The organism is Synechococcus sp. BO 8801, assembly GCF_002252675.1.
Classification (GTDB): domain Bacteria; phylum Cyanobacteriota; class Cyanobacteriia; order PCC-6307; family Cyanobiaceae; genus Cyanobium.
Genome location: NZ_NQKY01000021.1, coordinates 1 through 50,878 on the forward strand (window position 1 = coordinate 1; position 50,878 = coordinate 50,878).

Consider the following 50,878-nt stretch of genomic DNA (forward strand, 5'->3'; position numbering starts at 1 on the left):
CGACGTAGAGACGGTTGTTGGTGGAGGTGACCCACTCACAGAACTGGTTCCACACCGAAGCGCCGGAGCGCTGCTGGAGAGTGGCGGTCATGAGTGCATGAAAGAGTGCCTTCGGGCGGAAGCGCAGGCGCGCCGGCCGTGGGCGTAAGGAAGGGCGACGGATCGCCTCAAGCCAATGTAACAGACCATTGCGGCGTGTGAGGCGGCGTTCATGAAGAAAGGATGAGCTTCCCGCCTGGCCTGGCCCCCCTGCCGCTGCTAGGAGGTGAGGTGCTCCGGTCATCTCGCCCTGCCGCCGATGGTCTCGCGTTCGTCGCTTCCTCCTCAGACACTGCGCCGGCGCCTGCGCGGGCCGTTGCCCGCCCTGCTGCTGCTCCCCCTGCTGGCGGCCGGTTGCCAGGGCCTGCCCAATCCCGAGAGCCGCCGCATCGACCAGCTCGAACTCAAGATCCAGCAGCTCGAGCAGCGGCTCAACAAGGCCGACCTGCGTCCCGACACCGCCGATCCGGCCGGTAAGCCCCCGGCCGGCGTGGTCAAGTCGCTGACCCTGCGCACCGACACCGAGGACGACCGGCTGCGCATCTACTGGGCCGACGGCAGCAAGACCGACCTCCCCTGCACCAAGGAACAGACCACCCTCGTCTGCGGATGACCATGACTTCCCCTTCCCTGCGGCCCCTGCTGGGCTGCCTGGCCCTGCTGCTGGCCGTCCCCCTGGTGTGGGCCTCCCCGGCACGGGCCCAGATGACCCAGGAGCAGGCCTTCCAGCGGGGCCGCGCCGCGAACCTGGCCCGGATGCGGGCCGAGGTGATCAACGGCGGCCTCGGGGTCTACCGGCCCGCGCTCTGCATGTACGAGCGCAGCGGCGGCAACTGCCTGGTGCGCGCCGATGCGGAGGGTTTCCTGTTCCGCTTCTACGGCGGGGTACCCGGCTGGGTCCAGCTCGGCCTGCCGCCGACCGTGGAGAGCGAGATCCTGATCTCCCCGGATGGCCGCAGCGTCCTGAACGTCCTCTACAACGGCGTGCCCCGCTCCCAGCCCGCCGCCGCCGGCCAGAGCCAGGCTCAGCCCGGGCTCTGAAGCTCCCGGGCCAGGTCCTGGAGCGCCTGGCCCCAGCCCGGCTCCACCGGCCAGGACTCCCGCCGGGTGAGGCTGAGGGCGATGCCCTTCTCGCCGTAGGCCGCCTCGTTGATGAACACGGCCCAGACGGGGCCGATCTCCTGGTCTTCCCGCGGGTGGAAGGGGATCGTGGCGCCCTCGGCCGTCAGGAACAGGGGATCGCCGGCGGCGATCGGCTGCCAGTCGCGGTTCTGGCGCTGGGGATGCACCACCGCCGCCGGGGAGCCGTCGCCATGGCGGGGCAGATCGAGGCTGCCCAGGTGCCGGTGTACCACCAGCCGGTCGGGCTGGCGCAGGGTTCCGCCGCGGGCCTCCGCCAGCACCTCCAGGGCCGCCTCCAGGGCCAGCTGGCTCTGCCGGCAGATCGGTTCCTGGATCACGCCCTGGGGCACCGGGCCCACCTCCACCACCAGCCCGCAGGGCCAGCGCTCCACCAGGTAGCCGGTCTGGGCCCGGTCCTGTTCATGCAGGTAGATCGGCAGGCCCAGGCGTCGCTGCAGGCCCGCCGCCAGGGCCAGATCGGCAGGCCGCCGGCCGTAGACCACCAGGCTGCTGCCCATGGCGGCGGTGGTGCTGTGCAGGTCAAGGGCCACCAGGCAGGGGGCGCTGCCGCCGGGCCCGTGGCGGGCCAGCAGCTCCCGGGCCCGCTCCAGTTCCCGGTCCCCCGGCCCGGGGGCATCCAGGCGGTCCGGCACGAAGCTGCGGTTGAGGTCCTGGTCGAGGTAACGCACCCCGGCGGCGTGGGCGGCGGGGTTGCCCAGCACCAGCTCCAGGGCGAGGCCACGGCTCTGCAGCAGGGCCGGGTGCCGTCGCCAGGCCTCCAGCAGCCAGGGCGCGTTGCGCTCGTTGCCGTGGGTGCCCCCCACCACCATCACCCGGCCCGCCACCATCGCCTGCTCGCTCACTGGCCCCAGCCTGGCGCAGAGTCAGGGCAGCGAACCGTGATGTCCATGGCCCCGCCCGCTCCGCTGGTGCGCTCCGCCCGGCAGCTCTGGCAGTGCCAGTGGCGCCTGCTGATGGGGGGGCTCGGCCCCGCCGACGGCCAGGGCCGCTACCGGCGGCCGGCCGGGGCCTTCACCGCCCTGCCGCCGGTGCCGGAGGACGCCGCCGAAGCCGGCAGCCACGTGCTGATCGTGGGGCGAAGCTGCCCCTGGGCCCATCGGGCCTGGATCACCTGGAGCCTGCGGGGCCTGGCCCCGATGATCGACACGGTGGTGGTGGTTCCCGATCCGGACGCCGGTCGCTGGCGGTTCAGCGAGCCCTTCGAGGGCAGCGCGACCCTGCTCGAGCTCTACCGCCGCTGCGGCGCCGATCCCCGCGCCCGGGCCACCGTGCCGGCCCTCTATTCCCGGCGAACGGGGACGATCCTGGTGAACGAGAGCGCCCGCCTGATCGAGCTGCTCAACGCCTGGCCCGCTGCGCCCGGGGCTCCGGACCTGGCCCCGCCGGCGGACCTCCCGGCCATCACCGCCTGGCGGGAGCGCCTGCAGGGGGAGGTCAACGACGGGGTGTACCGCTGTGGCTTCGCCCGCAACCAGGCGGCCTACGACGAGGCCGAGGCGGCCCTGTTCGACACGCTGGAGGCGGTCGAGGCGGCCCTCGCCTCCCAGGGGGATAGCGGCGGTTGGCTCTGCGGCGGTGCCCACCCCAGCCTGGCGGACGTGGTGCTGTTTCCCACCCTGATCCGCATGGAACTGGTCTATGCGCCCCTGTTCGGCTGCAGCCGCAAGCCCCTCTGGCAGCTGCCCCGGCTGTGGGACTGGCGGCGCCGCTTCCACGCCCTCGAGGGGGTGGCCGCCACCTGCTTCCCGACGGCCTGGCGGACCGACTACTTCGGGGCCCTGTTCCCCCTCCACCCCTCCGGCATCGTCCCGGCGGGACCGGACCTGGCCACACTGGTAGGCAGCCCGCCCCCGGCCGCCCCCGGCGCCCCCCTCCGATGAGCAGCACCCTGGCCACCCCGGACGGCGTCGACCCCGTCTTCGAGGGGGTGTATGGCACCTTCTCGATCACCGCCACCGACCGCCGCGAGGTGCTCGGCTACCGGCTGGCCCTCACGGCCGTGGCCCTCGGCCAGCTGGCCCTGCTGGCCCAGTGGCGCCAGCTGGGCCCCGACCTGCTCTGGCCCTGGTTGCTGGTGATGGCGGCCGGGCTGGGCCTGGCCCTGCGCTGGATCCACATCTACCTGCGCCCCCTGCACCGGGCCCTGCAGCTGTTCTGGCTGGCGGGCTGCCTGGGCGGGGTGCTGCTGGCCCTGCGGGCCGGACCGGGCCAGATGCTCCCCGCCCTGGCCCAGCAACCCCTGTGGATCCTGGCGGTGGGGCCCTACTTCGCCGCCCTGGCCGGCATCGGCTTCAAGGAGTTCTTCTGCTTCCAGCGCCCCGAGGCGATCGGGGTCACCCTGCTGCTGCCCCTGGCCCTGCTCGGCCGCCTGGCCGGGGTGCTGAGCCCGGCCACCACCGCCAGCCTTCTGGCCGCCGAGGCCCTGCTGCTGCTGGTGCTCTGCCTGCGCAAGTTCCCCATGCCGGCGGCGGCGGATGTGGGCGACAAGAGCGTCTTCGCCCACCTGGAGCAGCAGCGCCTGGGCCTGGTCGAGAGCGGCGACACCCCATGAGCCTGATCAGCCTGGTGGGGGCCACTAAGGACTTCGGCCTGCGCACCCTGTTCGCCGACCTCGACCTGCACGTGGGTGAGCGGGACCGGCTGGGGCTGATCGGCCCCAACGGCGCCGGCAAGAGCACCCTGCTGCGGGTGCTGGCGGGCCTCGAACCGCTGGATCGCGGCGAGCGTCGCTGCCATGCCCGCACCCGGGTGGTGCTGCTCGACCAGGAGCCCCGGCTGGATCCGGCCCTGACCGTGCTGGAGCAGGTGTTCGCCGGTGACGGGGAAGCCATGGCCCTGCTGCGGGAGTACGCCGGGGTGAGCCACCAGCTGGCCCTCCATCCAGAGGACGACCAGCTCCTGGCCCGCCTCAGCGCCCTGCAGCACCGCATGGACAGCTGCCAGGCCTGGGATCTGGAGCGCCGCTGCCGCGAGGTGCTGGAACGCCTGGGCATCGACGCGGCCCACCAGGAGCGGACGATCGGCGAACTCTCCGGCGGCAACCGGCGCCGCGTCGCCCTGGCGGCCGCCCTGGTGGCCGAACCGGAGGTGCTGCTGCTGGACGAACCCACCAACCACCTCGATGCCGAGGGGGTCGAGTGGCTGCAGAGCTACCTGGATCGCTTCGCCGGCGCCCTGGTGCTCGTCACCCACGACCGCTACCTGCTCGATCGGGTCACCCGGCGGATCGTGGCGGTGGATCGGGGCGAGGCCCGCCCCTATGAGGGCAACTACGGCACCTACCTGGCCCTGAAGGCGGCCGAGGAGGAGGCGGAAGCCTCCACCGCCGCCAAGCTCAAGGGAACCCTGCGGCGGGAGCTGGCCTGGATGCGCCAGGGCCCCAAGGCCCGCAGCACCAAGCAGAAGGCCCGGCTGCAGCGCATCGATGCCCTGCTGGAGGCCCCCGCCCGCCAGGGGCGCACCAGCCTGGCGATGGCCGCCACCGCCCGGCGCATCGGCAAGCGGGCGATCACCGCCGAGGGCCTGGCGGTGGCCGTGGGGGAGCGCACCCTGCTGCGGGACTTCAGCTACGACTTCAGCCCCGAGGACCGGGTGGGGATCATCGGGCCCAACGGGGCCGGCAAATCCAGCCTGCTGGAGGTGATCGCCGGCCGCCGCCCCCCCAGCGAGGGCCTGCTGGAGCTGGGGGCCACGGTGAAGCTGGCCTACTTCGACCAGCACAGCGACGTGCTGCTGGCCAAGGACGGCAAGCGCAAGGTGATCGAGGTGGTGCAGGAGGCCGCCAGCCGGGTGCAGGTGGACGGGGTGGAGCTGACGGCCTCCCAGCTGCTGGAGCGGTTCCTGTTTCCCCCCGCCCAGCAGCACCAGCCGGTGGCCAAGCTCTCCGGGGGCGAGCGCCGGCGGCTGCACCTCTGCCGGCTGCTGATCGAGGCCCCCAACGTGCTGCTCCTGGACGAGCCCACCAACGACCTCGACGTGCACACCCTGAGCGTGCTGGAGGACTTCCTCGAGGATTTCCGCGGCTGTGTGGTGGTGGTCTCCCACGACCGCTGGTTCCTGGACCGCACCGTCGACCGCCTGTTCCACTTCGAGGCGGGCCGGCTGGAGCGCTTCGAGGGCAACTACACCAGCTGGCTGGAGCGGCGGGCCCAGGCCCCAGCCGCCGCCCCCGGTCCTGCCGCCGCCCTTGAGGCCACCCCGCAGGACACCAGGCGCGCAACGCCAGCGACCCAGGCGGCGGCCGGGCCCCGGCGACGCAGCTTCAAGGAGGCCCGGGAGCTGGAGCGCCTGGAGAGCGAACTGCCGGAGCTCGAGCAGCGCCGCCGGGAACTGGAGCAGCACCTGGCGGCCCCCAGCGGGCCGGACTACGCCCGGCTGGAGTCCCTGACCCACGAGCTGGCGGCCCTGGTGGAGCGGATCGCCGCCGCCGAGGAGCGCTGGCTAACGCTCAGCGAGCTGGCAGCCTGAGCGCCGGCGCCGGTGCGGGTGGGGCACCTCCAGGAGCCCCGCCCCATCCGCCATCCGGGGGGGAAGACCGCAGACCGGCCCGGCGGGCTCCGGCAGCAGCCAGGGCTGGCGCTGCACCCGGGCGCCCCGGGCTTCGTCCTGCTGCATCGCCGTCGGCTTGTAATCGTCCACGCTGCGGTGGGCCGCCATCTGGTCCCCCATGCGGCGCAGGTAGAGATCCTGGTACCACTGCACCGCGTCGGCCTGGAAGGCCTCCAGGGCCGCCTGGACGCTGGCGAAGCGCTGGCTGACGAGTCCGCTGGGAGCGCACTGTTTCCAGACCAGCACCTCCTCGAAGCCGAGGCCCCGGCGCCACTGGCGCTGCTCCGAGAGGTAGCAGTGGGTTTCGGGGCCGTTGATCCAGAAGAGCCGGCCGTGCTCGTCGATGAAATGCCGTTCCCGCCGCTTGCTGATGCGTGTCATGGGCCAACCGGGGCACTGTCCATTCCGCTGCTAGCCACGGAGGACCCTCCACCGCAGCCGCCGGCACCGGGTTTGCAACGCTCAGGCCCCGGCCGGGGGGTGTGAGGAGACCCACAGGAGACGGCGATCCCCCGGCCCCGACCGTATGGTGTCTGCGGTGAGTTCCGACCCGTGACGGCCGGTTTTTGCATGAAGACGATCGACGATCACATCGAGAAGGACAAAGTCGAGATCGAATCGGCCAAGGCCGACGGCAATCTCGGCAAGGTGCGCCACCTCGAAGAGGAGCTCAAGGCCCTCAACGAGTACAAGGAGCACCACCCCGAAGACAGCCACGACCCCAGCCCCCTGGAGGTCTACTGCGACCTCAACCCCGAAGCGCCCGAGTGTCGCGTCTACGACGACTGATCACGCGACGCTCCCAGATCACTCCACGCTGACCGGGGGTTTCCCCCGCGGGGGCCTGATCAGGTCTCAGGCGATGCCCAGCTGCGCCCACACCGCGGCCAGCAGGGCATCGAGTCCCTGGGATGCCGCCGCCGAGATCACCAGGGGCGGTTCGCCGGTGTGGGCCGCGATGGCCGCCACCAGCTCCTCGAGTTCGGTGGCATCACGGAGCTCCATCTTGTTGAGCACCACCAGGCGCGGGCGATCGCTGAGGCCGTGGCCGTAGGCGGCCAGCTCCTCCTCCACCACCTGCAGATCCGCCAACACATCCTCCGCACCCGCATCGACCAGATGCAGCAGCAGCCGGGTGCGCTCGATGTGGCGCAGGAACTCATGGCCCAGGCCGGCGCCGCGCGCCGCCCCCGCGATCAGGCCGGGGATGTCGGCGAACACGGTGCCGTCACCGCTCGGCCGCCGCACCACCCCCAGATTGGGCACCAGGGTGGTGAAGGGGTAGTCGGCGATCTTGGGCCGGGCCGCCGAGAGCACGGCGATCAGGGTGCTCTTGCCGGCATTGGGCAGGCCGATGATCCCCACCTCGGCCAGCAGCTTGAGTTCCAGCTGCAGCAGCCATTCCTCCCCCTCCTTGCCCTCGGTGAACTTCTCCGGCGCCCGGTTGCGGTTGCTGAGGTAGTGGGCGTTGCCCAGGCCCCCCCGGCCCCCGGCCGCCACCAGCAGCTCCTCGCCGGCGTTGGTGAGATCCCCCAGCAGGATGCCGGTGCGGCAGTCGCGCACCTCCGTGCCGCAGGGCACCCGGATCGTCAGGGTGGAGGCACTGGCCCCGCTGGAGCGATTCGGTCCGCCGCGGCGGCCATCGTCGGCGGCGAACAGGCGCCGGTACTTGAAATCCAGCAGGGTCTGGAGGTTGGCATCGGCGACGAGGAGCACGTCACCGCCGCGGCCACCGTCGCCACCGGAGGGCCCGCCGGCGGGGACGTACTTCTCACGACGGAAGGCCACGATGCCGTCGCCGCCGCGGCCGGCGCGCACGGCGATGCGGGCCTGATCGATGAACTGCAAGGAAGGGGTTCGGCCGGGGCTCGGATGAGGAACAACCCTAGGATCCCCCGGTTGCACCCCTGGTTTGGCCGAGGTCCGCTTCGAGAAGGTCGGCAAGACCTACCCGCCCCGTCGCGGCGGCAGCCCGGTGGAGGTGCTGCGCCAACTCGACCTGCACATCCAGGACGGTGAATTCCTCGTGCTGGTGGGCCCCTCGGGCTGCGGCAAGAGCACCCTGCTGCGGCTGCTGGCCGGGCTGGAGGCCACCACCGCGGGCGAGATCTACGTCGGGGAACGCCCCGTGAGCCGGCTGCGGCCGGCCCAGCGCGACGTGGCGATGGTGTTCCAGAGCTACGCGCTCTATCCCCACCTGAGCGTGGCCGACAACATCGGCTTCGGCCTGCGGCGCAGCCGCCACCGAAGCCTGCCCCAGCAGCTGCAGGACAGCCTGCACCGGGCCACCCGCGGATTACCGGCCCCCCTGCGGATCGACTCCGAGCGGGAGCGCCGCATCGCGGCGCGCATCGACGAGGTGGCCGCCACCCTGGAGCTGGAGCCGCTGCTGGAGCGCCGGCCCAAGGAGCTCTCCGGCGGCCAGAAGCAGCGGGTGGCGCTGGGCCGGGCCATCGCCCGCCAGCCGGCGGTGTTCCTGATGGATGAACCCCTCAGCAACCTGGACGCCAAGCTGCGCACCGGCACCCGCACCCAGATCGTCGAGCTGCAGCGGCGCCTGGGCACCACCACCCTCTACGTCACCCACGACCAGGTGGAGGCGATGACCATGGGTCACCGCATCGCCGTGCTCAACGAGGGCCGGCTGCAGCAGCTGGGCACCCCGATGCAGCTGTACCAGTGGCCCTCCAACCTGTTCGTGGCCCAGTTCATCGGCAGCCCGGCGATGAACCTGCTGCCGGTGGAGGTGGCCGGCTCCGCCCAGCTGCTGCTGGGGGGGCGGCGCTTCCCGGTGGAGGGTCCGATGGCCGACCTGCTGGGCGACTGGATCGGCCACCGGATCACCGGCGGCCTGCGGCCGGAGCACCTGCGGCTGGCCCCAGCCACCAACCGCAACCTGGCGGCGGAGGTGAGCCACTGCGAAGCCCTGGGCAACGAGCTGCTGGTCACCTGCCGGCTGCTGGAGGGCAGCCACCTGGTGCTGGTGCGGGCCACCCCGGACCAGAGCGTGACCGTGGGCCAGACCGTGCATCTCGATGTCGAGCCCACGGGCTGGCGCCTGTTCGACGGGCTCGGGTCGGCCCTGCTGCCGCCCGAAGCCACCACGCCGCCGCCGCGGCAGGAACCCCAGCTGCCCGCCATCAACCACTGAGCCATCAGCCAGCGAGGCGCTGGCAGGGCCTCACTTCACCCAGATGACGCTGCAGCCGGGGCCCCCATCCCCCTGCTCGGCATCGCTGACCCGCTCCACCCAGGCCAGGCCGGACAGCCAGTCCCGCAGGCCCCGCTTCAGCTTGCCGGTGCCGATGCCGTGGATCACCCACACCGGCCCGTTGGCGCCCCGCAGGCGCTCCTCCACCGCCGCCTCGGCCTCGTGCACCCGCAGACCGCGCACGTCCACCGTGTTGCCCTCGGTGCGCACCTCGGGCCCGCGGCTGCCCGGGGAACGGCGGCTGCGGATCCGCACCTGGGGCGGCGGCTCGGGGGGCGCCGGCTTCTCGCCGTGCAGCCCCTCGATGCCGGCCAGTTCCACCGTCAGCCGCAGCACGCCGCAGCGGACGGTGAGCTCGCTGCCGTCGTCGGAGATCGCCAGCACCTCGGCCGCCTTGCCCAGGGCCAGCAGCCGGATGCGGTCGCCGGCCTTGGGCCGCCAGCCGCCGTGGTCGCGCCGCTCCGGCAGGGGCCGGTGCTGCTGCTCGAGGTGCCGCAGCCGCTGGCCGGCCTGGCGGGCCGTCTCCCCGGCCACACGACCACCGACGCGCACCTCCTGGCCCACCGAGCGCAGCCGCCGGATCAGTCGCCGCACCTCCCCCTGCCCCTCCCGGATCGACAGCTCCAGCCGCTGGCGGCGCTGCTCCTGCAGTTCCGCCGACTGCTCCTTCTGCTGCGACCAGCGCTGCAGCAGTTCCTCGTGCAGCAGCTCGGTGCGGGCCAGCAGCGCCGCCGCCGCCTCGGCCGCCTCCTGCTGGCGCTGGCGCTCCTGTTCCAGCCCCTCGATCACCCGATTCACATCACCCTCGCCGCCCGGCTCCAGCTGGGCAGCGGCCGCCGCCAGCACGGCTGGGTCGAGCCCCAGGCGGGAGGCGATCGCCAGGGCGTTGCTGCGGCCGGGGATGCCCCACTGCAGCCGGTAGGTGGGCGAGAGGGTCTCCACGTCGAAGGCCACCGAGGCATTCTCGAAGCGGGGATCGGCGTACTTGAGCGCCTTGAGTTCGCCGAAGTGGGTGGTGGCGACGGTGAGGCGGGCCCGGTCGGCGAGGTGGCGCAGCAGGGCGGCGGCCAGGGCACTGCCCTCGGTGGGATCGGTGCCGGCCCCCACCTCGTCCAGCAGCACCAGGGACGCCGGCCCCTGGGGCAGGGCCCCCAGGATGCGGGCGATGCGGCGGATGTGGCCGCTGAAGGTGGAGAGGTTCTGCTGCAGCGACTGCTCGTCGCCGATGTCGGCCAGCACCTGGCCGCACCAGGGCAGCCGGGGGGTGCCGGCGCAGGGCAGGAACAGGCCGGCGCGGGCCATCAGGGCCGCCAGCCCGAGGCTCTTGAGGGTCACCGTCTTGCCGCCGGTGTTGGGGCCGGTGATCGCCACCACCCGCAGCTCCGGGCCGACCCGGATGGTCACGGGCACCACCGGCCGGCCGCCCTCGCGCCGTTCCTGCCAGAGCAGCAGGGGGTGGCGCAGGTCGATGAGCTCGAAGGGGGCGTCGGCCGAATCGGCCAGCTCGGGCCGCACCGCCCCCAGCCACTGGCCGTAGCGGGCCCGGGCCAGGCCCGCATCGATCCGCACCAGCACCTGCTGGAGGTGGCCGAGCGGTTCGGCCTGCTCGCCCACCATGGCGCTGAGTTCGCTGCGCACCTGCCGCTCCAGCTCCCGCTCCTGGCCCTCGGCATCGCGGATGCGGTTGCCCAGGGGAATCACTGCCTGGGGCTCCACGAACACCGTGCTGCCGGAGGCGGAGCTGTCGTGCACCAGGCCGCCCACCTGGGCGGCGGCCCCGGCCTTCACCGCCAGCACCGGCCGGCCGCCCCGCTCGCTCACCACCGTGTCCTGGAGCAGGGAGCCGTAGCGGCGCACCAGTTCCTGCAGCCGGTCGCGCCGCTCGCCGCGCAGGGCCAGCAGCTGGCGCCGCACCGCCTCCAGGGGGCCACTGGCCCGGTCCGCCACCCGGCCGCCCTCCTCCAGGCAGAAATGCAGCCGCTGCTCCAGCTCCGGCAGGGTGCGCAGTTCGGCCACCAGGGCCGTGGTGACGGGACGCAGCTCCGGGTCCTCGATCTGGCGCCGCAGCCGCCGCGCCGTCGCCAGGGTGGCGGCCAGCGCCAGCAGCTCCTCACCGCCGGCGCAGCCGCCCTTGGCGCAGAGGGCCACCGTGGCGGCGATGTCCCCGGCCCCCTGCAGGCTCAGGCCCCCCTCGCAGAGGCCGTCGAGGGCCAGCAGCTCGGTGGTCTCCAGCAGCAGGCGGCGGCTTTCGGCCGGATGGTCGGGCAGGCCGAGGCCGGCGCAGTGGCGGCGGCCGGCGGCGGTGGCGGCGAAACCGGCCAGGTGCTCGGCCAGCCGGGGCCACTCCAGCAGCTCCAGGGTGTCCTGGTGGATCTCGCTCACAGGGGCTGCGCTCACCCCGCCGGTGCCAGGGAGGTGGAGGTGGAGATGGGGGCGGGGGCAGGGGCGGGGATGGCGGCGGCGCCCACGTTGGAGGGGATTCCGGCGGCGGGCTCGTAGAGCATCTCCAGCCAGTTGCCCTCCGGATCCTGCAGGTAGAAGGAGGCGGTGCCGTCGCGGTGGTCGTGCACCGGCCCCACCCGGTGGCCCTCCGCCTCCAGCCGGTCATGCACGGTCTGCACCTCGGCGCGGTCGCTGAAGTGGAAGGCGAAGTGGGGCCCGGCGGCGGTGTAGCTGGGGCTGAGCAGGGCGATGCCGTCGCCGTTGGCGGGCGACTGCATGTAGGCCCAGTCCTGGGCATCCCAGGTGAGGCGCAGCCCGAGCTGTTCGTAGAAGCGCTTGGCACGCTCCATGTCCTGGACCCGCACCGCCACGTGGCCAAGACGCGTCATGGGAGGGGGCAGCGACGGTTCATCGCACCATTCAAGCGGTGCGGCTCAGCCGTCGCGCAGCCACTGGGCGGCGTCGCAGGCGTGGTAGGTGAGGATCAGGTCGGCGCCGGCCCGCTTGAAGCAGAGCAGGGTTTCCAGCACCACCGCCCGCTCGTCGATCCAGCCCCGCTCGGCGGCGGCCTTGACCATGGCGTACTCGCCGCTGACGTTGTAGGCGGCGATGGGCAGCTCGCTTTCGCCCCGCAGGCGATGGATGACGTCGAGGTAGGCCAGGCCCGGCTTGACCATCAGGATGTCGGCCCCCTCCTGCTCATCGAGCAGGGCTTCGGTGAGGGCTTCGCGGCCGTTGGCCGGATCCATCTGGTAGGTGCTCTTGTCCTTGGGGATGGGCTTGCTGCTCACCGCCCGGGGGGCCGAATCCAGCGCCTCGCGGAAGGGGCCGTAGTAGGCGGAGGCGTACTTGGCGGTGTAGCTGATGATCCCGACGTGCTCGAAACCCTCCTCGTCGAGGGCCTCGCGGATCGCCCCCACCCGGCCGTCCATCATGTCGCTGGGGCCGATCAGATCCGCTCCCGCCCGGGCCTGGGCCACCGCCTGGCGGCAGAGCAGGCTGATGGTCTCGTCGTTGAGCACCACTCCCTCGGCACTGACGATGCCGTCATGGCCGTCGCAGGAATAGGGATCGAGGGCCACATCGGTCATGATCGCCATGGCCGGATGCTCCTGCTTGAGCCGCCGGATCGCCCGGGGAATCAGGCCGCCCTCGTTGAAGCACTCGCTGCCGTCCTCGGTCTTGAGGCCGTCGGCCACCTTGGGGAACAGCACCACGCAGCGGATGCCCAGGTCCCAGGCCCGGCCCACCTCCGCCACCAGCCCCTCCAGGCTCCAGCGCTGGGCGCCGGGCATGGCACCGATGGGCTCGTTGGACGCGCCCTCGTGGACGAACAGCGGATAGATGAAATCGGCGGCACTGAGCTGGAATTCCCGCACCATGGCCCTCAGGGCCGGCGTGCGACGCAGCCGGCGGGGCCGATAGGTGAGCTCCATGGGGCAGATCTGACTGGCCGGATCCTACGGAAAGCCCTTCCGGCACTTGGACCGCGAAGGGGCGCGGCCCTCAGAGCAGGGCGGCGCTGATCCAGTCCTGGCGGGGGTCGACGCTGCGGGCCTGGCGCAGCTGCTCGAGCAGGCCCCGCTCCCGGGGGCTGAGGCTATCGGGCAGCTTCAGGGTCGGGGTGAACAGCAGGTCGCCCCGGCCGTCCTTCACCGGCCAGCCCTTGCCCTTGAGCCGCAGGCTGCGGCCGAGGGTCATGCCGGGGGGCACCTGGATAGTGGCTTCGCCATCGGGGGTGGCCACGCGCACCTCGCCCCCCAGGGCCAGTTCGTCGAGGCTGAGGGGAAGCTCGGCCCGCAGCTGGTCGCCATCGAGGCGCCAGACGGGATGGGGCTGGAGCTTGAGGGTGAGGTAGAGATCGCCGCGGCGGCCGGTGCCGGGCTGCAGGTTGCCCTTGCCCTTCAGCCGCAGGCGGCTGCCGTCCTTGACGCCGGCGGGGATGCGCACCTGCACCCGCTCCTCGTTGACGGCCAGGGTGCGCTCACAGCCGCGGAAGGCATCGGCCACCGGCAGGCTGATGGTGGCCTCGGCATCGAGCTGCACCTGGGTGGAGCGCTCGGCGCCGGCACCACCGAAACCGGAGCCGAAGCCACCGGGGAAACCGCTGCCGAAGCCGAAACCGCCGGGGGCGCCGGCCGCGGCGCCGCCACCGAAGCGTCCCAGCAGATCGTTGATGAAGTCGTCGAAATTGCCGTAACGGCCGAAGTCGACATCGACCCCGGGGGCGCCACCGCCGCCGCCCATCTGGTTCCAGTACTGGCCGAACTGCTCGTAGCGGCGGCGCTTCTCGGGATCGGAGAGCACTTCATAGGCCTCGCTGATCTCCTTGAAACGGGCCTCGGCGGACGCATCACCGGGATTCACATCCGGGTGGTACTGGCGGGCGAGCTTGCGGAAGGCCCGCTTGATGCCATCGGCATCGGTGCCCCTCTCGAGACCCAGAACCTTGAAATAGTCGCGGTAACCATTCACGCTCATCTCGTCACGCTCATGTCGCCAGGGCGCCCGTCACCGTCGAACCTGGAAATTGTCCCAGTCCCGCCGCTGAATTCACAGGCCCGGGCAGGGCGGAAGCCCGTACGGCAGAGGGGTACGGCCGCTGGGCACGACTCTGGGGGCGGCCTAGATTTCCGGCCTCGCCGCCCCGCCGATGCCCCCCCTTTCCCGACCCCGCCCCCCCCGGCGGCCTACGGCCCCGGCGCTGCTGCTGCTGGGCGGGCTGTCCGCCCTGGCGGGGGGCCTGCTGAGCTTCAGCCCCCCGGCCCACGGCGGCCAGGCCGGCGGCTCCACCACCCCCACCCTCGGTGAGGCCCTGGCCCCCTCCGGCGGCGAGCAGCTGGCGCTGACGGAGCATCTGCGGCGGATCGGGGCCGTGTTCTACGGCGCGTGGTGGTGCCCGGCCTGCTTCCGCCAGAAGAGCCTCTTCGGCCAGCAGGCGGGGGACCGGCTGCCCTACGTGGAGTGCGACAAGACCAGCGAGGGCCGGGAACGCTGCCAGGCGGCGGGCATCAAGGCCTACCCCACCTGGGTCCTGGGCACCAGCCGGGTGGAGGGTGTGCAGACCCTGCAGGAGCTGAAGCGCTGGAGCGGCTTCACCCAGACGCCGGGAACGGTTACCCCCTGAGGGCGGGAACGGAGCAGCGAATCACCCGGAAAACCACGTGTCCACTGACACACAGATGTCGAGGCACGAGGTAGACGGCATGGATGAATTTGGTAGAGTCCCTAAACCAGTTCCGCAGAACACTGAAACCCGTTCGAAGCCAATCTCCTCTCCCCAGGGACATGAAGGAGTCAAGACTTCCCGCTCGAGAACCCAAGTTTTCAGCGCCCTTTTTTCAGATTCTCATTAAAGTCGAGGTCTATTTTCAGGATCATTGCTATTCCGGCCATCTCTGGGATGTGAGCCGTTCCGGCGCCTGCATCCGCAGCTTTCAGCAGGTCCCCATGGGAACCCCCGCCCAGATTCGCTTCCACGATCCCAGCGACGAGGAGATCATTGAAGCCAGGGGCGAGCTGATCTGGATGAATCAGCTCAGGGGTGCCCACTACTCGGGGCTCAGGTTTGAAGAGGGTTTCGACATTTCCAAGACTTTTCTCAGACTGCTGATCAAGGCGGAGGAGCTCTGACGCCGCGAGTCTGAACTTCCGTGGGCGGAGGGATGTCCAGTCATGACTGGCGCCGGGGTGAGTCACATCCAGTCATCGAAGCCCGCAGCAACCACAGCGGTGAAATCCATACGATCCGGTGGTCCCCGTCGCTTGACGACAAGCAGCCATGAACCTGCTCCATCACACCCTCGCCGCCAGCCTCCTCCTCGGCACGGTCGCCACGCCGGTGCTGGCCGATTCCTCCGATTCCCTCAAAGGCAAGATCCAGTCCGTCGATGCCGGCCGACGCTCCTTTGTCGTCGGGGGTCAGACGCTGCTCACCAATGCGTCCACGGACTACGACGATGGCCTGAAGGCCTTCGCCGATCTGAAACCGGGGATGGAGGTGAAAGTGGAGCACTCCCAGCGTGGGGGCACCCGTTTCGCGAAGGAGATCGAGCTGGACGACTGAGGCCTCCCGGCCTGAGCCGCCCGCCTCGTCAGCGCCGGACCATCCCGGCGCCGGGCGCCCCGTAGCCGAGCCCGGGGCGTACACCGGCCCCGGAGGCTGGCCCGCCGAGGCCACCGGGATTACCCTCCGGCCCCCGCTCCAGGCCCGCTCCGGCCTCGCCGAATCCGGCCCCCGGCAACACCCCGGCGCCGGAGGCCGGCCCACCCGCACCCCCGGCACCCGCACCCCCGGCACCGGCGCCGGGGGCCACCCCCACGCCGGAGGCCGGCCCGCCGAGCCCGCCCGGGTTGGGCCGGGCCTGGCTGGCGCCGGGGAGGGCCAGGGCGATGGCCACCACCGCGACGGCCGGAACGATGAGGAGCTGGCAGCGTTTCATCGCCGGTCATGCGCAGGAGTCCTCGTCCTAGCAAGGTCGGGACGCCTTGCCGCCGAAGGCACGGGTGGGGCCAACGGGGGCTCCTAGAGTCCTCCTTTGGGCCCTGCAGGCCATGAACGGCGCCCTGCGGGTCCTGCTGCTGACGCTGCCGCTCAGCCTTCTCTCGGGCTGCGGCCTCGCTACGGAGGAGCTGAGGGGAACGGCCTATCTGGCCATCAGCGTCGAAGGTGACCAGCCGCTGACCAAGGCGATCCTGCAGGAAGAGGTCCTGCAGGCGCAGGCGATCGTGGCGGCCTTTCGCCAGCTGCACCCCCACGTGGCGATCGAAACCAACCTCCTGCGGGAGAGTGCCTTCATCGGGGAGGTGCGTCGCCGGCAGGCCGCCGGCTTCGGCCCCGATCTGATGCTGGTGGCGGGCTCCACCGCCCACGCCCTGGTGGAGGCCGATCTGGCCCGTGGCCTCCAGCTGCCCCAGGCCACACGCCGCCAGGTGGACGCCGATTCCCTGCAGCGGCTGGAGATTCCGCCGCGGGGTCTGGCGGGCCTGCCGATTCTGAGGCGACCGCAGCTCGCCTGCTACAACCGCACCCGGCTGGCCGCCAGCCCGACCAGCACCGACGACCTGCTCAGAGCGGCCCGCGGGGGACTGCGGGTGGGGCTGGCGGTGGAATCGCGCAGCCTCTTCTGGAGCACGGGCCCCCTGGGGGCGGATCGGGCGATCCTCGCCGCCGCCGCCGGGCGACCCCTGGCGGCCGGCGAACGGGAGGGGCTGCAGCGGTGGCTGGCCTGGCTCTCGGCCGCCAACTTCAACCAGCAGGTCTTCATCGAGCCCGACCAGGAAGCCCTGGTGCAGGGTCTGCTGGAGCGGCGCCTGGACTGGATCCCCTGCAACAGCGGCAGCCTCAGCCGGCTGCGCCGCAGCCTGGGGACCGCCCTCGGGGTGAGCGACCTGCCCGCCGGACCCTACGGGCCGCCGACACCGATCACGCGGCTGCGGGTGCTGGCCTTCGGCACGGACTCCACCGCCCGGCAGCGGCGCGTGGCGGAGGCCCTGGCCGTGTTTGCGCTGAACCCCTGGATCCAGAGCACCCTGACCACCGACAACCAGGACATGCTGCCCACCAATCGCTTCGTCCCGCCCTCGGCGCTGCACACCCCCGTGCTCAAGGCGATGCAGCGCTCCGTGCGGCAGGCCGACGCCAGCGACGCCATCGCCCGGCTGCTGCCCGCCGGCGATCCCCGCGACCGCGAGCTCACGCGCCTGGTGACGGCGGTGGCCTTCGGCGAGATCACGGCGGCGGAGGCCACCGGGGATGTGCTCAGGGCCCTGGCTCCCAGGCCATGAACGACCTGCTCGGCCAGATGGTCGGCTGGCTGCCGATGCTGGGCCGGCCCCAGGTCCTGCTCCAGCTCGCCCTGGTGGCCCTGGCCGTGGCGGTCAGCCGCCTGGCGGGCCACCGCTGCGGGCCGCCCGGCCGCTCAAGGTGGCTGGCACTTGCCGCCACGGGGGTGGTGGGTGGCCTGGGCTGGGGCCTGCTGACCATCGCCCGTCAGCCGACGGCCCTGGCCGTCCTGCTGATCACCCTCGTGGCCAGTCTGCAGGTGTCGGAGCTGGTGCTGCATCGGGCCGAGCGCTGGCTTCCCGAGGATCAGATTCAGCCGCTGCGCCATCTGCTGATCCGGCCGTTCCTGCTCGCCGGACTGCTGTGGACGCTGATCGAGCAGCTGGACACCCGCGCCGAACTGGCCCTGATCCCCCTGGGCCGCTGGATGGGCGCCAATGTGAATGTGGGCGACATGACGCGACTGGTGGTGGTGCTCTACCTGCTGCTCGTCGCCTCAGGACCGCCGTCGCTGGGGGTGGCCTGGCTGCTGAAGCGTTGCTTTGCCCTGGAGCGGGTGAGTGCGCGCGCCATCGGCCTGATGGTGCGCTACGCGGTGATCAGCCTCGGAACCGTGGTGCTGCTGGAAACGATCGGCTTCAACAGCACCGCCCTGCTGGCCATCGCCGGGGGGCTGTCGGTGGGCCTCGGCTTCGGCGTCAAGGAGGTGTTCGGCAACTTCGTCAGCGGCCTGTGGCTGCTGTTCGAAGGCTCCCTGCGGCCTGGCGACATCATCGCCCTGGACGGCGACTTCTGCGAGGTGCGCCGCCTCGGCCTGCGGGCCACCCGGCTCTGGCGCGACCGGGACAACGCCGAACTGGTGATTCCCAACCAGACCTTCTTCAACTCCAGCACGGTGGAGTTCAGCGTCGGCCGCACCCGCTTTCTCACCCAGATCGCGATCAGCGTCGATGCTGGCCAGCCCGCGGGCACGATCCTGGCCCTGCTGGAGGAGATCGCCGCCGCCGTGCCCGGCGTGGAGAGCCATCCGCCCCCGAAGGCCTACCTGCAGGGGGTGGGGGACCGCGGCGGCGATTACGTGGTCAAGTTCTGGATCCACAGCCCCTTCGCCAACCGCAGGATCTGCAGCGCCGTCGTGGCGGCGGCCATGGAGCGGTTCCGAGAGCTGGGCATCGCCCTGCCATTCCCACGCCTGATCGTGGAGCGCGCCAGGACGGAGCCGCCGGGAGGAGCCTCCGGATGATTGGGAAGGGCCCTTCCAGGCCCCATGGGTCATTTGGGTGACACAGATTCACGAAGCCAGGGCCCATCACGAGAACCTAGTGCTAGCACGGGATTCAGGGGAGTCCCATGGAGTCTGGGGTAAGCTGAGAGAAGGATTTTGCACACGGCTTGCACACATCTGGTGTGATCCCCTCTCCTCCATGCCTGCCGCCCGTTACACCAAGCCGTGGGAGATCGGCTTCCGAGGTGCCGCGAAGGTGGCGACTGGCTGGACGGTGAGCCCACATCGAGGGAAAATCCGGCTCCAGGTCCGTCGTGCCGGCCAGCGGGCAGAGGGGGTGGTGCTGCCGCTGGAGTGGGCTCCGGCATCGGTCAACCCAGCACTTCAGCTCATCGGAAGGATCTACAAGCTCGTGGCCAGCAATCGGGAGACGCTTAGGAGCGCCTTGGCGATCACACTGGGGCAGAGCGACACCATGGCCCCGTCCACTGACTGGGAGGCCATCGCTGCCAGCTTGCGCGATGCCCTGCAGAACGGGCGCAACGAAATCCGCCTGCAGACCTGGAGAAGCAACTACGCCCCGTACATCGAAGAAGCCATTCGCCAGCTCACCGGCACCAAACCGCCTGTGGATGGGCATGAACTCCTTCGTCGCACCTTGGTGCGGTGGAGCGGCAAGCCTCCGAGCCGGGCCGCTTGCTGCATCGCCTTACGGAACCTGACCGACCACGCCGTAGCTAGACACCATCAACCGAGCTGCTGGAGGATTAGCGCGGTCAGCATCAAAGAGTTGCGTGGCCGACCAGCTGCAAAACGGATCAAGGCAACGCTTGAGGACAGGGAGCTGCTTGACCTAATCGAGGCCATCGAGGCGCGCAATCCGGAATGGTCCAACGTGCTCCGCCTGCTTACGCTCTACGGCCTGCGCCCAGTGGAGCTCCAGCACTTGGCCGCAAAGATTGATGAAGGCGGAACATTGCGGCTTTGGTGCAGCTACCGCAAAACATGCGGCGCCCAGATGACGGAGCCCCGCTGGTTAATGGCATGCCCACTGAAAGACCGGATCGGCAGCATGGTGGAGTGGAATCTTGCCGGGGCACTGGATGCCGACCTGCTTGAACTTCCACGAGGGTCTGATGGCGGCTTGGCAATGCTTGATGGGCACTACGTGGAGAAGTACCTGGCCCGACAGCCTGAATGGCGCAAACTAAGGGAGCAGTACGAAGCGCGAGGAGAATGGTTACGCCCTTATACCTTCCGCGACAGCTACAGCCTGCGCTGCCACCGCTATGGGGTGGAAGTAGGTGCCGTAGCGATGGCCATGGGACACAGCCTGGCAGTCCACTCCAGCAGTTATCGCTGGGCATCTGATAAAACAACAGCTGCCGCTTTCGAAGCAGCCTTTAAGAAATGAGCCGATAACGGAGCGGATGGAGAGCGTGTTCCTGCGGTTCTTCCTGGCGCAGTGATCAGAACCCTGCACGCTTGCACGCGGCCTCAACCTCTTTATTCAGCACCTCTGTGTTCGTAACGGTTGGCGGCATCGCGGCCTTCACGTTGTCGGGGAGCCCCGCCACCTTGGCCTTGATTGCCTCGCCGGTGGCCACCGTGCGACGGCCGTAGAAGCAGGCCATCGCCATGTCCTTCTGGTCAAGCGCACCGCTGGCCACCCGGCTGTCATAGGCCATTGATTGCGCCATGACGGTCAACATGCTGATCGAGGTGGCCACGTCAGCGGTCTTGGTCGCCTCAGATTGAGGGTTGCTGCCGCATCCGGCGAGGGCGAGGGCCAGCAGGAGGGCAACAATGCGCATGGTGAAAGCTGACCCAAACAGAGGATAGGGCTGTTGGAGCTTTGCTCTGGATCAGCTCAACGAATTGATCATCCTGATCTGGGTGGTCCCGGCGCTGTTCCGCACCTGGACAGGCACGGTCCATTGCTTCTGCCGCAGGGCCCTCACCTCGGCGCTCAGATCGGCCACAGCCAGCCCGAGCTGGGCAAGCGTCTGTTCACTGCCACGGCGGCCAGCAGGTGCCTGCGCCGGGGTGGTCACGGTCGTCCCGGTGCGCCGCTGCATCGCCACGGCATGGTGCGATGCCACCACCGAGGCGCTGGGGCCGGTCATGCCGGCCTCCTTGAGCTGGCGGGTCATGGCAGCCGGAATCACGGTGCCTGCCGTCGGGGCGGTCCAGAGGCTGTTCGCTGGAGCGTTGATCAAAGACAGACGACCGGCAGCGGAAAGGAAGGCCTCACGGCCAAGGCTGACGCCGCCGGGGCCGTCGTTGATGCGGTAGCGGTGGCCACCCTCGACCCCGCCGCCGGTGAAGCGGGCGGGGCCTGAGGCCAGCCGCCTGCGACAGATACCGCTGCAGCTGCTCGGCGCTGGTGGCAGCGTCGGCAAGTTCAGGGTGCGGATCCTCACGGGCGACGGGCCGATGGTGATGGTTGCCCAGCACGAGAAGGGCGACTGGGAGGTGCGGGTCCTTACCATGAGCTGCCGGGAGCGGGATTGATGGCCTCGACCGTGACGATCTCGATCTGGTGGCGCGGCCGTGGGCTTCCCCGCTTCGCACTGGACGGCCGGCCTGTGAGCCTCGATCAACTGGCGGTGGGGTACGGACTGAGCTGCGACACGGTTCTGGCGCGAATTGAGCGCGGCTTGCCACCTGCGCAATGGTTCCTCAGTTCTGCAGAGCTGAGTAGGGTGACGAAGCGGGAGGCGCGGAAGCAGATGGCCTCAGGATCAGCCCTTTAGTTCTTGGCGTAAGGCCACCACCGCCAACATCACCTCGATCAACCGAGTGTTCAAGGCGGCCCGCTCCGGCGAATAGGCCGGGGCTGCCAATGCCTGCCGCGTCAATGGCTCCAGTTGTAGACGAAGAGCCTGTAAGCGAGTGCGTCGGAAGTCAGGTTCAAGGTTCAAGTTCCTCTCGCAGGGCCACCATCGCCCACAGCACTTCACTGACCCGGTCATCGAGGGCGGTCCGCTCCGGAGAGTTGGCTTGTTGTTCCATCGCCTGCCGGGCTAGGGGCTCCAGCTGCTCGCGAAGGGCGTCTAGGCGAGTTCGGCGCGGGTCGGGTTCTGGCATCTCTAACTCGCAATTGCACCAACGATGGCATAGGGCAGGAAGACAACCTGAAGGTCAGCCCTCAAGCTCAGCTCGCAGAGCCAGCACCTGCTCCAGCCGCTCCCGGAACCGCTCATCCAGGGCAGCCCTCCCTGGTGAATCAAGCCTAGATGCGAGGACCTGCTGAGCCAGGTCCTCTAGCTGGCGGCGAAGCTCCACCAGGCGGACACGGCGCGGGTCTGGTTCAGGCATCGCTTCACGATGGCAGCGGGCAGCTTGAAGCAGATTGGCACTCGAGGGAATCAAGGCTCGAGCTCGAAGCCGAGCAAGCCCTCGACGCCGAGAACATCCGCCAGCTTTTCTGCGGCATCAAGGCCATCCACGTGGATGGAGCCGGTCAGCCAGACCGCGAGGGCGAGGGCCTGATCGTTCTCCAACAAAGCCATCTATGCGCTTCTCGCTGTCAACGCAAAGGAGTGTAACGGGAGCGGTTGAATGGCATCAGCCGCCGATCACGTCCAAGGCCTCCAGCCGCTGACATGGCTTAGGGGATGGATGGCGGATGCAGGCGGCCTAGGCGCTTGCGTATCTGATCTGCGCATAGATGATCCGTGGATTGCCAACCCATGCGGCGCAGTGGATTTCAGCCTGGCCAGAATCTCAGGACAGAGGCGCTGGCCAGGATTGGCACAGCCAACCGGCACAAGCGGGCGGGTGTTTGGTAGCGGGACGATCCGTTCCGGGGGGCTAGGGGTCAGCAGGCCACCATGGCAGCCACCAGCTCGGCCTTCCTGGGGCGCTTGCTACGGACGTTGGCCATTGGGCGCAACGTGGTGACGGGGAGGGCCTCCAGCTGCTCAGCCATCACGGCGAGGGGATGCAGCAGGGGCGGGGCCGAAGATTTCTCGTGTACGAGGGCAGCGGCCGAAGAATCCAGTGCTGGCAGCGGTTCCGGTGTCTGCGGCGCCGGGGCCGAAGATTTCTCGTGTACGGCGGTGAGCACCAAGGCCACCAGGGCGGCCGCCAGCACGATCACCGCTTCGGCAACCACCAGGGCGGCCAGCAGCAGCAGCTCGACGGTGTGCATTTCGTTCTTGTTCACGTTTCCAGGGGCGAAGGGTTCGCCCGCCGGGCCATCGCTTCCAGGCCTCGGCGGGCATGGGCCCCCGGCGTGATCGTCGTCCGATTCGGTTGTCGAGGTTCGATTCTTCGGGCGTCTCACCCATGCCGGACCCCACCGCCGGGTCTTTCGTCAGTGCCTGCTGGTGGCCGGGTGCCGATCCTGCAGCGGTGGGGGCGCCGTGGCGCTCGGGGTGTCGATTCCTTGTGGCCCCCTGACTACTGGGGGCGGCTCGGCCCGGTTTAACGCCTGTGGACGGCTGGCGGTCGGGTTGTCTCCCCCGACGTGCAATCAACATAGCACTAATTCGCCACGCGTGGCGGATGCTATGGTCATAGCATGGCAAAGACGCTCAACCAATACAGCCAGCAGATCCGGGCATTGGCGCCGGATGCGTTGGCACTGGAGCGGGCTCGTGACCTAGGCAGCCTGCTGATCGAGGCTAAGGCTGCAGTTCAGGCAGCCGGCCGCAAGTGGGGCGAATGGCTGGAGCAGGATTGCTCCCTGTCACCACGGACTGCGCAGCGGTTCATGACAGTGGCCAAGCGGTGGGACGATCCCGCCTTCGCAGCAGCACGCGAGGCGCGGCCGGATCTGCCCCTACGGGAGGCGGACAAGGTGCTGGCTGCCAGCAGCAGCAGGAAGCGGCCAGAGCCAGAGCAGGCGGATCCTTACTCGGTGGCCATGGGCAAGTTGTCCACTGCGCTCTGGGAGCTGGAGCTGGCCTCTGAGATTCGGCAGGTTGACCGCTGGGCCGGAGCAGAGCTACACGCCGCAAAGGAAGCGGTCTGCGCTGCCAAGCGGGCCCTGATGCACGTCTATGGCGAAGAATTGATGCTTGCTTGCACCAGCGACTACACGCCATCTGCTCGCCGTGTCGAGATGGCGGTCGGCGATCGGTGCGACTGCCGCTCATCGCATGGCCCCATCTCCGGCACCATCACCGACGTTCACCCGGGTGCCTCCGGCGGCTGGAGCACCTACAGCTGGCTGCAGGACGGAGCAAATGAGCCCGTCAGGGTGGGATGGGGGCTGCCTGGCGCAGCCACTGGGCTGAGGCACTCCATCGCCACCTAGCCCCGTAGCGGGTCTCTAGGACGCCTGACGCACGCCACAGCAGCCAACGTCGCCCCGCTGCAGATGCTTGACGATGCCGGCGTCCTGGCGGGCAGCACGACGCGCCTGAGCACTCGCCAGCAGGGACAAATCGGCTCCAGGAGGGGCGGGATCATCGTCATCACGGCGACGATCGACGAGGCGGGGAATGGTAGCGAGCATGGGAATCATTGACGGTTGATCAAGCCTTCCCTATACGTCTCCATGGTTTGAACCACCTTGTCCAGCAGCTCCGCCACGTCGCCCCCTGTTGCCCGATAGGCGTCCATGATCTCGATCATCCGAGCGAGAAGCTCTGCCACGCTGTCGATGGTGGCAGGCTGTTCGTTCGCGGCATGAATCTCGTCTAGGAGGAGCTCTGCCAGAGCCATGTACCTCCACTTAGTGGGTTCCATCGCATGGCTGACCAGGAGAGGACTCCTGCATCATGAAACGGCAGATCAGGCGACACGAGCAACCTTCTCAGATTGTGGCGGAGGCCTCCAGCCGGCCGCTGACTGCGCTGTAGAAGGCCTGCGCGCTGATCAGCGCAGCACGGTGCTGGGCAGCCTCGGAGGCGAGGGCGGGGGGCAGCGGCATGGCCTGGAGATCAGCCAGTAGCAGCTCGGCATCCTGCAGCAGCTCGACACCATGGGCGGCCATGTCATCGGCCAGGTCAGCGGCGTATTCGGTGGTGGTGGTTTCGGAGAACATGACCGGGTGAATCAGGACAGCGGAAGCATAGCCTGTTCGTCAACAATCAGCGGTCCTAAAGTACAACAAACACCGCTAAGGATTGGCAACGGCAACAGACACAAAAAACGGGGGGTGCACTACGCCCCCCGCACCATGACGTTTCTGAACCTCGCCCACCCTATTCTGCCGGAGCCGGTCAGTCCTCACCGTGGGGAAGACCGCGTACCCAGCTCCCGCTAGGTGGCGATGCTGCAGGCGGGGTCACGTTGACGGTCTGGAACCGCACTGGCTGAGGAGGTGGGGGATCAAACAGACCGCAAAGCCTGGCCTGCGCGTTGATGGCGCCCAAGCAAACGGCGAGGTTGCCATCGTGCAGTGCTCTGAGCTGAAGCACGGACAACGCAGAAAGCAGCTGGGATAGAAGTTGCTGCCTATCAATCTGCCAGTCATCGATGATGATCTGGCGGGCGTCAGCGATGAGCCGATCGCATGATCTAACCGGCATCCCCCAGTTATCCGAAGCAAACCGAAGCACCTGCTGGCGGGTCTTTCCGCTGATCAGCATGGTTGCGATCTCCTGCGCACGGGAGAGGCGCAGGGCCTGAGTCGGTCTGTCCCTCCCCCCCTCAAGGTTGCCGCTGGCTGCCGTCACCCCTGACCCCCCTGGTGAGTGTCGCGCAGGGTCAGCAGATCGCTCAGCGGCATACGGGCTATCTCCTGAGGGGTGAAGGCCCGTGGGGCCGGCTGCTGCTGCTGCATGGCGGCCTGGCGCTCGCGCTCGCGCTTGGCTTCGTTGAACTCGCTGGAAAATGCGTACGACAACAGGGCGCTGGTAGGCAACTCACCCATTTCCTGTGGGGTCAGATCCCGATCAACGGGCAGGCCCATGCCGTATCTATCAGCGCGCTGGCCGGGGCGGTACTTCTTCTCAGTCATGGTGATGAAGGGGAGGGAGGATGGCCGGATTAGAACCGGCGAGGGGATGGGGCGATCTGATCGATCAGGGCATCGGCGCCGATCTGCAAGATGTGGCGCATGGCGGCAGACGGTCTGCAGCAATGGTGCACGGCGATGGCGTCGATCTTCTCGATCAGAGGGGACGGCAGGCGCACGGCCACCTGCTTCATGGGCATCCCAGGAATGGGTGGGGCAGTGGGAAGCAAGGGAGGAGCTGCAGCCAGCTAAGTGTTCCGTTCGTCCGACGTTCGGCAGACGCGATGCATCACCCCTTCGGATTGCCCCTGCGCTTCCACTTCGCCACGATCACGCGCCCCTCCTTTGTGGTCACATCCCGAGGGATGCGCAGCGGTCGAGGAGCCGCTGTCCCCGCCTTCCGGGCCCGTTTGGGGCGACGTTTGGAGGCCACGGTCAATACACCCCCGGCGTGAGATTGCCCCGCCTTCCAGGCCGCTGGCGGTCACGCGAGGGATACGCGGGCCACAGGCCTTCGATGCGGCCGACAGCCTCCAGGCGCCGGAGGATGGTGGAGCGGATGTAGTGCTCCACGGGAACGTCGTGCCGCTGGCAGTAGCTCACCAGCTCGCCGGCCGCTTCAAGGGGGAGATGCACCGTGAAGGCGGCGACGGTCGGCGATGCCTTCTTGGGGGGGGCCATGGTCAGAGGGCAGCGGGGTCATCGATGCCCAACTTGCGCTTGAGCTCAGCGAAGCGATGGGCGCTTGCCCGCTGCGCCATCGCAGGCGGGTGACCGCAGGCGAGGCCCACGGCCATGAGGCCGTCGCGCTCGATCGCCTGGTGCAGGCGGCGCAGGCCATCAGGGCTCATTTCGTACTGATCGGCGACGGTCATCGGCTTGGGAGGTTCTGGCCCAGCCTTCCGGCGACTGGCACACCTGGGGGCGAGTCTCAACAAGGACAGAGCTTCAGGGGCCTGATCTTGGACACGAATCACACGATGAGACGGGAAACGGGCCGATTTCGGCGGGGATGAGACGCCCGGATCGTGGCTGCAGCTGGGGCGACTGGCACACCAGCGGCGGATCATCTGTGTTCTGCGCAGGTTGGCGGCAGGCACTTGGCCAAGCCGATCTCCTCGCGGGTATCAGGAGGAGACTCTCCATAAACGGTTGATCTGGTTGGATCCCCTGCACTGGAATGGATCTGGTGGTTGCTGAAAGTGGTTGGCGATGGTTGGCGTAGTTGGGGTTCCAACCGTCACCAACCGCCTACTCCAACCGGGAGAACCCTTGTAGCAACTGCGCTCCAACCAGTTCAACCACTTTTCAGCCATCTGCCCCTGTAAGCGCACCAGGGCGGATGGTGTAGACGGTCGTGCCGTACGCCTTCCCTTGCTTCAACAGGCCCTTCCTCACCATCGCCCAGCACTGCTTACGGATCAGCTCCACCTGCGGCTTGGTGGGGGCGTCCGTGTTGTACACGATCAGGGCGATCTGGCGGACGGCGGCCCCCTTCGGATCAGCGATCGCACCGATTGCTTCAAGCACCTGCCGCTGTTGCTCCGTCAGCGCCTGGACCGTTTCTGCCTGCCGCTCATCCGCCAGCAGCTCCGCTATGGCCTTCTGGTACTCCCCGACCACCTCGAAGGTGCCCCGCTCGAAGTCCCCACGGATCAGCAGATCCTGGAAGGGCGCCCGCCCCTCAACCACCATCCGGCGGTGGGGGTTCTCTTTGTCGGCGATCCAGACCTTCTTCATCGGACACCGCTTCTCCATGAAGTGCAGGGAGATGCAGGCAGACACGGCGCCGCCAGCAGAGCCATGGCCACGGATGGCCTGGATGCCGATAGGCCCGGTGTCCTTCGGCGAGTGGAACAGGCATACGTGCGTGACGCCATAGGGCGCCAGCAGGGTCTGCACGTCGATGAGGGCACCGCCGGCCTCCGGTTCCTGATCGCTCCCGTAGATCCGCTGGATCGAGTGGAAGAACGAATCCGTGATCAGGACCAGCCCCGGTTCCGCTGCCGCGTGCTCCAGCAGGAGGTCCGCCCCAGCGTCGTCCCAAGCCAAGTCGTCCTCCTCCGTGTAGAGGCGGACAATCTGCGGGTGCAGCGTCCCATCAGGCTCCATCAGGCCCACGGAGCGCAGATAGGCGGCTGAATCAGCAGCGGGCTGGTCTACCCACCACAACAGGATGCGATGGGGCCCTGGGGCCACAGGAAAGCGCCCCATCAGCGGGCGGCCAAAGATCAGGTCTGCAGCGAGGCGGGCAGCGAGCTTGGTCTTGCCCACCTTGTTGTACGCCGCGATGCCGGTCAGGCATCCCTTAGCGATCAGGCCATCCACGAGCCACTGCTTCTCCGTGATCCGCGCCTTCTCCCCCCCGGCGGTGCCCTTCTCCGCGTCACCCATCACCATGGCGCGTTGGATCTGAAGGATCCGCTGTCGCGTCTGCGATGGGGATACACGGAGTCCAAGCTCCCCGGCCAGCGTGGCGGCCTTGATCTGCCGTCGGATGCTGTTTCTTTCGTGACTCGGGTGCGCCGGGTCGAGCATGGATCGGATGACCGCTTCCCACTGGTCGATGGGTGCCAAGTCTTGCGCTGACGGCAAGGCATGCACCGTCGCCAGTTGTTGTGCCTCCTCCACCGCCAACCTGGCCAGTTCTGGGTCCCAGACGGTCATGGCCGTGCCTCCGCCGTTCGGGGCAGGTCAAGCTCATACAGCGCCAGCACGATCAAATCCTGCGGTTCGTATGGCCCCATGTCTGGGGGTGGCGGGTCGGGCTCGCCCTCTGGCAACTGAGGTGACCCGGACGAATAAACGCTCAACCGGTATCCCCATGACGTTGCCCAGCGGTCGGCGTCGGCCGCCTGATACGCCAGCTCACGGTGCTTCCCCAGCAACCACACCTGGAACTGCTCCAGCGCCGCGTGCCCTTTCGCCATGGCCGCCAGCTGGGGCAACATCCCTGCGGCCTCCTTCAGCGCCAGCTGGATAAGCTGATGCACCTCCGGGAACTCGTCATCACGCAGGTGATCAAACGGCGGTACCGCCAGCGCCTGCTCAATCAGCGGCATCAGCACCGGGATCTTCCCGGCGACGATCTCAGCCTGCGAGCGCTGCACTCTGAGGCGTTGCGACCGTGGAAGATGCTGGTGTTGTTCATGCAGCCGGAACTGCCCCCAGCCATCTGCATCGCCGAGAAAGGCCCATTCCTGGCCATCTGCGCCAGGTCCGTGCTCACCTTTGCGACATGCCCAGGTAGGAGGGGCGTAGGTGCTTCCTCTCCAGCACAGAACCAGGCCGCTAGGGGTGACCCTGCATGAGGTGTCATGTGTGCGGCCGCAGACCGCGCACGCGCTTTGGCGACTGCTAACGATCCAGCCGCCACTTGGAGAAGCCGCCATCAGCGCAGCCCCCCTGCGGCCTTGGAGAGCTCCTCCCGGCTGAATGCTTCAACGGAAGCGGGGTCCACCCGGTTGAAATCCGTGAAGGCTGCTTCACAACGATCACCATGCCACTGGAAAGGTGCACGGGTTGTCAGACCGCCCCTTCGGTAGTGAGTTCCTTCGAGAAAGGGATTGAACGGGGCAGCTCGAAGACGAAGAAGGGTCTTGGGGTGAACGCCGAGACGACCCGCCATTTCGGCGGTATCGAGCCACGGCTCGGGGCATGGGCGCATCACGAAGTCTCACGAGGAACTTTTTAGCGTTCCTGGGGACAGTGTTGTGGCTGAGAAAGCCTGCAGCTTCAGGGACTGGCCAAAACGCCACGCACCCACGAAGCATGCTTCGAGAGAAGGAAGCGCTGCATCAGCCGCTCGGCGGTGGAGTCTCCAAGCTCCTTGCGGACCATCTTTACGTACCAGAGGAATTCATCTCGATTTCTGCCCCGGATTGCCCTCCGTAAGGCATCTGGAGGATCCCAGCCAAGGAATCCAGCATCTAGACATTCTTCAACAGGGGTCAGCTTTGCTTCCTGGAGTCTGCCCCTCATCCGTCTGACCATCTCAGGCGTTAAGCGCTTCCCAGAAGACGTTCGACAACCTGCTGCGAAGAGGTCTTGACTCAGTGCAGCAAGACTCTTGCCCTCCCCCTGCTCAAGCACCTCTCGGTAAATGAGCGCCTTCGTGACTGCTTGATGGTGAGACTTCTGGTTTTCCTCTTCACGTGCAGGCCGAAGACCGCCAAGGGACACACCACGTGCGGCCGCCCGCCGCAGCCCCCGGCGGATGCTTGCCCCGTGTTCCTCAGGAATCTGCATTGACAGCACTCCTCCCAAGAGAAGATCGGGGCCCAAGGGACCACTTGCACACGATTTGCACACAACGCCCAAAACAAGATGCTGTGAGACGACCAAGACCGCCGGCTGGGCCATTGAAAAGGCCCCTTCCAGGGCCCATGGGTCATTTGGGTGACAAGGCTGACCTCACCCCGTCTCCGTTAAGAGTGTCAGGCAGCCACGGGGGCGGCTTGACGGGAGAAACGAACGATGTTGTTCGCTGTTACGGGTTCGCTCTTACCGAGCAGGCTTCAGTCACCCTCCTCATGCCCCGTCGAAACCATTGCAGCCCCGGGATGACGCACCGCCGGGGGGGCGGTGGGTCGGGGGAATGGAGCTGAGCGGAATCGAACCGCTGTCCGAGACACTGGTGTGGACCACCTAGTTCGTCCGAAGACGAGCTTGTTCATCCTGCCACCTCCCCGCCAGCGCAGCCGCGGCCGCAGGCGGTGGGCATCCCCGTACAAGGGGACCGCCAGCCAGCAGCATGGGGCGATGGCCAGCCCCTCCTCTTTCGACGTCATCGCCGTGGTTCCCCCGGGGCTGGAGGAGCCGGCGGCGGCGGAACTGACGGCCCTGGGCGCCCATGAGGTGCGCCCCCTGCGGCGCGCCGTGGGCCTGCGGGCCGATGCGGCCACCTTCTACCGCCTGCACCTGCAGGCCCGGCTGCCGTTCCGCTTCCTGCGCCAGCTGGCCCGCTTCCCCTGCCGCGGCCGCGAGGAGCTGTACGGCGGCGTGCAGCACGCCGCCGACTGGGAGCGCTGGCTACCGCCCCAGCTGAGCTTCCGGGTGGAGGCCAGTGGCAGCGTGCCCGGCCTCACCCACAGCCACTACAGCGCCCTGCAGGTCAAGAACGCCCTGGTCGACCGCCAGCGCCAGGTGTGGGGGTCGCGCTCCTCGGTGGACCTGGACGATCCCGACCTGGTGCTGCACCTGCACCTCAGCCCCGGCCGGCCCGGCGGCAGCGGCCCCGAGGCGGTGCTGAGCCTCGATGGCGGCGGCGCCAGCCTGCACCGGCGCGGCTACCGGGCCGCCATGGGCCTGGCCCCCCTCAAGGAGAACCTGGCCGCCGGCCTGATCGCCCACACCGGCTGGGACGGGACGGTGCCCCTGGCCGATCCCTTCTGCGGCTCAGGCACCTTGCTGATCGAGGCCGCCTGCCACGCCCTCGGCCGTGCCCCCGGCCTGGAGCGCCGCTTCAGCCTGGAGCGCTGGCCCGATTTCGATGCCGCCCTCTGGCAGCGGGAGCGGGCCGCCGCCCAGGACCTGGCCCGCAACAGCCTCCCCGATGGGGCGCCCCTGGCGGCCGTGGTGGGCATGGAGCGGGATCCGGCCGTGCTGGCCATGGCCCGCAGCAACGCGGCGGCGGCCGGTGTGGCCGACTGGGTCGAGCTGCAGGAGGGGGACTGCCGCGATTTCCGCCCCCCGGAAACCCCCGGGGTGCTGGTGTGCAACCCCCCCTACGGCGACCGGCTCGGTGCGGACGACGACCTGGAGGCGCTCTACGGCGATCTGGGTCGGATGGTGAAGGAGCGCTGCGGCGGCTGGACCCTGTGGCTGCTGAGCGGCAACCCCGCCCTCACGGGGGCCCTGCGGATGAAGGCCAGCCGCCGGGTGCCGGTGAGCAACGGCGGCATCGACTGCCGCTGGCTGCGCTACGACATCCGCTGAAGCGCACGCGGGCCCCGTTGCCTCAGCAGCGCTGCTAGCGGTGGGTCCTGCCTCCGCCACCGCCAGAGCCATGGCCTCACTCTTTGAAGCCCTCAAGCAGGACGTGCTGGCCGTGGAGAAGGACCCGGCCCTCGACACCGGCCAGGCCACGATGGCCCTGGTAAGGGAGTGGCTGGCCTGCCACGAACCGGAGATCAGCGCCCGCAAGCTGGCGGCACCGACGGAGTTCAACGGCACGCTGATGCAGTGGTTCCACTGGTACAGCGACGGCGACGGCGGCCACTGGCGGCGGCTGCGCCAGGAGGCACCGGCCCTGGCCAGGGCGGGCATCACCGCCTTGTGGCTGCCGCCGGCGGGCAAGGGGGGAAGCGTGTGGGACGTGGGCTACGGCACCTACGACCTGTTCGACCTGGGCGAATTCGACCAGAAGGGCACGGTGCGCACCAAGTACGGCACCAAGCAGGAGTACCTGGAGGCCATCGAGGCCTGCCACGCCGCCGGGATGCAGGTGTACGCCGATGTGGTGTTCAACCACAAGCTGAACGCCGACGAACAGGAGCAGTACCGCGCCACCCCCTACGACCCCGGCGACCGCAACCGGCCCCTGGGGGAGGAACGCACGATCAGCGCCTGGACCCGTTTCCGTTTCGATGGCCGCGGCAACAATTACTCATCCATGCAGTGGCACTGGCACCACTTCGACGCGGTGGATCACAACACGCTCGATCCGGGATTCCGGGCCGTCTGGCGCACCCAGGGCGCCGGCTTCGAGGGCAACGTCGATCTGGAGAAGGGCAACTACGACTACCTGATGGGCAGCGACCTCAACGTGAACCATCCGGAGGTGCGCGGTGAGCTCAAGCACTGGGGCCGCTGGAGCCTCGACCACGTGGGGGCGGACGGCTTCCGGCTGGATGCGATCAAGCACATCGCCAGCGATTTCTTCCTCGACTGGATCAGCGAGCTGGAGAGCCACGCCCAGCGTGATCTGTTCGTGGTGGGCGAGTACTGGACCTACAACATCGAGAGCCTCCACTGGTATGCGGCCAACACCGGCGGCCACATGAGCCTGTTCGATGCGCCGCTGCACATGAACTTCCACCAGGCCAGCCGCAGCGGGGGCCAGTACGACATGCGCCGGCTGCTCGACGGCACCCTGATGCAGCAGCTGCCCCTGCTGGCGGTGACCCTGGTGGACAACCACGACACCCAGCCGCTGCAGGCCCTGGAGTCGGTGGTGGAGGCCTGGTTCAAACCCCTCGCCTACGCCGTGATCCTGCTGCGTGACCAGGGCTATCCCTGCATCTTCGGTGCCGATTACTACGGCGCCGAGTACACCGACAGGAAGGACGGCCAGGAGTACCGGATCGTCCTGCCCAGCCACCGCTACCTGATCGACCGCTTTCTGCTGGCCCGCAGCCACTGCGCCTATGGCCCCCAGTACGACTATCTCGACCACGTCAACACGATCGGCTGGACGCGCCTGGGCACCCCGGGGCACCCGGGGGCCATGGCGGTGCTGATGAGCGACGGGCCCGCCGGCCACAAGTGGATGGAGGTGGGCAAGCGCCACACCACTTTCCGCGACCTGACCGGGCACATCCAGGCACCGATCACCACCAACGGCGACGGCTGGGCGGAATGGCACTGCCCGGGGGGCTCGGTGTCGGTGTGGGTGGAGGAGGCGGCGCTGGCGGAGATGGGGGTCACCCTCTGACCCCGGGGGGTCTGGCCTACCCAGGGCGGGCTGGGGGGGGCCCGGCGGCTACCGCAACGCTCGCCCCATCAGCAGCTGGGGCTCGACGCTCGCGACCCCCTCCAGCTGCCGCAGCCGCGCCACACACCCCAGGGCATCGGCCACGCGGCCACTGCGGGCCCGCAGCCAGGCGGCCTCGGGGGCATGGTCGGCGGCGGCGGCGATGCGGCAGCCCGCCTGCTCCAGGGCGGCGCGGTGGGCCAGCGCCGACTCCCCGGGCCGGAAGCGGATGAACAACTGGCCGGTGGGCACGGCCAGGGCACCTGTGCCGGGCTGGGCATAGACCGGGCTGAGGGACTGGCCCGCGGCCAGGGGGCCGGCGGGGACTCCGGGCAGCACGGCGATGGCTTCCGGCTCAAACGTCAGCAGCCCTTCGGTGGTGGGCAGGGGTTCTCCGTGCAGGGCGTACCAGCCGGGCTTCTGCTCGAAAGCCACCGGCCGCTCCGCGCCGACGAGGATCTGCCGGGGGAAATCGTCGAAGGACGTCGCGGGGCCCATGGTCACCTGGCGGCCGCTCCGCTGCTCCTCCACGCTATCCAGCCACACAGCAGCGCCAGAGGGTCTCACCTCTGAAGAAGGGTGAAGAATCCCCAGGCCTGTGACGGCTGATCACGTCCTGTTCCGCCGGCTTGAATTCGCCAGCTGATGCGCGGAGAGTGATCGCCGCAGCGATGACACCGCGATGGTTCAGGTTCGCTACGGCGGCAAAGATGCGGCCCCCTACGCCCTCGATGTCAGCGACAATCACCTCGTCGTCCGCACCCTCAACCGCCAGGCGGTGATGCCGGAGCGGCCCTTCGAAGTGGCGCCGGTCAGCGCCGAGGCGCACCTGATCCTCGCCCAGTTCGAGTGCCTGACGCGCTTCCGCGAAGCGGGGGTCGAATTGTTGAGTACCCGGGCCCTCCAGGCCGATGGGGCCCTGCGCGATGCCGCCCGCAGCCTGCTCAAGGCGGAGCCCGGCATCGACTTCGCCGGCCGCGTTCTGGTGGATGGCCAGGGCCGGCCCGTGGTCTACACGGAGAACCTCTTCGTCAAGTTCGACGACGACGCCGAGCTCGAGGCCTGCGAGGGTGTGCTGCAACGCCTGGGCCTCGCCATCAAACGTGGCCTCAGCTATGCCCGCAACGCCTATTTCGTGGCCGCTCCAGGCAACAGCGGGCTGGCGGTGTTCGCAATCGCCGAAACCCTGCTGGGCGAGGAGAGCGTCGCCCTGTGCCATCCGGAACTGGTGAGCCCCAGCCGCCAGCGCCGCCAGGCCTTCCCGCCCGAGTGGCATCTGAAAGCCACCGCCGTCAACGGCCGGCTCGTTGATGCCCACGCCGAGGTGGAGGCGGCCTGGGCCCTCAGCGACGGCAGCGGGGCGATCATCGCCGTGGTGGACGACGGCTTCGACCTCGACCACGAGGAGTTCCGCTCCTCCGGCAAGATCGTCGCCCCGCGGGATGTGACCCGCCAGAGCGGCGACCCCCGCCCCGGCCGCGGCGACGACCACGGCACCGCCTGTGCCGGGGTGGCCTGCGCCAACGGCCAGTTCGGCGCCACAGGCGTCGCCCCCGGCGCCCGGCTGATCCCGATCCGGCTGGCCTCCGGCCTGGGCTCCCAGGCGGAGGCCGACGCCTTCGTGTGGGCGGCCCGCAATGGCGCCGATGTGATCTCCTGCAGCTGGGGCCCGCCGGACGGGGCCTGGTGGGACCCGAACGACCCGGCCCACCGCCAGGTGGTGCCCCTGCCGGATTCCACCCGGCTGGCGATCGACTTCGCCACCACCCAGGGCCGCGGCGGCAAGGGCTGCGTGGTCCTGTTCGCGGCCGGCAACGGCAACGAGAGCGTCGACAACGACGGCTATGCCAGCTACGGCAAGGTGATCGCCGTGGCGGCCTGCAACGACCTCTCGAAGCGCAGCGCCTACAGCGACTTCGGCCGGGCCGTGTGGTGCAGCTTCCCCAGCAGCGACGGCCGCCCCTCCCTCACCCCCGGCATCTGGACCACCGACCGCTCCGGGGTGGCGGGCTACAACCAGGGCAGTCCCCAGAAGGGGGACCAGACGGGCCACTACACCAACTCCTTCGGCGGCACCTCCAGCGCCTGCCCCGGCGTGGCCGGGGTGGCCGCCCTGGTGCTGGCCCGCAATCCGGCCCTGCGCTGGGACCAGGTGCGGGAGATCCTGCGGCAGGCCTGCGTGCGCATCGACCCCACCGGCGGCAACTACGACGCCAGCGGCCGCAGCCCCTTCTACGGCTACGGGCGGGTGAGCGCCCGCCGGGCGGTGGAGCTGGCCCGCCCGCCCCAGCCGGCGGCGGCCCTGGTGTTCCAGGCGGTGCAGGACGTGCCGATCAACGACTTCCAGACCGCCACCCTCACCCTGCCGGTGGCCGCCCCGGGCCCGCTGCAGTCGATCCGGGTGGCGGTGGATCTCGACCATACCTACATCGGCGATCTGGTGGTGCGGCTGCTGCCGCCCGCCGCCCTGGGGGCCGCCCCCGTGCTGCTGCACGACCGCTCCGGCGGCGGCACCGACAACCTCAAGGTCACCTACGACGCGGTGAATGCCCCCGCCCTGGCGGCCATGAAGGGCAAGGACCCCAGCGGCACCTGGACCCTGGAGGTGTCCGACACAGCCCGGGCCGACCGGGGCACCCTGCGCAGCCTGCGGCTGGAGATGGGCTTCTGAACCTGGCAGGCCTCAGAACTTGCCGGTGATCGCCCGGGTGGTGCGCATCAGGCCGGCGGTGGTCTCCGGCAGGTAGGGGCCCTTGAGCATCTGGCCGCCGATCCGCAGGCTGATCCCGGCCAGCACCAGGTCGATGGCGGCTACGGCAGCTGCGGCCTGCAGCCAGCTGAGGCTGAAGGCCTCGCGGATCCAGAGCAGCAGCACCAGCTCGGCCGCCACCAGGGCCAGGGTCATCAGGGTGAGGCCCATGCCCAGCATCACCCCGCCGCCCACCAGGCGCCGCTTTTCCTTATCGGCCTCCTGCAGGGCGATGCGGACGTGCAGGTCCATCACCGAGCTGATCAGGGCCGTGACCCGGCTGAAGTTCGGACCCGTCATGCCGAACGCCGACCCGACGACAGCAACAGCCCCACCAGCAGCCCCACGCCGGCGGCGATGCCGAGGGCCATCAGGGGCCGCTCCCGCACCGGCTTCTCGATCCGGGGCCGCAGGGTGGTGTTGAGCTCGTCGAGCAGGTGCTCCAGCTGCTCCTCCAGGGGCCGCAGCGAATCCACCACGTGGCCCGCCTGCTCACCGGTGACGTTGACCAGATCGAGCAGTTGCTGCTTGACGCCGGCGGTGGTGAGCCCGCTCTGGCGGCTGATCACCTCCACCACGTGGTCGAAGCTGCCCCGGGTGGCCTCCAGGGTGTGGCGAGCCACCTCAGGCCACTCCTTCTGGATGCTGGGCAGCAGGCTCTCGAAGCGTTCGCGGAACAGGTTCTGCGCCTGCTGGGCCTCGCCGCTGCCGGCGGGCGCCGGGCCCGGGGCGGGGGCCGCCGGGGACTCGACAGGGGTGGTGTCCGTTTCCATGGGGCGCTCCGTGCGACGGCTGCACGGCATCACCGTAGGAAGAAGGGCTTGTGATCGTCAGCACCTCGGTTAAATTCGGCCTGCTCGGCGCACGGGCCTGTTGGTTCACATCAATCAGGTCGAGCTCACCCACTTCAAGTCCTTCGGCGGGTCGATGACCATCCCGCTGGAGGAGGGCTTCACGGTGGTGACGGGCCCGAACGGCTCCGGCAAGAGCAACATCCTTGACGCGGTGCTCTTCTGCCTCGGCCTGGCCACCAGCCGCGGGATGCGGGCCGAGCGGCTCCCCGACCTGATCAACAGCGCCGTGCTGCGGGAGGGGAAGGCCGCCGAGACCAGCGTCACCGTGCGCTTCGACCTGGGCGACTGGCAGCCGGACAGCGCAGAGGACGGCCTGGACGTCCCCGAACAGGGCCCCTGGCTGCAGCGGGGCCAGCGGGAGTGGAGCGTCACCCGGCGGCTGCGGGTGGCCCCCGGCGGCACCTACAGCAGCAGCTTCAGCGCCGATGGGGTGCCCTGCAACCTGCAGCAGCTGCAGACCCAGCTGCGGCGCCTGCGGGTCGACCCGGAGGGCAGCAACGTCGTCATGCAGGGCGACGTCACCCGCATCGTCTCGATGAGCGCCCGCGACCGGCGCGGCATCATCGATGAGCTGGCCGGCGTGGCCCTGTTCGACTCCCGCATCGAGCAGAGCCGGGGCAAGCTCGACGAGGTGGTCGAACGGCAGGAGCGCTGCCGCATCGTCGAGCAGGAACTGCTGGCGGCCCGCCAGAAGCTCGAACGCGACTGCGCCAAGGCGCGCACCTACCAGGAGCTGCGGGAGCGCCTGCACCAGGGGCGCCTGCACGAGCAGGTGCTGGCCTGGGAGGAGGCCCGCACCCACGGCCTGGCCCTGGCCGGTCGCCTGGAAAGCCTCGACCGCCAGCAGGAGCAGGAGCGGGAGGCGATCGTCGCCGGCGAAGCCGAGGTGGTCGCCGCCGCCGCCGCCCTCGAGCAGCTGCAGGCGGAGGTGAAGACCCTGGGCGAAGACCAGCTGCTGGCGGTGCAGGCCGAACTGGCCGGTCTGGAAACCAGTGGCCGTGAGCTGGCCCGCCAGGCGGAGCTCCATGGCCAGCAGGCCGAGGAGCTGCAGCGCCGCCGCCAGCAGCTGCAGCAGAACCAGGCGGAGCTGCGCCGGCAGCAGCAGGCCCTCGGTGAGCGGGCCGACGACGGCGCCATCGACCGCGCCGAGGCCCTCTGCCGCGACGCCGAAGCGGCGGTGGAGCTCTCCCGGCGTCGCCTCGGGGAGGTGGCCGGACGTTCCGGCAGCTGGCTGGAGGAGCAGCAGGAGCGCAGCCGCCGGCGCCAGGAGCTGCAGGAGCGGCTCGCCCCCCTGCTGGCCGAACGCCAGCAGCTGGAGGAACGGCTGCGGCAGGCGGGTGAACGGCTCGAGGAGCTGGGCGGTGAGGAGCTCCAGGAGGACGCGGCCCATGGGGAGGCCGCCGCCGCCCTGGCGGCCCTGGCGGAGCAGGAGCGCAGCCTGCGGGCCGCCCTGGAGGAACGCCAGGAGCAGGCCCGGGAGCTGGCCGAGGCCGTGGCGCTGCAGCAGCGCACCCGCGTGCGGCTGGAGCAGGAGCAGACCAGCCTGGAGCGGGACATCGCCCGCCTCGACAGCCGCCGCGAGACCCTGCAGGAGAGCCGCGGCACCGGCGCCCTGCGCCTGCTGCTGGAGGCGGGGCTGGAGGGGATCCACGGCTCGGTGGCCCAGCTGGGCGAGGTGGAGGAGCGGCTGCGGGTGGCCCTGGAGGTGGCGGCGGGGGGGCGCCTGGCCCAGGTGGTGGTGGAGGACGACCGCATCGCCGCCCGGGCGATCGAGCTGCTCAAGAGCCGCCGCGCCGGCCGCCTCACCTTCCTGCCCCTCAACCGCATCCGCGGTGGCAGTGGTGGCTCGGGGGGGGCGGCCCTGCAGCGGGGCAGCGCCGGCGGCAGTGGCGGGGCCGGAGGCCTGGTGGGGCGGGCGGTGGATCTGATCCGCCACGAGCCCGTCTACGCCGACGTGTTCCGCTACGTCTTCGGTGACACGCTGGTGTTCGCCACCCTCGCCGACGCCCGCCGGGAACTGGGCCGCTGCCGGGCCGTGACGCTGGAGGGGGAACTGCTGGAGAAGAGCGGCGCCATGACCGGCGGCAGCCTGCAGCAGCGCTCGGGCCAGCTGGGCTTCGGCCGCAGCGGCGACGGCGATGAGGCCGAGCCGCTGCGGCAGCGGCTGCTGGAGCTGGGGGAGAGCCTGCTGGCCTGCCGCCGCCGTGAAGCCGAGCTGGGCCGGAGCCTGGAGGAGGTCCGGCCGGGCCTGCTGGAGCTGCAGCAGCGCCAGGCCGCCCTCCAGGCCGAGCGCAGCGCCGCCGAGCGCACCCTGGCCCCGCGGCAGCAGCGCCGCGACCAGGTGGCCGGCCGGCGGCGGCAGCTGCAGGAGGCCCACCAGGCCGACCGCGGCCGGATGGGGGTACTCGAGCAGACCCTGCCGCCCCTGCGCCAGGCCCTGGCGGAACTGGAGGAGGCCGAGCGCGCCGCCAGCGGCAACGACGACAGTGCCCGCTGGCAGGGGCTCCAGGGTGAGCTGGAGCGGGCCGACCGGGCCCTGGTGGAGGCCCGGCGCCAGCGGGACGACCTGGAGGCGGAACGGCGTGACCGGGCCCTGGGGGCGGAGCGGCTGGGCAGCCAGCTGGAGGCCCTCGCCGGGGAGGAACGGCGGCTGGTGGAGGCGGTGCAGGCCCTGGTGGCCGAGCGCCAGCTCTGGAAAGAACGCCACCAGGCGGAGCAGGAGCGCCGCACCCTGCTGGAGCGCCAGCAGAGCGAGCTGCAGACCCGCTTCGGCGAACGGCGCCGCGCCCGCGACGGGGCCGAAGCCCACCTGGCCGGCCGGCGCCAGGCCCTGCAGCAGCGCCAGTGGGAGCTGCAGCGGCGCCAGGAGGAGCGGCTGGCCCTGGCCGAAGAGCAGCGCAGCCACGGCCTGCGGCTGGCCCAGATGGAACGGGAGCTGCCCGACCCACGCCCCGGGCTGCCCGAGGAGGTGCGCGAGGCCGGCCTGGAGGCGCTGCAGCAGAGTCTGCGCAGCCTGCAGCAGCGCATGGAGGCGCTCGAGCCGGTCAATATGCTCGCCCTCGAGGAGCTGGAGCAGCTGGAGCAGCGGCTGGCCGACCTGGACGACCGCCTGGAGGTGCTCAGCAAGGAGCGGGAGGAGCTGCTGCTGCGGATCGAGACCGTGGCCACCCTGCGCCAGGAGGCCTTCATGGAGGCGTTCCGGGCCGTCGACGGCCATTTCCAGACGATCTTCGCCGGCCTCTCCGACGGCGAGGGCCACCTGCAGCTGGAGAACCCCGAGCAGCCCCTGGAGGGCGGCCTGACCCTGGTGGCCCACCCCAAGGGCAAGGCGGTGCGGCGGCTGGCCTCGATGTCGGGTGGTGAGAAATCCCTGACCGCCCTCAGCTTCCTGTTCGCCCTGCAGCGCTTCCGTCCCTCGCCCTTTTATGCCCTCGACGAAGTCGACAGCTTCCTGGACGGGGTGAACGTCGAGCGGCTGGCGGCCCTGATCGCCGCCCAGGCGCACCAGGCCCAGTTCATGGTCGTCAGTCACCGCCGGCCGATGATCGCCGCGGCCACCCGCACCATCGGCGTCACCCAGGCCCGCGGCTCCCATACCCAGGTGGTCGGTTTGCCGCCGGCGGCCTGAGCCGACCGCGTGGGCCACAATGGGCCGACCAGGCTGTTCCAGGCCGTGAAGTCGCTCCCGTTCCCCCTGCCGTCCAGCCCCGATCTCCGGATTTGACCTCCCCGATTCCCCCCTCCACCGAGCCCGCCGCCCCCAGCGACCGCCTCTGGCTGCGCTCCGAACTGATGGGCACCCAGGTCATCACCCGGGACACCGGCCGCCGCCTGGGCGTCGTCGGCGAGGTGGTGGTCGACATCGACCGGCGTGAGGTGATCGCCCTCGGCCTGCGGGACAACCCCCTCACCCGTTTCCTGCCGGGCCTGCCCCGCTGGATGCCGCTGGACCGCATCCGCCAGGTGGGTGACGTGATCCTGGTGGATTCAGCCGACTCCCTGGCCGAGGGGTTCAACCCCGAGCGCTACAGCAAGGTCATCAACTGCCAGGTGATCACCGAGTCCGGCGAACAGCTCGGCCGCGTGCTCGGCTTCAGCTTCGACATCGAGACCGGCGAACTCACCACCCTGGTGATCGGTGCCCTCGGCGTTCCCCTGCTGGGGGAAGGGGTGCTCAGCACCTGGGAGATGCCGGTGGGGGAGGTGGTCAGCAGCGGGCCGGACCGGATCATCGTCTACGAGGGGGCCGAGGAGAAGCTCAAGCAGCTCGGCACCGGCCTGCTGGAGAAGCTGGGCATCGGCGGCGCCAGCTGGGAGCAGGAGGAGCGGGACCGGTTCCGCACCGGGGCCGTTCCCGCCGAGAACCAGCTGCCCGCGGGCCAGCCCACGGTCCAGGAGCAGCGCCGGATCCAGCCGGCCGCCAGCCGCAGCTTCCAGCCCGCCGAGGAACTGGAGTACGTGGAACTGGAGGAGCGGCGCGAGCGGGAGCCCCTGCGCCAGCGCCGCTACCTCGACGACGACCTGCCGGAACCGCGCCAGCGCCCCGAAGCCCGCCCGGCCGAGGCCTACGGGCGCGAGGGCGAGCGGATGGCGCCGGACCGCTACGACGACCGCGTTCCTGACCGCACCCCCGACCGCATCCCACCCCAGCGCTACGGCGAGGAGCGCTATCCCGAAGAGCGCTACAGCGAAGATCGCTACAAAGAAGACCGCTACCCCGAGGAGCGCTACCGGCCCGAGCGCGGTTACGAGCCGGAGCGGGATCGTCCTGAGCCCCCCCGGGGACGGGAGCCCCAGCGGGACCCCTACGCCCCCCCCGAAGAAGCACCACCCCGGGAGGCCCCCCGCGCCAAGGAGCCGGTGGATGTGGAGCCCGAGATCCTCGACGACCCCTGGTGAAAGGGCAGCCGCCCCGCCTCAGCCCTCGCTGAACTGCAGCGACGCCGAGTTGACGCAGTAGCGCAGGCCGGTGGGGTTGGGCCCGTCGTTGAAGACGTGGCCGAGGTGGGCGTCGCAGGTGGCGCAGCGGATCTCGGTGCGCTCCATGCCGTGGGAGCGGTCGGTGTGGGTGGTGATCGCTCCATCACTCACCCCCTGCCAGAAGCTGGGCCAGCCGGTGCCGGAATCGAACTTGCTGGCGGAACTGAACAGCTCGCTGCCGCAGCAGACGCAGTGATACATACCGGTGGCCTTGTTGTTCCAGTAGGCGCCGGTGAAGGCCCGCTCGGTGCCCCCCTCGCGGGCCACCCTGTACTGCTCGGGCGTCAGCTTGGAGCGCCAGTCGGCATCGGCGGGGACAGTGCTGGCTGAGGTGGTGGAATCGCTCGGCTGCATGGTGGCGAGCCCCGCATGGGGCCATGGTGAGCTGAATCCTATCCAGATCGCACAGGCACACCGGAGCGCTCCGGCGGCGGCAGCAGGCCCCGCACCATGGCCGCCACCGCCGCCACGGCGCCCGGCTGGCCCCGCAGGCTGCGCAGGTCGTCGGCCATGGCCGCCAGGCGCTCGGGATGGTCCAGCCAGTCGGCGGCCTCGGCGGCGATCTGGGCCGGTTCGATCGGCCCCACCCGCTCCGGCACCACGGCGCGGCCGGCGGAGATGTTGGGCCAGGCCAGGAAGCCGCGGTGGCGCATCCGCCAGGCCGTGAGGGCCACTCCCACCAGACGCCGCAGCAGGGGCAGCCTGGCCACCAGCCCCATCCAGCCGTCCCAGGCCTGCATCACCGCCAGGTGCTGGGTGGGCACCAGCACGATCATCGGCACCGCCAGGGCGCCCAGCTCGGCCGTGTTGGCCCCCACCGTGGTGAGCGCCAAGGCGCACTGACTCAGGGCGGCATGGGCGGGATGGCGCTCCAGCAGCAGGATGCGGGTGCCGGCCGCCGTGACGATCTCGTCGCCCTGGAGCTGGGGCTCACCGGCTCCCTGGTGGCGGTTCAGCGGGTTGGAGGGGCCGCCGTAGGCCAGCAGTTCCCGCACCGAGGTGGTGGGGGCCACCGGCAGCAGGAAGCGGCAGCCGGGCCGCAGGGCCGCCAGCCGGTCGGCGGTCTCGAGCAGGAAGGGCACCCCCACCAGCAGCTTGGCCCGCTTCGAGCCGGGCAGCAGGGCCACCCAGTCGCCGGGCGGGAGTGGATCGTCCTGGCGGGCCAGGGTCGAGAGATCGGCCATCAGGTCTCCCACCACCGTGGCCCGCTGCCGCCAGCGGGGGGCCAGGCGGCCGGCCGCGGTGGGCCCCATCACGGCGATGCGGTCGTTCCAGCGGGGCCAGCGGGCCACCCACTCGGCATAGGTGAGGTGGCGGTAGCCCAGACGGGCCGACAGCAGCACGGTCCAGAACTGGTCGCCGCCGAGGAACACCACCACGCCCCGCTCGGGCCAGGGGCCGTGGCGCCGGGGCCGCAGCAGCATCCACCAGAACCGGGAGGCCGGCAGCACCCGCTCGAACAGGCCCCAGCCCTCGGCCACCCGATGCTCCGCCCCGGTGGCGTTGGGGCACGGGACCAGCACCAGCCGCAGGCTGCAAGGGGCGCCGGGATCGCGGGGCCGCAGGGGCTGCAGCTGATGGAGCTGCTCGGCCAGCGGGCGCACCCAGGTGCTCAGCTCGCCGGGGCCGTTGCTGACCAGCACGATCGCGCTCGCGGCGGCTGGAGCGGAGACCGGCGACGGCTGGGTCAAGAGAACCGCAGGTTCCGGGGGACGGGGCTGGAGAAGAAAAATGCGGATGGCGAGACTTGAACTCGCAAGGCCGAAGCCACACGCCCCTCAAACGTGCGTGTCTACCAATTCCACCACATCCGCGTGGTCGGATCGGGCCGGGGCCTTCACCGACTGAGCAATATACGCACAGGCTTCCCCACCCCCGGCGACCCCTAGGCAGGGGTGGTGCCGGTGAGCACTGATACAGTCCGCCCCGGCACGGCCGCACCCCCGCCAGCCCCTTCGCCCGGACCTGCACGGATGCCCATCGGCAAGCTGCTGATCGCCAACCGCGGCGAAATCGCCCTCCGCATCCTGCGCAGCTGCCGGGAGCTCGGCATCGCCACGGTGGCCGTCTACAGCACGGTGGACAAGAACGCCCTGCACGTGCAGCTGGCCGATGAGGCCGTCTGCGTGGGGGAGGCCCCCAGCAGCCGCAGCTACCTCAACGTTCCCAACATCCTGGCGGCCGCCACCTCCCGCGGCGCCGACGCCATCCACCCCGGCTACGGCTTCCTGGCGGAGAACGCCGACTTCGCCGAGAAGTGCCTCGACCACGGCCTCATCTTCGTGGGCCCCTCACCGGCCTCGATCCTGGCCATGGGCGACAAGTCGACGGCCAAGATCACCATGCAGCGGGTGGGTGTCCCCACGATCCCCGGCAGCGAGGGGCTGCTGGAGGATCCCGCCGAAGCCGCCAGCCTCGCCGCGGCCATGGGCTACCCGGTGATGATCAAGGCCACCGCCGGCGGTGGCGGCCGGGGCATGCGCCTGGTGCCCGAGGCCAGCCAGCTCGAGGGCCTGTTCCGGGCCGCCCAGGGGGAGGCGGAGGCCGCCTTCGGCAACCCGGGCCTCTACATGGAGAAATTCATCGACCGGCCCCGGCACGTGGAGGTGCAGGTGCTGGCCGACCGCCACGGCAACGTGGTGCACCTGGGGGAGCGCGACTGCTCGATCCAGCGCCGCCACCAGAAGCTGCTGGAGGAGGCCCCCAGCCCGGGCCTCGATCCCGACCTGCGCCGCCGCATGGGCGAGGCGGCGGTGGCGGCGGCCCGCAGCATCGGCTACGAGGGCGCCGGCACGGTCGAGTTCCTGGTGGACCGCAGCGGCGCCTTCTACTTCATGGAGATGAACACCCGCATCCAGGTGGAGCATCCCGTCACCGAGATGGTGACGGGCATCGACCTGATCGCCGAGCAGCTGCGCATCGCCGGCGGCGAGCCGATCTCCGTTCGCCAGGACGAGATCCACATCACCGGCCACGCCATCGAGTGCCGCATCAACGCCGAGGATCCGCGCCACAACTTCCGGCCGGCCCCGGGCAAGATCACCGGCTGGCTGCCCCCCGGCGGACCGGGGGTGCGCATCGACAGCCACGTCTATACGGGCTACGAGATCCCCCCCTTCTACGACTCCCTGATCGGCAAGCTGATCGTCTGGGGGACCGACCGGGACCATGCGATCCGACGCATGCGCCGGGCCCTGTCGGAATGTGCCGTGACGGGGATTCCCACCACCATCGAGTTCCACCTCGCCCTGCTGGATCGCAAGGAGTTCCAGCGCGGTGAGGTCTGGACCAAGTTCGTCGAAGAGGAGATGCTGAACCGCTGAGCGGGCCCCAGCTCAGCCTCCTGACCCCAGCTCAGCCGACTGACTGGCTGCGCAGCAAAGCGAGGGTGACCAGCCCCTGCTGACCCACCAGCAGCTCCCGCAGCAGGCTGATCAGCCCCACCCAGATCACCGGGGTCACGTCGACGCCGCCGATGGGCTGGATCAGGCGGCGGGTGAGGGCCAGAACGGGCTCGGTGGGTGCGCCCACCACCCGCATCACCCCCTTGGTGAGGTCCACGCTCGGGTACCAGGTGAGGACGATGCGGAACAGGAACAGCAGGGTCCAGCCCGCCAGGACCAGCCCCAGGGCCAGGTGCAGCAGGGGCAGGGGCGCCAGTGCGGAAAGGGCCGGGGCCGTCACAAAGCTCTAAGCGTCGGAACCCCGATCGTAGGAAGCCGCCGTCACTGCCTAGGATCCGCCGAGCTGTCCGGAGCGAACCCCTGCCATGACCCCTTCCCTCGCCAACTTCCTCAGCAGCCTCGGTTGGGGCGCGGTCATCGTGGTGATCCCCATCTCCATCGCCCTGGTGCTGATCAGCCAGAACGACCAGCTCGACCGGCGCCTCTGATCCGACGGCCCCCCTGCGCCTGCCGATGACACGGTGGGCGCGGTCCTTAGAGTGGGGCCCGTCGCCCGGGTGAACCGCCGTGGTCAACGCCAGCCTCAACTGGGCCAGCATCGTCGGCATCGTCCTGGCGGTCGGTGGAGCCTTCCTCTACTTCATGAGGAGCTTCAAGCCGGCCCTGGCCCGGGACTACGACGTGTTCTTCGCCGCCATCGGCCTGCTCTGCGGCGGCATCCTCTTCTTCCAGGGCTGGCGCCTGGATCCGATCCTGCAGTTCGGCCAGTTCCTGCTGGCCGGCACCACGGTCTTCTTTGCCTACGAGAGTGTGCGGCTGCGGGGGGTGACCACCGAGCAGGCCCGCCGCTCCTCCTACTTCGACGACGAGGAGCCCGCCGCCCCCTTCCGGCCCCGTGGTGGCCTCGGCGGTGGCCGCAGCTGGGACGACGAGCCCGACCGGTTCGATGAGCCCGAACCGCTTCGGCGCCGCATCCCCTCCCGCGAGGAACCCGAGGACGACTTCTACCGGCCGCGCCGGCCCAGCCGGGCCGCCATCCCCGAGCGGGCCGCCAGCCGTCGTGACGAGCCGGATGCCTGGGACAACCCCAGGGGCGACCGCGCCTCGGGCCGGCCCGAACGTCCCCCCCTCGACGACCGCCCGGACCGCACCGCCGGCCGCTACAGCGCCGCTGGCCAGGGCCGTTCCGCCACCAGTGATTTCGGCGCCCGTCGCCGTGACCGCGACAGCGCCCCGGAACCCCGCCGCGGCTCCCGCCCGGTGGCGGCGGCCGATGCGGCGCCCCGCTCCACCCGCCGGGGCACCGCCCCGATGGGCCGTGAGCCCGGCCCCGCGGCCGCCGGCCCCCCGGGAACCCCGATGGGCACCCCGATCCGCCCCAGCTCCCGCGGCGGCGCCGCCGATGACGTCAGTGATGCCGACTTCTCGCCGATGGCCAGCGGCCGGCCCCGGCCCGCGGCCCCGGAGACCCGACCGCCGGCGACTGAGCCGCCCGCCCGTCCCCCTGGCACCAGGGACAACAGCTCCCGTTTCGACGACTGAGGCCCCGCGCTGCCGGCGGCGGCGCCCCGCTGGCACCCGCCTTCCCCTGCTGGGGGTGGCGCTCCTGGCCCTGCTGCTCTCTGGCTGCGGCAGCTGGAGCTGGGGCCGCCGCAGCGCTGGTCCGGTGGGCTGGGGCAGCGCCGATCGCCAGGATCCGGCCCTCAGCGGCAACGGCCGTGTGCTGGCCAGCGTGGTGCGCCGGGACGGCCGCGACACGGTGCTGCTGCAGGAGCAACCCTCCGGCACGGTGCTGCCCCTGCGCCACCTGCAGCGGCTGCAGCCCCACCGCTCCCCGTCCCTGAGCTGGAACGGCCGCTATCTGGCCCTGCTGGTGCAGGAGGGCCCCCAACGGCGGGTGGTCATCGAGGATCGGGCCACCGGACGGCTGCACCGCCTGCCGCTGCCGGGCAGCCTGGCGCCCGACAGCCTCAGCCTGGCCGCCGACGGCCGGCGCATTGCCATCGCCACCGAGGGGGACGGTCGCGCCCGGGTGCAGCTGTACGACCTCACCGCCCTGCTGGAGCCGGACCTGCCCGCCGGTCTGCCCGTGCGGGGCACCCCTGGTGAGGCCCCATGACGGCGGGGGCCAGCAGCCGGATGAGGGCGGCAGCGGTGGCGATCGTGGCGGCCCTGCAGCCACTGCTGGCGGGCTGCATGGTCCCCCTCCCCCAGCCCCTGCTGGGGCTGAACCAGCGCCTCGAGGCGGCCGGCCCCGCCCGGGCCCCCTCCCTCGCCGGCGACTGGCTGGCCCTGATCGTCAGCAGGGGCGGCCGCGACCGGGTGGAGCTGGTGGACCTGCAGCGCCAGCAGCCGGTGCCCCTGCCGGGCCTGGAGCGCCCCGACGCCCAGCCCCTGAGCGTGGCGGTGGATGGTCGCGGTGAGCGGCTGGCCCTGGTGCGCCAGCTGGAGGGGCGCACCGAGCTGGTGCTCTACCGCCGCAACCTGATGGCCCTGCAGCCGGTGCCGCTCCAGCCCCCCGGCGTGCCCCGGCGGGTGTCCCTGCGGGCCGACGGCCGCGAGCTGGCGGTGGAGGTGAGCCGCCAGGGCCAGTGGCAGGTGGATCTGATCGCCGTGCCCTGATCAGGGCACCAGGCCCGCCCAGTGCAGGAAGGTGTCGTGGCTGAGGGCTTCGACCAGCAGCACGGCGACGAAGCCGAGCATGGCGAAACGGCCGTTGACCCGCTCGGCGTAGCCGCTCCAGCCGAAGGCCGGCACCTCGGAGGTGGTGGCGCTGGTGGCGGGCGGGATGGCGGCGGCCGGGGATGCGTCGGCTGATGGGGTGGCGGAAGGGTCGCTCATCGGATCAGTCCTGGCGGCCAAAGGTATAGCCGGCCGCCGGAAGCAGGCGCCAGCCGGCGTTGCCATCCAGCTCCAGCACGGTGTCGTGGTAGGCGGTGAGGGTGGGCCGGTGGCCGACGCTCACGAAGGCCATCTCCCGCTCCACCAGCAGTTCGTAGAGCGCCTTCTCCGTGGCCACGTCGAGGGCGCTGGTGGCCTCATCGAGCACCACGAACCGGGGCGAGTTGAGCAGCAGGCGGGCAAAGGCCAGGCGCTGCTGCTCGCCGAGGGAGAGCAGCCGGGGCCAGTCCTGCTTGATGTCGAGGTCGGGATAGCGGTGCACCAGCTCGGGCAGGCGCACCTCCTCAAGCACGTGGCGCAGCTGCTCGTCGCTGAAGCGGTCGGTGGGCTGGGGATAGCAGAGCTGCTCCCGCAGGCTGCCCAGCAGCATGTAGGGCTTCTGGGGGATGAACATAAGCTCCCCCACCGGCGGCCGCTGCACGTTGCCGGCGGCGGGCGGCCACAGGCCGCTCACCAGCCGCAGGAAGGAGGTCTTGCCGCAGCCCGACGGGCCCACCACCAGCAGCCGCTGGTTGGCGGTCACCTCCAGGTTGAGGTCCTGCACCAGCAGGCGGTTGGTGCGCGGCGGCACCAGATCCACATGGCTCACCAGGATCGATTCGGGACGCACGGCGCCGGCACCCGCCCCCATGGCGCCACCGGCGGAGGCCTGCTCGGCGGCGACGAACTCAGCCATCTCGGCACTGATCGACTCCACCTTGCCCTGGAAGCCCTCGAGACGGCTGATGGAGGCGGAGAAGGCGGCCAGCCGATCGATGTTGTTGACAATGTAGCTGACGGAGAACAGCACCTGGGAGAAGGCGATGCTGGCCTGGCCGAAGACGCCGAAATCAACCTCCTTGGCGAAGTAGATCGGCGCGATCACCAGCCAGGGGAGGAACCGGGAGAAGTAGTCGTAGGAGCGCTGGATGACGCTGATCAGCGCCTCCCAGATGATCAGACGGTTGTAGTTGACGATCACCCCGTCCAGCCGTCGTTCCCCCTCCTTCTGCTCCTGGCGTTCACCCCGGTAGAAGGCGATCGATTCGGCGTTGTCGCGAATGTGGACCAGGCCATAGCGGAAATCGGCCTCCAGCTTCAGCTGCTGATAGTTGAGGTTCACCAGCTTGCGGCTGGCAAACACGATCAGGGCCGTGCCGCCCACCGAATAGGCCAGCAGCCACAGGGCCAGGGTCTGGTTGATGCTCCAGAGAACAATGATGAAGCTGAAGAAGGTGAGCAGGGCGGAGATGATCTCCACCGTCACGCTCAGGCTGGTGGCGGTGAAGCTGGCCGCATCCTGGGAGATCCGCTGGTCCGGGTTGTCGATCTCCTCAACGCTTTCATCGTTGGGGTTGAGAACGTAGTAGGCCCGGTTGGTGAGGTAGCGGCCCAGCATGCGGCCGCTGAGCCACTCCCGCCACAGCAGGCCCAGCTTGGGAATCAGGTAGCTCTGGATGGCACGGATCGGCAGCGCCAGCACCAGGCAGAAGGCGTAGATCGCGACGATCTTCCAGAACTCCTCCGCCTTGTACGCCACCAGGGCGTTCTCGATGTTCCGGGCGATGAAGCTGATGCCGACGTTGATGCCGTTGATCACCAGGATCAGCAGGGCGATGATGCCCAGCAGCAGCCAGGGCAGCCAGCGCCCCTGGCGCAGCTTGGCCCGCAGGCTGATGAAGGCGCCCAGGCCGGCGGCGAACAGCACCATGATCACGATGCCGATCGGCCCTTTCCACACCGCCGCCACCTGCTCGGGCACCCCGGGCAGGAAGCGGTTGCGCAGCTCGGGGATCCAGGCCCCGGCCGCGGCCACCACCCCGGTGAGCAGCAGCAGGGTGAAGCCCACCACCACCGCCAGCAGGGCCACCACCAGCAGCAGAAACTGGCCGCTGCCGCCGCCGCCTTCATCGAGGGGCAGGAAGTAGGGCTGGGCCAGGCGCTGCAGCTTGCCCAGCTGCTCGCGAAGGGCCTTCAGGGGGGTCATGGGCGTGGGCGGATCGCGCTATTCTCACCGCCGGCCCGACCCGGCCGGGGCCGCGGTGTGCAGCCGGTGATCAGCCCGGCGGCCAGGCCAGCGGGCGGCCGCCGATCACGTGCAGGTGCAGGTGGAACACGGTCTGGCCGGCCTCGGCGCCGCTGTTGATCACCGTGCGCCAGCTCTCGAGTCCCTCCAGCCGGGCCACCTTGGCCGCCACCAGCAGCAGGTTGCCCAGCAGGGCCTGGTGCGCGTCGGTGGCCTCCCCCAGCTGGGGGATCGGCTCGCGGGGGATCACCAGCACGTGCACCGGCGCCTGGGGATTCACATCCCGGAAGGCGAGGCAGAGGTCGTCGGCATAGACCTCCTGGCAGGGAATCTCGCCGCGCAGGATGCGGCCGAAGATGGTGTCGCTGCTGGCCATGGGACGCCGCGGAGTGGTCAGGAGGTGGCACTGAACGGGCAGTGGGCTCCGAAGGGATGTTGGCACGGTGCAGCAGCGGGGCCCTGCGGGGCGTGGAGGCCCTGCCGGTGACGGTGGAGGTGGACATCGCCCCGGGGCTGCCGGGGCTGCGGGTGGTCGGCCTGGCGGATGCGGCGGCCCAGGAATCGCGGGAGCGGGTGCGGGGGGCGCTGCGCAACGGCGGCCTGCGGGTGCCCCTCACCCGGGTGGTGGTCAACCTGGCTCCCGCCGACCTGCCCAAGGCCGGCCCCGGCTTCGATCTGCCCATCGCCCTGGGGCTGCTGGTGGCCAGCCAGCAGCTCGCGGCCGCCCAGGTGGAGGGGGTGTGGAGTGCGGGGGAGCTGGGTCTCGACGGCCGGCTGCGGCCGATCCGGGGGGTGCTGGCCCTGGCCCTGGCGGCGCGCCGACACGGGGCCCGGGCCCTGGTGGTGCCGGCGACCAATGCCACCGAGGCCGCCCTGGTGGAGGGGCTGCCCGTCTGGGGAGCCGACCATCTGGGGGAGGTGGTGGCCCTGCTGCGGGATCCTGGTTGCGCGGCGGCGCCCGTGGCAGCGGTCGCGCCGGAGCCACC

The 50,878-nt window shown here is 70.1% G+C and carries 56 protein-coding genes and 1 tRNA gene; 26 read left to right on the plus strand and 31 right to left on the minus strand.

What is annotated here, in order from left to right; genetic code table 11:
* Positions 1–355: 355 nt before the first annotated feature.
* A complete protein-coding gene (locus tag CJZ86_RS13240) occupies positions 356–652 on the plus strand; it encodes a hypothetical protein (RefSeq protein WP_353615229.1) in 297 nt (98 codons plus the stop codon).
* Positions 653–654: 2 nt separating this feature from the next.
* Entirely contained in the window at positions 655–1,080 is a 426-nt protein-coding gene (locus CJZ86_RS13245) for a hypothetical protein (protein ID WP_094586556.1), read from the plus strand.
* On the opposite strand, the gene CJZ86_RS13250 is transcribed toward CJZ86_RS13245, so the two are convergent.
* Positions 1,065–2,009, minus strand: a complete 945-nt coding sequence (locus tag CJZ86_RS13250) for an aspartoacylase (RefSeq protein WP_094586648.1) — start codon at positions 2,007–2,009, stop codon at positions 1,065–1,067. The genes CJZ86_RS13245 and CJZ86_RS13250 overlap by 16 nt on opposite strands.
* Before the next feature lie 60 nt (positions 2,010–2,069).
* On the opposite strand from CJZ86_RS13250, the gene CJZ86_RS13255 reads away from it, so the two are divergent.
* Genes CJZ86_RS13255 through CJZ86_RS13265 form a run of 3 tightly spaced genes read left to right on the plus strand, consistent with a single transcriptional unit; the run spans position 2,070 to position 5,649 of the window.
* Positions 2,070–3,062 (plus strand): glutathione S-transferase C-terminal domain-containing protein, encoded by a 993-nt coding sequence (locus CJZ86_RS13255; RefSeq protein ID WP_094586650.1) that lies wholly within the window; start codon positions 2,070–2,072, stop codon positions 3,060–3,062.
* Complete coding sequence (locus CJZ86_RS13260) at positions 3,059–3,733, plus strand: DUF2301 domain-containing membrane protein (RefSeq protein WP_094586558.1); 675 nt, start codon at positions 3,059–3,061, stop codon at positions 3,731–3,733. Before CJZ86_RS13255 ends, CJZ86_RS13260 begins: the two co-directional genes overlap by 4 nt.
* A complete protein-coding gene (locus CJZ86_RS13265; RefSeq protein WP_094586560.1) occupies positions 3,730–5,649 on the plus strand; it encodes an ABC-F family ATP-binding cassette domain-containing protein in 1,920 nt (639 codons plus the stop codon). The genes CJZ86_RS13260 and CJZ86_RS13265 overlap by 4 nt, the downstream gene beginning before the upstream one ends.
* Here the strand turns inward: CJZ86_RS13265 and CJZ86_RS13270 are convergent.
* The gene (locus tag CJZ86_RS13270) at positions 5,623–6,111 is read right to left on the minus strand and encodes a hypothetical protein (RefSeq protein ID WP_094586562.1); all 489 of its coding nucleotides are present in this window, start codon (positions 6,109–6,111) and stop codon (positions 5,623–5,625) included. The genes CJZ86_RS13265 and CJZ86_RS13270 overlap by 27 nt on opposite strands.
* A 189-nt stretch (positions 6,112–6,300) precedes the next feature.
* On the opposite strand from CJZ86_RS13270, the gene CJZ86_RS13275 reads away from it, so the two are divergent.
* The gene (locus tag CJZ86_RS13275; RefSeq protein WP_094586564.1) at positions 6,301–6,519 is read left to right on the plus strand and encodes a Calvin cycle protein CP12; all 219 of its coding nucleotides are present in this window, start codon (positions 6,301–6,303) and stop codon (positions 6,517–6,519) included.
* A 66-nt stretch (positions 6,520–6,585) separates the two neighbouring features.
* Here CJZ86_RS13275 and cgtA read toward each other — a convergent pair whose 3' ends face one another.
* The gene (gene cgtA, locus CJZ86_RS13280) at positions 6,586–7,578 is read right to left on the minus strand and encodes an Obg family GTPase CgtA (RefSeq protein ID WP_094586566.1); all 993 of its coding nucleotides are present in this window, start codon (positions 7,576–7,578) and stop codon (positions 6,586–6,588) included.
* Between the two features lie 64 nt (positions 7,579–7,642).
* On the opposite strand from cgtA, the gene CJZ86_RS13285 reads away from it, so the two are divergent.
* The gene (locus CJZ86_RS13285; protein WP_094586568.1) at positions 7,643–8,881 is read left to right on the plus strand and encodes an ABC transporter ATP-binding protein; all 1,239 of its coding nucleotides are present in this window, start codon (positions 7,643–7,645) and stop codon (positions 8,879–8,881) included.
* Between the two features lie 30 nt (positions 8,882–8,911).
* Here the strand turns inward: CJZ86_RS13285 and CJZ86_RS13290 are convergent, their stop codons facing one another.
* The 4 genes from CJZ86_RS13290 to CJZ86_RS13305 form a co-directional block, all read right to left on the minus strand.
* Complete coding sequence (locus CJZ86_RS13290; RefSeq protein WP_502690436.1) at positions 8,912–11,323, minus strand: endonuclease MutS2; 2,412 nt, start codon at positions 11,321–11,323, stop codon at positions 8,912–8,914.
* 11 nt (positions 11,324–11,334) lie between these two features.
* Positions 11,335–11,772, minus strand: a complete 438-nt coding sequence (locus tag CJZ86_RS13295) for a VOC family protein (protein ID WP_094586572.1) — start codon at positions 11,770–11,772, stop codon at positions 11,335–11,337.
* 45 nt (positions 11,773–11,817) lie between these two features.
* Entirely contained in the window at positions 11,818–12,819 is a 1,002-nt protein-coding gene (hemB, locus tag CJZ86_RS13300) for a porphobilinogen synthase (protein ID WP_094586574.1), read from the minus strand.
* 70 nt (positions 12,820–12,889) lie between these two features.
* A complete protein-coding gene (locus CJZ86_RS13305) occupies positions 12,890–13,864 on the minus strand; it encodes a J domain-containing protein (RefSeq protein ID WP_094586576.1) in 975 nt (324 codons plus the stop codon).
* 172 nt (positions 13,865–14,036) lie between these two features.
* Between CJZ86_RS13305 and CJZ86_RS13310 the strand changes: the two genes are divergently transcribed.
* The 3 genes from CJZ86_RS13310 (at position 14,037) to CJZ86_RS13320 (ending at position 15,449) form a co-directional block, all read left to right on the plus strand.
* Entirely contained in the window at positions 14,037–14,510 is a 474-nt protein-coding gene (locus tag CJZ86_RS13310) for a hypothetical protein (protein WP_094586578.1), read from the plus strand.
* Positions 14,511–14,671: 161 nt separating this feature from the next.
* Entirely contained in the window at positions 14,672–15,016 is a 345-nt protein-coding gene (locus CJZ86_RS13315; protein ID WP_158219570.1) for a PilZ domain-containing protein, read from the plus strand.
* A gap of 148 nt (positions 15,017–15,164) precedes the next feature.
* Entirely contained in the window at positions 15,165–15,449 is a 285-nt protein-coding gene (locus tag CJZ86_RS13320; RefSeq protein ID WP_094586582.1) for a DUF5666 domain-containing protein, read from the plus strand.
* Between the two features lie 28 nt (positions 15,450–15,477).
* On the opposite strand, the gene CJZ86_RS13325 is transcribed toward CJZ86_RS13320, so the two are convergent.
* The gene (locus tag CJZ86_RS13325; protein WP_094586584.1) at positions 15,478–15,825 is read right to left on the minus strand and encodes a hypothetical protein; all 348 of its coding nucleotides are present in this window, start codon (positions 15,823–15,825) and stop codon (positions 15,478–15,480) included.
* 112 nt (positions 15,826–15,937) lie between these two features.
* Between CJZ86_RS13325 and CJZ86_RS13330 the strand changes: the two genes are divergently transcribed.
* The 3 genes from CJZ86_RS13330 (at position 15,938) to CJZ86_RS13340 (ending at position 19,807) form a co-directional block, all read left to right on the plus strand.
* Positions 15,938–17,170, plus strand: a complete 1,233-nt coding sequence (locus CJZ86_RS13330; RefSeq protein ID WP_094586586.1) for a hypothetical protein — start codon at positions 15,938–15,940, stop codon at positions 17,168–17,170.
* Positions 17,167–18,411: a mechanosensitive ion channel family protein gene (locus tag CJZ86_RS13335; RefSeq protein ID WP_094586588.1), complete on the plus strand. Its 1,245-nt coding sequence runs from the start codon at positions 17,167–17,169 to the stop codon at positions 18,409–18,411. The genes CJZ86_RS13330 and CJZ86_RS13335 overlap by 4 nt, the downstream gene beginning before the upstream one ends.
* Before the next feature lie 181 nt (positions 18,412–18,592).
* Entirely contained in the window at positions 18,593–19,807 is a 1,215-nt protein-coding gene (locus CJZ86_RS13340; protein WP_094586590.1) for a site-specific integrase, read from the plus strand.
* A gap of 55 nt (positions 19,808–19,862) precedes the next feature.
* Here the strand turns inward: CJZ86_RS13340 and CJZ86_RS13345 are convergent, their stop codons facing one another.
* Both CJZ86_RS13345 and CJZ86_RS13350 read right to left on the minus strand, forming a co-directional pair.
* Positions 19,863–20,207 carry a hypothetical protein gene (locus tag CJZ86_RS13345; protein WP_094586592.1) on the minus strand — a complete coding sequence of 115 codons (345 nt, stop codon included), beginning with the start codon at positions 20,205–20,207 and terminating at the stop codon, positions 19,863–19,865.
* Positions 20,208–20,258: 51 nt separating this feature from the next.
* Positions 20,259–20,546, minus strand: coding sequence for a hypothetical protein (locus CJZ86_RS13350; RefSeq protein WP_094586594.1), 288 nt, complete (start codon positions 20,544–20,546; stop codon positions 20,259–20,261).
* A gap of 169 nt (positions 20,547–20,715) precedes the next feature.
* Here CJZ86_RS13350 and CJZ86_RS13355 point away from each other — a divergent pair, with 169 nt between their 5' ends.
* Positions 20,716–20,907, plus strand: a complete 192-nt coding sequence (locus CJZ86_RS13355; RefSeq protein ID WP_094586596.1) for a hypothetical protein — start codon at positions 20,716–20,718, stop codon at positions 20,905–20,907.
* Positions 20,908–21,764: 857 nt separating this feature from the next.
* Here the strand turns inward: CJZ86_RS13355 and CJZ86_RS17555 are convergent.
* Complete coding sequence (locus CJZ86_RS17555) at positions 21,765–21,899, minus strand: hypothetical protein (protein ID WP_286145734.1); 135 nt, start codon at positions 21,897–21,899, stop codon at positions 21,765–21,767.
* Positions 21,900–22,216: 317 nt separating this feature from the next.
* On the minus strand, positions 22,217–22,564 hold the full coding sequence (locus CJZ86_RS13365; protein ID WP_094586600.1) for a hypothetical protein: 348 nt from the start codon (positions 22,562–22,564) through the stop codon (positions 22,217–22,219).
* A gap of 357 nt (positions 22,565–22,921) precedes the next feature.
* Between CJZ86_RS13365 and CJZ86_RS13370 the strand changes: the two genes are divergently transcribed.
* Complete coding sequence (locus tag CJZ86_RS13370) at positions 22,922–23,659, plus strand: DUF3102 domain-containing protein (RefSeq protein ID WP_094586602.1); 738 nt, start codon at positions 22,922–22,924, stop codon at positions 23,657–23,659.
* A 206-nt stretch (positions 23,660–23,865) separates the two neighbouring features.
* On the opposite strand, the gene CJZ86_RS13375 is transcribed toward CJZ86_RS13370, so the two are convergent.
* From CJZ86_RS13375 to CJZ86_RS13405, 9 genes are all read right to left on the minus strand, one after another.
* The gene (locus tag CJZ86_RS13375; protein ID WP_143594159.1) at positions 23,866–24,069 is read right to left on the minus strand and encodes a hypothetical protein; all 204 of its coding nucleotides are present in this window, start codon (positions 24,067–24,069) and stop codon (positions 23,866–23,868) included.
* A gap of 91 nt (positions 24,070–24,160) precedes the next feature.
* Positions 24,161–24,391 (minus strand): hypothetical protein, encoded by a 231-nt coding sequence (locus CJZ86_RS13380; RefSeq protein ID WP_094586606.1) that lies wholly within the window; start codon positions 24,389–24,391, stop codon positions 24,161–24,163.
* A 178-nt stretch (positions 24,392–24,569) separates the two neighbouring features.
* Complete coding sequence (locus CJZ86_RS16830) at positions 24,570–24,938, minus strand: hypothetical protein (RefSeq protein WP_143594160.1); 369 nt, start codon at positions 24,936–24,938, stop codon at positions 24,570–24,572.
* Positions 24,939–25,021: 83 nt separating this feature from the next.
* Positions 25,022–25,309, minus strand: a complete 288-nt coding sequence (locus CJZ86_RS13385; protein WP_094586608.1) for a hypothetical protein — start codon at positions 25,307–25,309, stop codon at positions 25,022–25,024.
* Between the two features lie 29 nt (positions 25,310–25,338).
* The gene (locus tag CJZ86_RS17025) at positions 25,339–25,500 is read right to left on the minus strand and encodes a hypothetical protein (protein WP_233134023.1); all 162 of its coding nucleotides are present in this window, start codon (positions 25,498–25,500) and stop codon (positions 25,339–25,341) included.
* A gap of 241 nt (positions 25,501–25,741) precedes the next feature.
* On the minus strand, positions 25,742–25,987 hold the full coding sequence (locus CJZ86_RS13390) for a hypothetical protein (protein WP_094586610.1): 246 nt from the start codon (positions 25,985–25,987) through the stop codon (positions 25,742–25,744).
* Between the two features lie 2 nt (positions 25,988–25,989).
* On the minus strand, positions 25,990–26,181 hold the full coding sequence (locus CJZ86_RS13395) for a hypothetical protein (protein ID WP_094586611.1): 192 nt from the start codon (positions 26,179–26,181) through the stop codon (positions 25,990–25,992).
* Positions 26,182–26,614: 433 nt separating this feature from the next.
* A complete protein-coding gene (locus tag CJZ86_RS13400) occupies positions 26,615–27,973 on the minus strand; it encodes an AAA family ATPase (protein WP_094586613.1) in 1,359 nt (452 codons plus the stop codon).
* Positions 27,970–28,416 (minus strand): hypothetical protein, encoded by a 447-nt coding sequence (locus tag CJZ86_RS13405; protein ID WP_094586615.1) that lies wholly within the window; start codon positions 28,414–28,416, stop codon positions 27,970–27,972. The genes CJZ86_RS13400 and CJZ86_RS13405 overlap by 4 nt, the downstream gene beginning before the upstream one ends.
* Positions 28,417–30,067: 1,651 nt before the next feature.
* Here CJZ86_RS13405 and CJZ86_RS13415 point away from each other — a divergent pair.
* Together CJZ86_RS13415 and CJZ86_RS13420 are read left to right on the plus strand one after the other, a co-directional pair.
* Positions 30,068–31,243: a THUMP domain-containing class I SAM-dependent RNA methyltransferase gene (locus CJZ86_RS13415; protein WP_094586617.1), complete on the plus strand. Its 1,176-nt coding sequence runs from the start codon at positions 30,068–30,070 to the stop codon at positions 31,241–31,243.
* A gap of 70 nt (positions 31,244–31,313) precedes the next feature.
* Entirely contained in the window at positions 31,314–32,960 is a 1,647-nt protein-coding gene (locus tag CJZ86_RS13420) for an alpha-amylase (protein ID WP_198960149.1), read from the plus strand.
* A gap of 48 nt (positions 32,961–33,008) precedes the next feature.
* Here CJZ86_RS13420 and CJZ86_RS13425 read toward each other — a convergent pair whose 3' ends face one another.
* On the minus strand, positions 33,009–33,566 hold the full coding sequence (locus CJZ86_RS13425) for a hypothetical protein (protein WP_233134024.1): 558 nt from the start codon (positions 33,564–33,566) through the stop codon (positions 33,009–33,011).
* Positions 33,567–33,681: 115 nt separating this feature from the next.
* Between CJZ86_RS13425 and CJZ86_RS13430 the strand changes: the two genes are divergently transcribed.
* Positions 33,682–35,670: a S8 family serine peptidase gene (locus CJZ86_RS13430; protein WP_094586621.1), complete on the plus strand. Its 1,989-nt coding sequence runs from the start codon at positions 33,682–33,684 to the stop codon at positions 35,668–35,670.
* A gap of 12 nt (positions 35,671–35,682) precedes the next feature.
* On the opposite strand, the gene CJZ86_RS13435 is transcribed toward CJZ86_RS13430, so the two are convergent.
* Both CJZ86_RS13435 and CJZ86_RS13440 read right to left on the minus strand, forming a co-directional pair.
* Complete coding sequence (locus CJZ86_RS13435) at positions 35,683–36,048, minus strand: phage holin family protein (protein WP_094586623.1); 366 nt, start codon at positions 36,046–36,048, stop codon at positions 35,683–35,685.
* Entirely contained in the window at positions 36,045–36,521 is a 477-nt protein-coding gene (locus CJZ86_RS13440; RefSeq protein WP_190612223.1) for a glycine zipper domain-containing protein, read from the minus strand. Before CJZ86_RS13440 ends, CJZ86_RS13435 begins: the two co-directional genes overlap by 4 nt.
* 100 nt (positions 36,522–36,621) lie before the next feature.
* Between CJZ86_RS13440 and smc the strand changes: the two genes are divergently transcribed.
* On the plus strand, positions 36,622–40,230 hold the full coding sequence (smc, locus tag CJZ86_RS13445; protein WP_094586625.1) for a chromosome segregation protein SMC: 3,609 nt from the start codon (positions 36,622–36,624) through the stop codon (positions 40,228–40,230).
* Positions 40,231–40,394: 164 nt separating this feature from the next.
* Positions 40,395–41,501 carry a PRC-barrel domain-containing protein gene (locus CJZ86_RS13450; RefSeq protein ID WP_502690437.1) on the plus strand — a complete coding sequence of 369 codons (1,107 nt, stop codon included), beginning with the start codon at positions 40,395–40,397 and terminating at the stop codon, positions 41,499–41,501.
* 18 nt (positions 41,502–41,519) lie between these two features.
* Here the strand turns inward: CJZ86_RS13450 and msrB are convergent, their stop codons facing one another.
* From msrB to CJZ86_RS13465, 3 genes are all read right to left on the minus strand, one after another.
* The gene (gene msrB / locus CJZ86_RS13455) at positions 41,520–41,936 is read right to left on the minus strand and encodes a peptide-methionine (R)-S-oxide reductase MsrB (RefSeq protein ID WP_094586629.1); all 417 of its coding nucleotides are present in this window, start codon (positions 41,934–41,936) and stop codon (positions 41,520–41,522) included.
* 38 nt (positions 41,937–41,974) lie between these two features.
* Positions 41,975–43,273, minus strand: a complete 1,299-nt coding sequence (locus CJZ86_RS13460; RefSeq protein ID WP_094586631.1) for a glycosyltransferase family protein — start codon at positions 43,271–43,273, stop codon at positions 41,975–41,977.
* Between the two features lie 41 nt (positions 43,274–43,314).
* Positions 43,315–43,396 (minus strand) — tRNA-Leu (locus tag CJZ86_RS13465).
* A 159-nt stretch (positions 43,397–43,555) separates the two neighbouring features.
* On the opposite strand from CJZ86_RS13465, the gene accC reads away from it, so the two are divergent.
* Positions 43,556–44,905, plus strand: a complete 1,350-nt coding sequence (accC, locus tag CJZ86_RS13470; RefSeq protein ID WP_094586633.1) for an acetyl-CoA carboxylase biotin carboxylase subunit — start codon at positions 43,556–43,558, stop codon at positions 44,903–44,905.
* 31 nt (positions 44,906–44,936) lie between these two features.
* Here the strand turns inward: accC and CJZ86_RS13475 are convergent, their stop codons facing one another.
* Entirely contained in the window at positions 44,937–45,266 is a 330-nt protein-coding gene (locus tag CJZ86_RS13475) for a YggT family protein (RefSeq protein ID WP_094586635.1), read from the minus strand.
* Between the two features lie 85 nt (positions 45,267–45,351).
* On the opposite strand from CJZ86_RS13475, the gene psbX reads away from it, so the two are divergent.
* The 4 genes from psbX (at position 45,352) to CJZ86_RS13495 (ending at position 47,608) form a co-directional block, all read left to right on the plus strand.
* Positions 45,352–45,474 carry a photosystem II reaction center X protein gene (gene psbX / locus CJZ86_RS13480; RefSeq protein WP_094586637.1) on the plus strand — a complete coding sequence of 41 codons (123 nt, stop codon included), beginning with the start codon at positions 45,352–45,354 and terminating at the stop codon, positions 45,472–45,474.
* Positions 45,475–45,553: 79 nt separating this feature from the next.
* On the plus strand, positions 45,554–46,528 hold the full coding sequence (locus CJZ86_RS13485; protein WP_094586639.1) for a Ycf66 family protein: 975 nt from the start codon (positions 45,554–45,556) through the stop codon (positions 46,526–46,528).
* 55 nt (positions 46,529–46,583) lie between these two features.
* Positions 46,584–47,105 (plus strand): TolB family protein, encoded by a 522-nt coding sequence (locus CJZ86_RS13490; protein WP_094586640.1) that lies wholly within the window; start codon positions 46,584–46,586, stop codon positions 47,103–47,105.
* Positions 47,102–47,608 carry a TolB-like translocation protein gene (locus CJZ86_RS13495; RefSeq protein ID WP_233134025.1) on the plus strand — a complete coding sequence of 169 codons (507 nt, stop codon included), beginning with the start codon at positions 47,102–47,104 and terminating at the stop codon, positions 47,606–47,608. Before CJZ86_RS13490 ends, CJZ86_RS13495 begins: the two co-directional genes overlap by 4 nt.
* Here CJZ86_RS13495 and CJZ86_RS13500 read toward each other — a convergent pair whose 3' ends face one another.
* The 3 genes from CJZ86_RS13500 to CJZ86_RS13510 all read right to left on the minus strand — a co-directional run bounded on the left by CJZ86_RS13500 (position 47,609) and on the right by CJZ86_RS13510 (position 50,268).
* Positions 47,609–47,827, minus strand: coding sequence for a CAB/ELIP/HLIP family chlorophyll-binding protein (locus CJZ86_RS13500; RefSeq protein WP_198960150.1), 219 nt, complete (start codon positions 47,825–47,827; stop codon positions 47,609–47,611).
* 4 nt (positions 47,828–47,831) lie between these two features.
* A complete protein-coding gene (locus CJZ86_RS13505) occupies positions 47,832–49,853 on the minus strand; it encodes an ABC transporter ATP-binding protein/permease (RefSeq protein ID WP_094586644.1) in 2,022 nt (673 codons plus the stop codon).
* A 70-nt stretch (positions 49,854–49,923) separates the two neighbouring features.
* A complete protein-coding gene (locus CJZ86_RS13510; RefSeq protein WP_094586646.1) occupies positions 49,924–50,268 on the minus strand; it encodes a histidine triad nucleotide-binding protein in 345 nt (114 codons plus the stop codon).
* Between the two features lie 56 nt (positions 50,269–50,324).
* Between CJZ86_RS13510 and CJZ86_RS13515 the strand changes: the two genes are divergently transcribed.
* Positions 50,325–50,878, plus strand: a 554-nt coding sequence (locus tag CJZ86_RS13515) for a magnesium chelatase domain-containing protein (RefSeq protein WP_143594162.1), incomplete at its 3' end; no start/stop codon positions are given.

Coding starts and splice junctions, on each gene's coding strand:
- CJZ86_RS13330 (WP_094586586.1), top strand. CDS start 15,938: ATGAACGGCGCCCTGCGGGTCCTGCTGCTGACGCTGCCGCTCAGCCTT.
- CJZ86_RS13325 (WP_094586584.1), bottom strand. CDS start 15,825: ATGAAACGCTGCCAGCTCCTCATCGTTCCGGCCGTCGCGGTGGTGGCC.
- CJZ86_RS13320 (WP_094586582.1), top strand. CDS start 15,165: ATGAACCTGCTCCATCACACCCTCGCCGCCAGCCTCCTCCTCGGCACG.
- CJZ86_RS13385 (WP_094586608.1), bottom strand. CDS start 25,309: ATGACTGAGAAGAAGTACCGCCCCGGCCAGCGCGCTGATAGATACGGC.
- CJZ86_RS13505 (WP_094586644.1), bottom strand. CDS start 49,853: ATGACCCCCCTGAAGGCCCTTCGCGAGCAGCTGGGCAAGCTGCAGCGC.
- CJZ86_RS13250 (WP_094586648.1), bottom strand. CDS start 2,009: ATGGTGGCGGGCCGGGTGATGGTGGTGGGGGGCACCCACGGCAACGAG.
- CJZ86_RS13275 (WP_094586564.1), top strand. CDS start 6,301: ATGAAGACGATCGACGATCACATCGAGAAGGACAAAGTCGAGATCGAA.
- CJZ86_RS13305 (WP_094586576.1), bottom strand. CDS start 13,864: ATGAGCGTGAATGGTTACCGCGACTATTTCAAGGTTCTGGGTCTCGAG.
- CJZ86_RS13260 (WP_094586558.1), top strand. CDS start 3,059: ATGAGCAGCACCCTGGCCACCCCGGACGGCGTCGACCCCGTCTTCGAG.
- msrB (WP_094586629.1), bottom strand. CDS start 41,936: ATGCAGCCGAGCGATTCCACCACCTCAGCCAGCACTGTCCCCGCCGAT.
- CJZ86_RS13510 (WP_094586646.1), bottom strand. CDS start 50,268: ATGGCCAGCAGCGACACCATCTTCGGCCGCATCCTGCGCGGCGAGATT.
- CJZ86_RS13350 (WP_094586594.1), bottom strand. CDS start 20,546: ATGACCCGCCAGCTCAAGGAGGCCGGCATGACCGGCCCCAGCGCCTCG.
- CJZ86_RS13295 (WP_094586572.1), bottom strand. CDS start 11,772: ATGACGCGTCTTGGCCACGTGGCGGTGCGGGTCCAGGACATGGAGCGT.
- hemB (WP_094586574.1), bottom strand. CDS start 12,819: ATGGAGCTCACCTATCGGCCCCGCCGGCTGCGTCGCACGCCGGCCCTG.
- CJZ86_RS13315 (WP_158219570.1), top strand. CDS start 14,672: ATGAAGGAGTCAAGACTTCCCGCTCGAGAACCCAAGTTTTCAGCGCCC.
- CJZ86_RS13270 (WP_094586562.1), bottom strand. CDS start 6,111: ATGACACGCATCAGCAAGCGGCGGGAACGGCATTTCATCGACGAGCAC.
- CJZ86_RS13375 (WP_143594159.1), bottom strand. CDS start 24,069: ATGGCTCTGGCAGAGCTCCTCCTAGACGAGATTCATGCCGCGAACGAA.
- CJZ86_RS13400 (WP_094586613.1), bottom strand. CDS start 27,973: ATGACCGTCTGGGACCCAGAACTGGCCAGGTTGGCGGTGGAGGAGGCA.
- CJZ86_RS16830 (WP_143594160.1), bottom strand. CDS start 24,938: ATGCTGATCAGCGGAAAGACCCGCCAGCAGGTGCTTCGGTTTGCTTCG.
- CJZ86_RS13255 (WP_094586650.1), top strand. CDS start 2,070: ATGGCCCCGCCCGCTCCGCTGGTGCGCTCCGCCCGGCAGCTCTGGCAG.
- psbX (WP_094586637.1), top strand. CDS start 45,352: ATGACCCCTTCCCTCGCCAACTTCCTCAGCAGCCTCGGTTGGGGCGCG.
- CJZ86_RS13310 (WP_094586578.1), top strand. CDS start 14,037: ATGCCCCCCCTTTCCCGACCCCGCCCCCCCCGGCGGCCTACGGCCCCG.
- CJZ86_RS13265 (WP_094586560.1), top strand. CDS start 3,730: ATGAGCCTGATCAGCCTGGTGGGGGCCACTAAGGACTTCGGCCTGCGC.
- CJZ86_RS13380 (WP_094586606.1), bottom strand. CDS start 24,391: ATGTTCTCCGAAACCACCACCACCGAATACGCCGCTGACCTGGCCGAT.
- CJZ86_RS13370 (WP_094586602.1), top strand. CDS start 22,922: ATGGCAAAGACGCTCAACCAATACAGCCAGCAGATCCGGGCATTGGCG.
- CJZ86_RS13390 (WP_094586610.1), bottom strand. CDS start 25,987: ATGGCCCCCCCCAAGAAGGCATCGCCGACCGTCGCCGCCTTCACGGTG.
- CJZ86_RS13420 (WP_198960149.1), top strand. CDS start 31,314: ATGGCCTCACTCTTTGAAGCCCTCAAGCAGGACGTGCTGGCCGTGGAG.
- CJZ86_RS13440 (WP_190612223.1), bottom strand. CDS start 36,521: ATGGAAACGGACACCACCCCTGTCGAGTCCCCGGCGGCCCCCGCCCCG.
- CJZ86_RS13495 (WP_233134025.1), top strand. CDS start 47,102: ATGACGGCGGGGGCCAGCAGCCGGATGAGGGCGGCAGCGGTGGCGATC.
- CJZ86_RS13395 (WP_094586611.1), bottom strand. CDS start 26,181: ATGACCGTCGCCGATCAGTACGAAATGAGCCCTGATGGCCTGCGCCGC.
- CJZ86_RS13345 (WP_094586592.1), bottom strand. CDS start 20,207: ATGCGCATTGTTGCCCTCCTGCTGGCCCTCGCCCTCGCCGGATGCGGC.
- CJZ86_RS13415 (WP_094586617.1), top strand. CDS start 30,068: ATGGCCAGCCCCTCCTCTTTCGACGTCATCGCCGTGGTTCCCCCGGGG.
- CJZ86_RS13430 (WP_094586621.1), top strand. CDS start 33,682: ATGGTTCAGGTTCGCTACGGCGGCAAAGATGCGGCCCCCTACGCCCTC.
- CJZ86_RS13245 (WP_094586556.1), top strand. CDS start 655: ATGACTTCCCCTTCCCTGCGGCCCCTGCTGGGCTGCCTGGCCCTGCTG.
- CJZ86_RS13450 (WP_502690437.1), top strand. CDS start 40,395: ATGGGCACCCAGGTCATCACCCGGGACACCGGCCGCCGCCTGGGCGTC.
- CJZ86_RS13335 (WP_094586588.1), top strand. CDS start 17,167: ATGAACGACCTGCTCGGCCAGATGGTCGGCTGGCTGCCGATGCTGGGC.
- CJZ86_RS13340 (WP_094586590.1), top strand. CDS start 18,593: ATGCCTGCCGCCCGTTACACCAAGCCGTGGGAGATCGGCTTCCGAGGT.
- accC (WP_094586633.1), top strand. CDS start 43,556: ATGCCCATCGGCAAGCTGCTGATCGCCAACCGCGGCGAAATCGCCCTC.
- CJZ86_RS13435 (WP_094586623.1), bottom strand. CDS start 36,048: ATGACGGGTCCGAACTTCAGCCGGGTCACGGCCCTGATCAGCTCGGTG.
- CJZ86_RS13500 (WP_198960150.1), bottom strand. CDS start 47,827: ATGAGCGACCCTTCCGCCACCCCATCAGCCGACGCATCCCCGGCCGCC.
- CJZ86_RS17025 (WP_233134023.1), bottom strand. CDS start 25,500: ATGAAGCAGGTGGCCGTGCGCCTGCCGTCCCCTCTGATCGAGAAGATC.